Here is a 57,671-nt window from a genome sequence, read left to right as displayed (position 1 = left end):
CGATTGTGGTGGGATACAGGAAATAATAGTCTGGATTAAAATTTTAGTGTCGGAATGTGAATATATGTATAGGTTTAACTATTTTTGCACCTTCATTTAAACACATTTGTCATGAAAAAGATCATTTCTGCTCTTTTCCTATGTATGCTGCTTTCTGCCGTACCGGAATTGCAGGCACAAAACATTCAGTTACATTATGATTTCGGACGTTCCCTGTATGATAAAGACTTGAAAGGACGCCCGCTGTTGACCTCCACTGTCGAGAAGTTCCATCCCGACAACTGGGGAAGTACCTACTTCTTTATCGATATGGACTATACGTCCGAAGGGGTCGCTTCCGCTTACTGGGAGATAGCCCGTGAACTGAAATTCTGGAAAGGTCCTTTCTCCGCCCATCTCGAATACAATGGCGGACTGGCGAAAGGATTCTCCTACAACAACGCTTACCTGGCGGGAGCCACCTATACCTATAATAACGCTTCTTTCTCCAGAGGCTTCACATTGACAGCGATGTACAAATATATACAGAAGCACCCATCCCCGAATAACTTCCAGTTGACAGGAACATGGTACATGAACTTTTGCAAGGATTTGCTCACCTTCTCCGGTTTTGCCGACTGGTGGCGTGAAGAAACCAAGTATGGAAAAACCATCTTCCTCTCCGAACCGCAATTTTGGGTAAACCTGAACCGCATCAAGGGAGTGAATAAAAACTTTAACCTGAGTGTCGGTTCCGAAGTGGAACTGAGCAATAATTTCGGTGGTCGTGACGGCTTCTATGTAATTCCGACACTGGCTTTGAAGTGGACGCTGAACTAAACTTCGAAGTACAAAATTCCCCAACGGATATACATCAATTATTGAATAAAAATATCGAATGAAAACAGATTTGATCTATGGCGTAGAAGACCGCCCCCCATTTAAAGATGCCCTGTTTGCTGCCTTGCAACATCTGCTGGCTATCTTTGTAGCCATCATTACACCTCCTCTTATCATTGCGAGCGCACTGAAGCTGGATGTTGAAAAAACAAGCTTTCTGGTATCTATGTCCCTTTTTGCTTCGGGGGTATCTACGTTTATACAATGCCGTCGTATCGGTCCGATAGGAGCGAAGCTGCTCTGCATCCAAGGTACCAGCTTCTCCTTTATCGGTCCTATCATAGCGACCGGATTAGTAGGCGGACTTCCGCTGATATTCGGCTCCTGTATAGCTGCCGCACCTATTGAAATGGTCGTCAGCCGTACCTTCAAGTATCTTCGTAATATCATCACCCCGCTAGTGTCCGGCATTGTCGTACTACTGATCGGATTGAGTCTGATCAAAGTCGGTATCGTTTCCTGTGGCGGCGGATATAGTGCGATGGACGACGGCTCCTTCGGTTCGTGGGAAAATCTGTCCATTGCGGCACTCGTACTGTTGAGCGTCTTGTTTTTCAATCGCTGCAAAAACAAATACCTGCGCATGAGTTCCATCGTGTTCGGTCTTTGCCTGGGTTATGGACTGGCTTTCGCCCTGGGAAAAGTAAATATGAGCGCACTAAATGTCGAGATGCTGATGAGTTTCAACATCCCGCAACCTTTCAAATACGGTATTGATTTTAATATCTCTTCATTTATTGCCATTGGCTTGGTCTATCTGATCACCGCCATTGAAGCCACAGGAGATGTGACAGCCAACTCTATGATTTCCGGACTTCCGATTGAAGGTGATTCTTATCTGAAACGTGTTTCCGGCGGTGTGATGGCAGATGGCTTCAACTCTCTTTTAGCAGGTATATTCAACTCCTTCCCGAACTCCATCTTCGCACAGAATAACGGTATCATCCAATTAACAGGAGTTGCCAGCCGCTATGTAGGCTATTATATTGCCGCTATGCTCGTTCTGCTGGGATTATTCCCCATTGTAGGAGCTATATTCTCTCTGATGCCCGATCCGGTACTGGGAGGCGCCACCTTATTAATGTTCGGTACAGTAGCGGCAGCAGGTATCCGCATCGTTTCCTCACAGGAAATAGGCCGCAAAGAAACCTTAGTCTTAGCAGTCAGCCTATCTTTAGGTTTGGGTGTGGAACTAATGCCGGACGTATTAAAACAAGCTCCAGAGGCAATTCGAAGTATTTTCTCTTCAGGAATCACCACCGGAGGTTTAACTGCAATTGTTGCTAATATGGTAATTAGAGTGAAGTAATAGGTAATAAATAATAGGTAATAAGTAATATGCCATGCGGGTAAAGCTACCGGCAGCTACGATTATTACCTATTACCTAATACCTATTATTTATTTCTAAATTACTCATTTTATCTGTAATCCGAAAGGGGAAATCTGGATACTCGTAGAGGCTGAAACGAGGTTCGGTTTCCCCTTTTGTATAGCTCCAGATAGAAGCGTAGTCTTCCGGGTCTTCCCCCATCTTGCTGAGTTGGCGTAGATAAGCTGCCAGTGATTTATTCTCTACGATATAGATTTGTCCCATCTGATCGATAATAGGGCTATGGTGACGGGTACCGTCATGTTCGAAGCGAAGAATTCGTTTGCCTTCCTCAGTCAATCCTACCAATTGGAAAGTCATACTCTTGCCGATAGCAGGCAGATTCAGTACACTGCGGTCGGTAGCAAGGAAAGGCAGATGATGCTTTCTCATGAACCGTCTTATTTGTTTGGCGGTGTCAGCATCTTCTTTCGTTTTTTCTTCATTTATACCTGCACTGACTTTGGTCTCCAGTATCTTATACAATTCTTCCGCCTGTTCCGGAGTCATCTGTCCGTAAATTTTCTCTTCCTGCTGTTCCTGCATTGAGCGACTGTTGGGGGCAAACACCGCATAATTCTCATTAAATCCCTTCACCGAGAACGTATAATAACATACCACTCCCAGTGAATTGAGTACCTGGCGAAGCCGCGTAGTATGTCCTCTGCGTGAGGCAGCCACCGTATATACCAACTGGTTCGTAATAATCCATCCGGCAGAAAGAATCTTCCGAATTGCTTCTTTAGCCTCGGGGGTAACCTCCAGCGGTGTCTGAAAATGAGTCTGAATGATAAACTGCTTGACGCCAACAGCCGAAGCCTTTTCCTTAAACTCCCGCAAAATGTCAACCAACTCGTCATTAATACGCATCGGCAAATAAGCCAATAAACGAGAACCCAGTCTCACCCGTTGCAATTCCGCATATTTCTCACCTTCCGGACGTTCAAGATTCGCCCTTTGTTTGCGTACCGCCATACGATACACCGCTTCTAATATATTCTTCAACGTCTTATTCTGACTCATCAGCGCATCGCCTCCCGTAATCAGAATATCGCGTAACTGCGTATCCTGTTCAAAATAGGTCATCAACCGTCGCAACTTACTGTCCCACGACTCCTTCGGTCGTAACGTCTCAAATTCAAAATTCAGCCGTTCACTCTGAAAGTCATACATACGCTGGCAAGATGCACAAAGCCCTCCACAAGCCCGTCCCATCGTATCAGGAATAAGGATAGCCACCTCCGGATACCGTCGGTGAATATTATGTCCGTCCGGCAAGAGCCATCCGGCAGCATTCGGCTTTCCTGCCTCCACAATATCTTCCTTCTCCCATGCACGAATATTGCCATACGTCTCCACTAATCGTGGCGAATAAAGTATATAACTCCGAATCGCTTCATCATTATACCCATACCCCGTCACATTCAGCAACGACAAATAATAAGGCGTAGCAAAGAACGGCATTCCCTTTTTACGTGCCCGATTCAACAAATACATCGTCTCCGACGAAAGTGAATTTCCTAAAAAGCGATTCAACTCAGCCGGACTTTTCACAGCCATCGACAAATGAAAGCGGAAATCTCCCCACCATTTGCTTACCAACTGATACTTCTCCTCATAACTCATCCCTTCCTCAAAATGGAACCGTACCGAAGGCTTCGACTTCCGGTTCTCAATCTTCTGAATCAACAGATGCAGCATCCGTTCCTTATTCTCATCCCGCATCTCCCGCACTTCCTCATCCAATCCGGTATCCCACCGGTCATTCCGGCTCTTGATGCGCTGCGGAGACGGCGAAGGAACATTTTCCCCCTGCAAACGTTTGAACAACTGGAACAATTCTACAAACAAATCCGTCGGCATCTCTATATTCTCCAACTTCTCCGTCAGAAACTGATAAAGCAACCGTATCGTCTGTACCGAAATATCCTGTCCCGTAGACAGTTCATGAACATCCTGTCCATCATACTGGAGTAAGAGTCGAATTTGCTCCCTTGCCTCCTCCGCAACCTCATTAACCATCCCGCAACTATCCAGATGTTTTAGCAGACCAGCCTTAAAGTCCTCCACTGTCGGACTCACCGCCGCCATCTCTACCAACTCCGGCATCTCCTGCGTGTATATTTGTTTCAACTGCGAAAAAGTAAGTACAAGCATTTTCTTTTGTTTCATAAGCATCCTCTATATTATTATATTATTTATTGATTAGTAACGACCTATCCCTCCGCACGGTTCCCCCGGCCTCGACTGCCCGGCTACTCCGGTCTTATTTACGGCGTTAAAAAGGGCAGACTGTTTGAGCGAAGCGAGTTTCTGCCCTTTAGCCGGAAATGAGACCGGAGTAGCCGGGCAGGCGCAGCCTTGATTTTTTCTTTTTGGTACTTTTTCTTTTGCATCAAGGCAAAAGAAAAAGTACATAAAGATAATAAAAAAAGCGGAAGTATGCCACTCCCGCTTTTCCTGCTATGCTATTCTTTACGATTTTCTAACATTTACGCGACCTTATTTTTTCGTTTCCGTGTCGTCGTTCTTCCTTTTCGGTTCCTTTTTGGCAAGGAGCACTATATTATATACATAGTCCGTCATCCACTGTTCCGAATACCCCAGGCGTTCCTTGTATTGGCGGACAGTCGCCGCAGTCTTGTGCACATCATCAGCCTTCCACACCGTCTTCGTACAAACATCGTGTACCGTCTTCTGCGTCATCCCGTAAAGCGCCTTCTTGAATATAGACGGCATACGGAACTTCCATTGCATCAGATTTCCCATCAGCATCATCAAGTCGTTGGAAAAACCTTGATACATAAACAGATACGACTGGATATCATTCTGCGTACGGCAATTACGCTTCACGGAGCTGTCGATCTCCTTAAAGAAACTTTCATTCAGTCCGTAGTCCTGCATCAGCATTTTGCGTGAAGCTGACTTTTCTGCCAGTCCCAGCTTACCTCCCTGCGTAGGAATCTTGAACAAACGTTTGAAGTTAGCCACATCCGGTAAAAAGCGGATGTTGGTAATACCTAAGTTAGTAGCGATGACTGACTGGAAATAAACCCGGGTCAGTGATATGAAATCTTCTACATTGCCGACTTTTGTTTCATCGGATTTCTTTTTGAATAAACCAAATAAGCCCATCGTTATATTTACTATTTTATAATTTACAATTTACAAATCGTGTGTGGAGATTTTAATGAGCCGCAAAGGTACGAAAAAGTGTTGGTTTTCACCAACATTCCAAGTCCTTTTCGATGTCCGGCATGGTCTCTTTCCTGAAAACAGGACTTTGGATGCCCGCTTTCTTCTGGGCACGATAGTCCGAGAGCAGGCGGATGGCATACTTTCCGAGAAAGATAATGGCGATCAGGTTGCAGACAGCCATCAGAGCCATCGTGATGTCCGCCAGACTCCATACCAAATCGAGTGTGGCGACAGACCCGAAAAGTACCATGCCGCTGACCAATATCCGGTAGGTGTGGAGCACCCATTTCTTTGCGGTGATGAAACGGATATTCGCTTCACCGTAATAATAATTTCCCAAGATACTGCTGAATGCGAAGAAGAACAACGCTACGGCAACAAAGATGCTTCCGGAAGCACCGATCTCATTCGTGAGCGCCTGTTGGGTTAGTTGCACCCCATTGGAGGAACCGTCCAAAGGAGCACCGCTGAAAAGAATGATAAATGCCGTACAGGTGCAATTTAATAAAGTATCGGTAAATACTGCCAGCGTCTGTATCAACCCCTGTTTGACAGGATGAGTGACGTTGGCCGTCGCTGCTGCATTCGGAGCCGAACCCATACCGGCCTCATTGCTGAATAATCCGCGCTTGATACCCTGCATCAGCGCCATACCGACACCTCCACCCAATGCCTGTTCCCAGCCGAAGGCATGACTGATGATGAGAGATATCACTTCCGGCAGATGCGTGATATTAAGTAATACGATGACCAGTGCCAGTCCTACATATCCTAATGCCATAACCGGGACGATAATGCTGCTTACATGCGCTATCCGGCGGATACCACCGAAGATGATGACAAGAGTCAGAGCGGTAAGCACTCCTCCCAACACCGTATGATTGAATCCGAACGCATGTTCGGCAGCAGCACAAATCGTATTGCTCTGTACCGAATTGAAAGCAAAACCGAAAGTAATGCTGATGAGCACAGCGAAAAGTATCCCCATCCACGGCTGTTTCAATCCCTTCTTCATATAATAAGCCGGGCCTCCGACAAAAGAGTCCTTCCCGCGTATCTTATATAACTGTGCCAGGGTAGATTCGATAAAAGCGCTCGAAGCTCCCAGCAGGGCGATCACCCACATCCAGAAAACAGCTCCCGGTCCGCCGATGGCGATGGCGGTGGCCACCCCTGCCAAGTTGCCCGTACCCACACGGCTGGCAATCGTAATAGCGAATGCCTGAAAAGATGAAACATGTTTCTCGCCCTGTTTTCCTTTTCCGGCGGACTCGCTGAGTAATATAATCATTTCGCGAAGCATACGGAACTGTACGAACCGCGTTCGGATGCTGAACCAGACGGCACAGCCCAGTAACATGATAATCAGGATGTATGTCCAGAGTATATCATTTATTTCATTGATAAAGTTCATAGTTAGGTTTTTGAAAAGAGTAAATCGTAATATATCACTCGTTTTTCATTCGGAAATAAAATTTATGATTTTCGAATACGGGCTCTACTATATCATACCGAACAAATTTGGCAAGCAGATGTTCGGCGGCACGTCGGGAAATACCGGTCTGCCGACAATACCGGTTGAGTGAAAGCAGCGTTCCCTGTTCCAGCAGGTCGAGCAGGAGTTGTTCGCGTTCCGTATAGCGGATCAGTTCTCCCCGCGGGCTGCCACTTTGTTGCCATACACGCAGGTGGATAGGGGTAGCCAGTATATTCTCATCCTTGATGCGGAGATAGGCGAGAGGCTTTCCGTTTTCGTCTTTCGCATAGACAGGCTTGTGCGGATTCTCTTCGATGGTGGCTACTAATACCTGTTTGCCTTCCACGATATATGTTTGTAAAGTATAATCTATCTCCGGGATGCAATAAAGTTGTGCGGCTGCTTCAATCATATATTTTTCCTCTTCAGATCGTACGCCGGCTATTCGTCCATTGTCTTTCACGCCGATCAATAGCCGTCCTCCGTCGGTATTGGCAAAAGCCGACAGCGTTTTGGCAATCTTGCGTGCGTCGGAAATTTCGAATTTGAAGTCCTGTTGCTGATGCTCTCCTTCAGCTATCAAAGTATGTATGTGATCCGTATCAGTAAGCGTTTTCATGGCTACAAAGGTAGGGAAAAATGGTGAAAAGCCTTTTTTTTAGCTTATTTTCGCAGATAAATTCAAAAAAAATATTGTTTTTATGCGTTTATTTCGGGAAACAGTGTATTTTTGCGACACATTATTAACGAAAAAAATAAAAGGATTATGAAAGAATTGGTAGAAAAAGTAGCAGCTCTGTATGCTGACTTCTCAAAAGATGCTAACGCTCAGATTGAAAACGGTAACAAAGCAGCAGGAACTCGTGCTCGTAAGGCTTCTTTGGAAATCGAAAAAGCAATGAAAGAATTCCGCAAAGCATCTTTGGAAGCTTCTAAAAACTAAGAAATAGAAGTCTACTAAGATATCAGGAAAAAAGAAGAGGATGTGTCGTGAGATGCATCCTCTTCTTCTATTTATACCTCCTTCTCTTTTCTGAAACCCGAAATATCGGACGAATGTGCTATTTTTAAGATTACATTGAAAAACGGTCACTCTAAAAATAACGAACTAGAGAAAAATCTGCATAAATAAATGCAATAATATACGAAAAAAAAACATTCTTTGCATGAAACTACATGAAATATACACCTTTTCAAAACAAAAAAGTATCTTTTGGTTTTAAACCAAGGGGGTGTTTCTTTAAAACCAACGCCTCCTTCCTCACCGACCAACCTGTTTTCCGTCGGTAAGGAAGACCTGAAAAAGCTGTTTTTGCTTAATTTTCTTCTAATTGATCCATAAATACCGGGAAAATAAAAGTGTCATTCGGAACTGTTTTTCTTCAGTAAGCGATCAGAATGATCAGTGAAAAAGAATTATACTTCTGATTTGACCGATAAACTCTTTGAATAGTAAAAAAGAGGAATCCTGTATTTGTGAATGATGGCATTTTTATGCCTTTCTTTAAAGTGGGATACAATTATGCCCTTCTTTCACTGTTTAAATATTCCTTTTTTAAGAAAGGTCCTTTTTTAGTGATCAATAGATGTCGCTATATGTGAAAAGTTATTCATGGTAATTTGAATAAATGAACTCAATCTTTCCCTATTTGTTGTTTCGTTTTTCGGTGATACTGATTTTCGGAGTGTCTTATTCTGAAAATTGGTCGTGTATATGCGTATTAGGCAATTATAGTTGCTGAAATATGTGTATATTTATTGTGTAATATTTAATACTGAGTACAATGTTAAAAGTAGTAGCATTTATGAAGCAAGTAGCCGAAGAGCTACGGATGGGGGGAAACTTTGGTACGGCGCACGTATATCGCAGCAGCACCAATGCCATCATTGCTTATTGTGGGGAAGGGGATTTTTCTTTTGACGAGGTCACCCCGGAGTGGTTGAAAGGTTTCGAGATACACCTTCGTGGGAAGGGATGTAGCTGGAACACCGTTTCCACTTATCTAAGAACATTTCGTGCGGTGTACAATCGTGCCGTCAACAGTAGGATGGTCGTTTATACGCCCCATCTGTTCCGCTCTGTTTATACGGGCACGCGTGCGGACCATAAGAGGGCATTGTGTGATGAAGATATGAAGAAGGTATTCACCAGACTGCCTTCATCTTCCGCCATACCTCTTGCCGTGAGGCGTGCGCAGGACATGTTCGTGCTGATGTTCTTGCTTCGTGGTCTGCCGTTTGTCGATCTCGCTTATCTGCGTAAAAGTGATTTGAGGGATAACGTGATCACTTACCGCAGGCGGAAGACAGGCCGGCCCTTGTCGGTGACGCTTACTCCGGAAGCGCTCGAACTATTAAAGAAGTATATGAACCGCGACAGCCATTCGCCCTATCTCTTCTCACTGCTGAAAAGCGGAGAGGGAACAAAGGAGGCTTACCGGGAATATCAGTTGGCATTGCGCAGCTTCAACCAGCAGCTCACGCTCTTGGGGGAGGTATTGGGACTGAACGATAAACTGAGTTCATACACCGCCCGCCATACATGGGCTACAACAGCCTATTATTGCGAAATTCATCCGGGTATTATCTCCGAAGCTATGGGGCACTCGTCCATCAAGGTGACCGAGACTTATCTAAAACCTTTCCGTAATAAGAAAATTGATGAGGCTAATAATCAGATTATTGATTTTGTAAAACATTCAATAGCTGGAGTAGTATCTTGAAAATGAATCTGTTACTTTCTAGGTAACGGAGCTAAATAGCGTTGCAAAGATGGATATATTTTGGAAAACATGCAAACAAAAAAGATATTTTTTCTGATAAACTACTAAAAAAAGAGAAATAATACGATAAAACAACGGATTTCTTTCTATTAGGGACCTGTTAACCTCTGATCAAGATACAAAGAATTTCCTCCCCTCTGCCGCATGTCTGAAGCAGGGGTAAATATGTTTCACTGTAAAATAGTCTGGTTTTTCATATAGATAGCTCCACAGGAGTCAGGACAAAGGTTTACCCGTTACCTAGAAAGTAACGGGTAAAGGCTGTTTGGCCCGTATGCTTCATAGTGTATTATATAAGGGAAATAAAGGTTGAATGAATTAAGAAAAGGAGGTCGCACGAGAAATGAACGGAACAACACATGGGATTTAAAATCAAAAGTGAGAAATTATATTTTTATTATTTTTTTAATTTATAAATTAAAAGTTTTTTATTATGAACAAAAAGTTTTTAAATGCTGTCCTGTTTGGAGCGCTGATAGCGTCCTCGGCAGGTACATTTACTTCTTGTAAAGACTACGATGACGACATCAAGAGTCTGCAGGAACAAATTGACAAAAGCGGAAGCACCGTTGGCGATCTTCAGACTCAGCTGACAACGCTGAAGAGTGCTGCAGAAGCTGCACAGGCTGCTGCTGATGCTGCAAAGACAGCTGCTGCAGAAGCTAAGACTGCCGCAGAAGCTGCAAAAACTGCCGGCGACCAGGCTGCTGCCGATGCTGCTACAGCGAAAGCGCTGGCAGAAGAAGCGAAAGCTGCCGCTGCGCAAGCAAAAGCAGATGCGATAGCGGAAGCCGCAACACAGGTTGAAGCATTGAGAAATTCAATGCAGGCTGCTATTGACAACAAACTGGATGTGACAGTACACGAAGCTGCTGTAAAAGCACTCGGTGCTCAGATTGAAGGTATCGAAACAGGTTTGAGCAATCTTGCCAACGGAGCAGTGAAAGAAAATACCGAAGCGATCAAAAATGCTCAGGATGCTATCGAAACGTTGATTACAGCAGATAAAGACTTGCAGACTCAGCTCGACGCTTTGAAACTTTATGCAGAAGGTGTAAAAGATATAGCTGACGCTAACAAGGAAGATATCGCGGCAGCGCAGGAAGCTATTGAAGCTGCACAGGATGAGATTAAGAAACTTTGGGATGAAATCAACGGTGAAGGCGGTCTGAAAGCTTTGATCGGTGAGAATAAATCTGCCATTGAAGCGCTGAAGAACTCTACAGCTCAGGATATTGCTGACCTCGAAGATAAGATCAACGATGAGCTGGATGCTATCAAATCGGATATCTCAGGTATTCAGGGTGACATCAGAACCATCAACAGCCAGATTATTACTATCAACGCTGACTTGGTGAGCCTGCACACTTTGATGACTTGCCGTCTGACAAGCATCACGTTTGCTCCCGACTATATCGTAGACGGTGTGGAAGCGATCAAGTTCAACTCATTGAAATATGCTCCGATGGGAAGCGGTGAAAATGCTGCTATTCCTACGAATTATAGTATTTCTACAGCTGCTTTGGCAACTGCAAGCTACCACTTCAACCCGGCTAGCTTCAAGTTGGGCAATGCTGACTATAGCTACTTGGATCGTAGCGCTACAGTGATCAACACTCGCGCGGCTGCCAGCCAGTGGGTTCAGATCAGCGGTACTCCGGTTGCTAACGCTGCAACGGGAACAGTGGACTTCAAACTGCTTCGTCTTAACGTCCATTCTACTCAGCCGGCAGAAGATAAAGTAAACATGGTTGCTTTGCAGGCTACTCTGAAGGGTGATGCTGTAGACAAAGACGAGACTAACGTAGTGGTTACTTCTCCGTATGTATCTATCTATGATGACGTACTGGCTGCACCGGACGTTCGCATCTCTGACAAAGCTACTTTAGTTTCAGGTGCTGACGGTGCTCATTATGCAACTACTTTCACTGCTTGTAAGTCAGAAGCTGTTCGCTATACAACTCCTTACGATCAAGTATTCAACCTGAAAGACCTGGTGGCTACTTGCTTCGGTAACGGTAATCACAAAGAATTCCCGATCGAAGACTATAAGTTGTCATATAAGTTCTCTGTAGCTTCTTCTGATTACAACATCATTGAAGGTGAAACTTCAACCAACCAGCAGAAATGGGTGGTATGTAACGACGCTGCGGCAGGTTTGTACCAGGCAGAAGGCTTCAATAAAGAAGCGATCGGTCGTACTCCTATCCTGAAAGTGGAATTGGTAGACGAAGCAGGCAATGTAGTACGTCGCGGATTCGTGAAGATCGAATTTGGTGTGACGAAGCAAGATGACCTCGTAGTAGGTGACAAGGCTTATGACTTGGTAGCTAAATGTACTGAAACAGCTGCTGAATACACTATCACAGAGCAATTCATCCGTGAAAATGTTTACCGCGTTATTACTAACGGTAAGGAAACAAGCATGAGCCACGAAGAATTCTGGAACTTGTATGATGCTTCCGGTGCTGTTGCTGTAGTGAAGAAGAACAACCTGTCACACACTATGACTCTGCCGAGAATCGTTGACGGTGATACTTCAGTAGGTACTGCTACGAAGAAGATCGTATGGTCATTTAATCATGGTGAACTGGGTAAGATCGGTGCCGGTGGTTCTCAATTTGTTGCAACTGTAACAGTGAAGAACAAGCTGACTTCTTCTGAATATCCTGCAAGCATCACATTCAAGTTCACTGTAAACGTGAAGTTGCCTGAACTTACTTTGGATGCTACTGAAAATGATATTTACTGGACGAAAGATGGTGATGAGTACAAGTACTTCAATGTAAATGTGAGTGTACCTAACTCAGTTGCTTCTCCTGCAAGTGATTGTCAGTTCAGAAGAGCATTGACAGAAGCTTACTCTGCTTACACTGTGAAAGGACTTCCGGGTTGCGAATCTGCTCGTTACAAAGTAATCAAGACTTACTCTAACGGTAACTTGACTTCTCCTGTAATGTCTGGTGTTCAGATCGACGGTAACTATATCACCCTGGATAAGAGCAATGCTGCTGTGAAGGCTGCGTTGAACAGCGCAAACGGTCTGCAAGCTGTCGTTGCACACATCTACACGATGAGCAATGGCGACGAAGTGACTGTTAACGAATTTATGGTTGACTTTATCCGTCCTGTTAACTTGAACATGCCGAGCGGTATTGCAGTAATAGACGCTAAGACTGGCGGTGATGTTGCTGACTTCCAATGGAATGGTCTGTTGACTGACTGGAGAAACGAAGCAATTGTAAAAGATAGCTGGTCATGGGTTGAAAATGTTCATTCTTACTGGAAGAGAGTTTGTACTCCTGAATTCGAATATGTTCAAGGTCACGAAGAAATGGTTACACCGGCTCAGTTGGATGTAGAATATGGTACGATTAAGTTTACTACCACTACTGTGACTACTATGTATACAGGTAAGGCTACTTATAGATACTATAACAGATTGGGTGGATCTACTAAGAAGACTTACACAACTGAAGAGTTCTTGACTCAGGCAGAAGTTGACGCTTCTCTTGAAGCACAGAAATTAGCTGGATGGCCGTTGATATATCCACATGTTGAATTAGATGGCGATATTATATATACGGAAGTTTCTAAACCTGCAAGCACTACTATTGAGTACGACTATGTGAAGAGTATCAACTATGTACCGGCAACTTACAAGTGGGTTGAAGGTAACTGGACAATGGTTCCTCACAGACACACTGAAAAGCCTGCATTCGAAGGAACATCTTACGGACAGATCTCAGGATGTTGGGAATGGACGAAGAAAGAGTGGGGCAGACCGGATTGGAATCCTGGACAATACTGGTTCTTCTATGGTCCGTTCGGCGATGTAACACTGGATTTGAACAAAGTAACTACAAGCTTGGAATACAACGGTAACAAGTTGCCTGATGGCGCTACTTTGGTTCAGACTGGTAACACTGTGAAGTATGTGAATGTTAGCTCACCGGTTGGATATACTTATCAGATATTCATTCCTGCTACAGTAAATTACGGCTGGGGAACTACTTCTTCTACATTGACTATTACAGTTAATCCGAATAACTAAGAATCGCAAATGTCAATGAATTCTTAGACATTCAACAACAAAAGGGTGCTCTAATCAGAAAAGGGCACCCTTTTCACCATAACAAGTACATTCTGCATACTCTGTGATAAGACATAAAATATATAAAATTATGAGAATAAGAAATTTATTAATAGCCATACTTACTGTCGGCAGCACAGTAGCATTCGCTCAGGAACAGCGACAAATCAAGGAAGAAGGCAAGACTGTGTTCAAACCTCATTGGTTTATGCAAGTACAGGCAGGAGCTGCTCACACAGTAGGCGAAGCCGATTTTACAGATCTGATCTCTCCGGCAGCAGCTGTCAATGTAGGGTATAAGTTTGCACCTGCATTTGGAGCCCGTTTAGGCGTAAGCGGTTGGCAGGCAAAGGCAGGATGGGTCACTCCTTCTCAAACCTATCAGTACAAATATCTGCAAGGCAATCTGGACCTTATGGCAGACCTCAGTACTTTATTTTGTGGTTTTAATCCGAAACGTGTATTCAATGGATATATTTTTGGCGGCGTAGGATTGAATCATGCTTTCGACAACGACGAAGCAAACGCACTGGACACAAGATCTCATGAATTAGAGTATTTATGGCAGGACAAACAAAATCTTATAGCCGGACGTATGGGATTGGGATGTGATCTGCGCCTCAATGACCGGCTGGCTATTAATATTGAAGGAAACGCAAATGCACTGTCCGACAAATTCAACTCGAAAAAGGCAGGCAACTGTGACTGGCAATTTAACGTATTAGTGGGCCTGAACATCAAATTAGGAAAAAGCTATAAGAAAACAGCTCCGGTATATTATGAACCGGAACCAATAGTAGAACAACCTAAACCACAACCTGTCGTGAAACAGCCCGAACCGGAACCTGTGGCAGTGGTAGTGGAACCTATGAAACAGAATATATTCTTTGCTCTGAACTCCGCACTTCTCCAGAAAGACCAGCAATCGAAGATCGATGCAATGGTGGCATACATGGAAAAGTATCCGGCAAGCAAAGTTGCCATAACCGGATATGCCGACAAAGAAACCGGTAATCCGAGAATCAATATGACTTTATCAGAAAAACGTGCGAAGATTGTTGCCGATGCCTTGAAAGACAAAGGAATAGCGCCGGACAGAATCGTTACGGATTTTAAAGGAGATACAGTACAGCCTTTCCGGGTGCCTGAAGAAAACCGGGTAAGTGTCTGTATTGCAGAATAATATTTTCCCACTTCTCATGCGGGTATATACCCCATTCCTCTATTCTATTAATAAAAGTATGAGGGACCTGCATGGGAGGTAAAAGAGGAAGCCCGTGCTTGTGAAAGCCCGGACTTCTGCAATGAACCCTTTCTTCACTTGTTAGTGAAGATAACCCCACAGGGAACAGATGGAAAGCAATGCTTGTGAAAGTCTTCTTTCCCGATATCTGTTCCTTACAGAGGATGCCCCTCACATTTTTCCCACGGGCATCCTCTTTTTTTATATATAGACTGATTTTATTATAAAGTCTGATTGTTTTGTTTATAGAGAACAAAATACGAGTGATTTGGTTCGTTATCAACCGGCATTCCGATTTAAATCGTATATTTGCGTCTGTAATCAGATTGGGTCCATGAACGAAAATGTCCTCACTAAACTAAAGATACTTGCAGAATCGGCCAAGTACGATGTATCCTGTGCATCCAGCGGTACAGTGCGCTCCAACAAACCGGGCATGCTGGGCAATACCGTAGGTGGTTGGGGAATCTGTCACAGCTTTGCCGAAGACGGACGGTGCATCTCCTTGCTCAAAGTCATGCTGACCAATTATTGTATTTACGACTGTGCCTACTGTATCAACCGGCGCAGTAATGATCTGCCTCGCGCCACGTTATCCGTCTCCGAACTAGTAGAGCTGACGATTGAATTCTACCGGCGCAATTATATCGAAGGCTTGTTTCTTAGTTCCGGTGTGGTCCGTAGTCCGGATTATACAATGGAGCGGCTTGTGCGTGTGGCGAAAGACTTGCGTCAGGTGCATCGCTTTAACGGATATATTCATCTGAAAAGCATCCCCGGAGCAAGCCGGGAACTGGTGAATGAAGCCGGGCTGTATGCCGACCGCCTTAGTGTCAACGTAGAAATCCCGAAAGAAGAGAACCTCAAACTGTTAGCTCCCGAAAAGGATCATAAGAGTGTTTTCGCTCCGATGAAGTATATCCAGCAAGGCGTGTTGGAAAGCAAGGAAGAACGGCAGAAGTTCCGTCATGCTCCCCGTTTTGCGCCTGCGGGACAGAGCACGCAGATGATTGTAGGGGCTACCTCCGAGTCGGATAAAGATATCCTTTACCTTTCGTCGGCACTTTATGGGCGACCGACGATGAAGCGTGTTTATTACTCCGGATATGTCTCCGTGAATACGTACGATACACGCCTGCCTGCACTGAAACAACCGCCTCTGGTACGTGAGAACCGTCTTTATCAGGCGGACTGGCTGCTACGTTTCTATCAGTTTAAAGTGGATGAAATCGTAGATGACGCATATCCTGATCTAGATCTGGAGATAGACCCGAAGCTCTCGTGGGCTTTGCGTCATCCGGAACAGTTTCCTGTCGATATCAATAAGGCGGATTATGAGATGTTGCTCCGTGTCCCGGGCATCGGGGTGAAGTCAGCTAAGTTGATTGTGGCATCCCGTCGTTTTTCCCGTCTGGGCTTTTATGAGTTGAAGAAGATAGGCGTGGTGATGAAAAAAGCGCAGTACTTCATTACGTGCAGGGAACTGCCTTTGCAGATGCAGACGGTGAATGAGCTTTCTCCGCAGCGGGTACGCAGTCTGCTGCTTCCGAAGCCTAAGAAGAAGGTGGACGACCGCCAGTTGATACTGGATTTTGGGGAATAAATGGAGTTTCAGATGTTGTAAACCGGAAGATAATGAACGTCTATATCTACGATAAAACTTTTGATGGTCTGCTGACTGCTGTCTTCGACGCTTATTTTCGTAAGACCTTTCCCGATTTCCTGTTATCGGAAGGGGATGCTTTGCCTTTGTTTTATGATGAATTGCATACGGTGGTCACCGATGAAGAGAAAGCCGCCCGTGTGTGGCGTGGCTTGCAGAAGAAAGTCTCTTCTTCCGCGCTTGGCTGCCTCACCCAGTGTTGGTTGTCGGAATTGCCGGATATAGGGATGGTTATCTTTCGTTATATTCGTAAGGCGATCGACGCTCCCCGTTCTATCGAGACTAACTTCGGCGATCCGGATGTGCTTCTGCTTGCCCAGATATGGAAGAAGGTGGATGGCGAACGGATGCATCTGATGCAGTTCGTGCGTTTTCAGAAAGCGGCGGACGGTACGTTCTTTGCTGCCTTCGAACCGCAGTATAATGCCTTACCGCTTACCATCCAGCATTTCAAAGATCGTTTTGCCGATCAGAAGTGGATTATCTATGATATGAAGCGGCGTTATGGCTTTTACTATGATTTGCAGGAAGTGACTACGATTTCTTTTGATGACGACAGCCGGGAAGCTCATCTGATTACGGGGATGCTGGACGAGAGCTTGATGGATGAAAATGAGAAGATCTTTCAGAAGCTCTGGAAAACGTATTTCAAGGCTATCTGCATTAAAGAACGCATGAATCCGAGGAAGCATAAAAAGGATATGCCTGTCCGCTACTGGAAGTATCTGACGGAGAAGCAGAAGTAGGCTTATTCTATCCGCTGCACCGTCACATCCGGAAATTTCTGCATCAACGAAAGTAAATGTCCTTCATCATTGTTCCGTTTTGATTTGATGACCATTGTGACTTGATAAGATTCCATTTCACCCGAATGCTGTGTTTCCATTTCGTAAGAGACAATCATATAATCTTTTGAATTAAATCTGTCCGCTATCTGTTTCAAGCTGTCTTTGTTGTTAGTAGAGAAGGAGATCATCGAACTTTTCATGCCTACACTCTTGAAGATGTAGCTGAGCAGTTCCAGTCCGATCAGAGTCAGTACGGTAGTGGCTATGCCGATGGTGTACATTCCCGCGCCGACTGCCAGACCGATGCCGGCTGTAGCCCATATGCCGGCGGCTGTGGTCAGTCCACGGACGATTTGTTTCTGTAGGATAATGGTTCCTGCACCGATGAATCCGATGCCGCTGACTACTTGTGCCGCTACACGGCTAGGGTCGAGCGTCACACTGTTTTCTTTGATGATCTCTTGAAATCCGTATTGCGAAACGATCATGATCAGGGCACTACCCAATGATACGAGGAAGTGAGTGCGGTATCCGGCTTCTTTGGCACGATATTCACGGTCCAGTCCGATGATGGCTCCCAGTATTCCTGCCACCAGTAATCTTAACATAAAATCAACGTTCAACATCATAGGTTCGGTCTCCTTTCTTTTCTTTGTTTGTTTCTTCTGTTTTTTTCTTTAAAAACGGTTAGTCCTATAAATATACAATTCTTTTCTCTTTTTGTGCTATTAATTTAGTAATATTTGAACGTAGCATCTGCATTTTATCGTATATTCGCAGACAAAACCGTGCATTACGCCAAAGATTGAATAAGAAATGAAGAAAAGGATATTTTACATCATTAGTTTTCTGGTGATATTTTGTATAGAGGTGTTCATAGCCTTGTATGTACGTGATAGCTTCGTACGTCCTTATATGGGAGATGCTTTGGTCGTGGTGCTGGTATATAGTTTCGTACGTATATTTATACCGACAGGGGTTCCCCGTCTGCCGTTTTACGTTTTCCTGTTCGCTTGTTTTGTCGAAGTGCTGCAATATTTTCAGTTGGTGGAAACTTTGGGAATCACCAACCGTGCATTAAGAATCATTTTGGGCTCCACGTTCGATTGGAAAGATATTGTCTGCTATGGAGTAGGATGTATCTTTATCTTTCTGTTTGAGCAAATATTCAGACGCCGTTAATTGGAATAACAGACTTTCTTGTTTGGCGATTGCTTATTGTACATTCTCTTTATCTTCGTTTTTTGAAGTCGGATTCAGATCGTGTCCGCAATACTTGCAGAACTGCGCATTGTCTTCATGACCTGACCGATGGCAGTTCGGACATTCTTTGTCTCTTCTCCGTTTGTAGTCCTTCATCATGGAGGCGGACACAATGCCGGTAGGTACCGCAATGATGGTATAACCGATCAGCATGACGCAAGCCGAAAGAAACTTTCCCAGTCCGGTGACAGGAGTTATATCTCCGTATCCTACGGTGGTCATCGTGACAATAGCCCAGTAGATACTGTTCGGAATGTTATTGAATTGAGAATTGGGCAAAGTTCCTTCGATCATATACATTAACGTTCCGATGGAAGTAACCAAAATCACAACAAAAAGAAAGAAGACCGCAATCTTTTTACTACTTTCCCGAAGTGCGGTGAGCAGTCGTTCGCCTTCATTCAAGAAATTGAATAGCTTAAAGACACGGAATACCCGTATCAATCGAAATGCACGGATGATAAGCAGATAGCGTGCTCCCGGAAAGATCAAACCGATGTAAAGCGGCAAGGTAGCCAACAGGTCAACAATGCCGAAGAAACTGAATATGTATTTCTTCGGGCGGGGAGAGCAATATATTCGTGTCAGATACTCAAAAGTAAAGAAAGCAGTGAAAAGGTACTCCATTACGACAAATGGGGTAGTCAGATAAGAAGGGAGCCCTTTCAGGCTTTCTATAATGACTAATAATACACTGGCAAGGATACAGCCGATAAGAACCACATCAAACAGCTTTCCCGAAGGAGTGTCAGATTCGAAGATGATGACGTACAGCTTATGTTTCAGCTTTTGGTCATTCATAAAATAATGGATTCTTTCTTTTAGTTTCATGAGAATAAACAGTTGACAGGCCAATATCCCAATAACCTGTATTTTACCTATTACTTATTACCTATTACATTAATCTATTACCCAATGCTTGTTATATGCAACCGTCTTCTTTGGATCATAGTACATTCCCTCTTGTGTAGGTATCTGGAGAACGTATGTTTTTCCGGTCCTGTTCTTTAGGGTTTGTTCGCGTAGCCAAGGGTTCGCATCTCGAAGTTGGGCGTACGTGATTCCCTGCTGTTTGGCAAAATCGCTTAGGTTGGCAATGGGGGTGGTGACCGTTATCTCTTTGTAGGAGATAGGCGGGTACAGGTGTTCCTTTTTCAGCAGGAATCCATATCGTTGAGGATTCTTGAATATTTCTTTGACTGCCAGCAGGCGGAACATATAGCGGGAAGTCTCTTCTACCAGCCATAAGTCCATTGCGTGGCTGGCAAGTTGCTGGTCCAGTTGAGAGGAGATTCGTCCTTGTCCGGCATTATAGGCGGCAGATACAGCCATCCAGTCTCCGTATTTGGCATAAGCCTGTTTGAAATATTTGCAGGCGGCTACCGTTGCCTTTTCGATGTGATAACGTTCGTCTACGTTCTCATTTACTTCGAGTCCGAATTCGCGTCCGGTAGCAGGCATGAATTGCCATAATCCGGCTGCACCGGCCGGAGAGCGGGCTATGTTGTTGAGGTTACTTTCGATGACCATCAGATATTTGAAATCGTCGGGGATACCGTTCGCTTTCAGAATCGGTTCTATAATTGGGAAGTAACGGTTCGCACGCTTGATAAGCAGCATGGTGGTGGAGTGCATATAGGTGAACGCCATCATCTCCCGGTCCATCCGCTCGCGGCGGTCGTAACGGCGGAGGTCGATCGTCTCTCCGTCAAAAGTCACCTGCTCGGGAACGGTAGGTGAGGTGACGCAATAAGGTACTTCCGATTTGGCGGAATGCTGTTCGTCTACATGACTGCTACCGATCAGAATAGGCAGGGTAGCTCCGATGCAGAATACTAATATAAAGGTTAGAATGTAGTTGATCTTGGTAAATTTCTTCATTTTCTGTTTTCTTTTAGTCATTTGATTGGTTCTTATTCCAATATCTGGCAACCACGGCAATAATAGATGCTACCGCCAAGATAATTCTCCTTGACAATGGTTTCTCCACAACGGGGACAGGCTTTGCCTGCCGTGTCTTTAGAGAGGCAAGCTGTATACTTGCCGTTTTCTCCGAACAGGTCCGATTCCGTGTTTCGTCCACCCTGTCGGTAGATATCGTTCATGGTTTCCTTTACTTGATAGAACAAATTTTCTTTCTCTTTGTCTGTTAATGCTGCTATTTTTTTCTTTGGATGGATGTGGGCATGATACAGAATGTCCTGTAAGACACCGTTTCCCAGTCCCGGAACAGTCTGTTCGGTAGCCAGAAAGGCTTTGGCGGATTTCTTCTGCGCACTTTCATCATTAATCAGTCCGAGGAAATATTCTTTGCTGAAAGCGTCCGACATGACCTGCGGCTTGCTTTTCGCTGTCCGGTAATATTCGGAAAGCATGCCCGTAGCAGCATTCTTGTCATAGCACATGAGTCCGCCATACATTCTCACGGACGCTATAAGGCAGCTTTCATCTTCGAATGCAATAAGTAACTGATGTTTGGCCGGCAGCTTGGTCCCTGGAGTCAGATAGCGCAGATTTACTCCGTCCGTGAGTACGAGCACTTTATCTTCTATTGTAATCTCTACCATACCTCCCTGAGACTGCGCACTGTTTATCCTCTTATCGACTAACCATTCGGCAAACTCATCGGAATTGCCGTTAAACCAAGCGAATTTGTGAGGGCTGAATTGAATAAATACATCTGATATTCTTTTTCCTACAACTGTCTCAGTGAGTTGTTCGCAGAGATAACGGGCTTCGGGTGCTTCTATCATATAGTCTCTATTTCTGATTTTATAAATGTTCTCATGCAAATATAATATTTATTAGTCAGAACTAAACAAATCCGGTGGAACAAAATCAGGTTGCTGCAATATCTGCCCTTTATTATCACTGTTAAGAAATGAAATCTCGATTTCTTGTGTAGGATAATGACTATATGTGGTTGGAGGAAAAGTATATGAGTTTTGCAAAGCGTATATATAAATATTCAAAACAAAGTGAAGGATTCAAACTTGTTCTAAAGTTTAATTTCCTCCACGATGTTCTGAATATCAAGTTAAAGTCTAGTTATTTTATTTGATATAGATGGCTTATAGATAGTCAGTAAGTATCTTATCAGCGTAATTTTATAAACTATATATGTTGTATTTATATCTTTTATCTGGTAATAATAAGATTAATCGGTAAGATAGTTGCTGTCACATCACCGCTAGATACGTCATATAGTTTATAGGTATTGTTAGATTCTGCTCTGATAATAGGGTCATAGAAGAAGAAGGAAAGAGCTCCTAATTCGTCAGAACCGACTGTAGTTGTAACTTTAGTACTACTAGTTGTGGTATTGGTGTGTGAAAAACCATATCCTAATTTGGCAGATAATTTGACGCTATCTATGCTTCCGCCTCCTTCGATAGAAAAATCTGCTTTGTTTGTAAATTCATTTACTACAGTTATTGTTTTTTCTATTGTCTGATCAACATCGAATTCTTCTACATACATATGAATGGAAAGAGCTTTGTTGTATAAATCCCATGGTAATGTGAAAACTTGGTTATCCTTATTGGGTTCAAGTTTTTCCGGATAAATCCATTTTGATCTTAAATTGTTGATATCTACTGAATAGAAATTCTTTGATTGTCTAAATGCGGTACCGTTTTTATGATGAAGATGTATCTTTTCTATGGAGAACACATCTTTTGCTTTTACGGAAAATGTGAGCAAATGTTCCATCGCATCTTTATTTGTTTCTCCTGCAATATAGGACTTGAATCGGAATTCGAAATTTCCATCTGTCCATATATTTTGAAGAATTTCTTCATTTGAAAAGTAACGTTTAGTTTGGGTCAAGTCTTGTAATCTTTGATCACCGTCGGCATCTGCGATTCTTCCAAATGCAGTAGCACTAATTCTAAATCGGTATAATTTTTCTCTGATATTTCTATTTAAGCTTCCAGGAGTATTTGTTTTATTGATACCATAATAAATATAATCTCTTTGGCAGGCATTAGGGACGTTTCTGAATTCTCGCCAAGCGTTAATAGCTGTGGCTACTACATCTTTACTAACATATTTATTCAAATCTTCGGTTGCTTCTAAATCATTATCAGCATCATAATGCCGGGTTTGCACCTTTTTGCTCCCATCAAAAGCATCACTTATAAATTCATAAGTAGCCTCTCCTGATCTTGTATTAACACTAGTAATTTTCATGCGTTCATTGTTTTTCACAACAAGGCAAGGGAAACCAGGAATATCTCCGTTTGTCATATTACCAATGTTTTCGCCATTTTCATATAGTGTGTTGTTTTTGTCATCTCTACACAATACTGATATTTCTTTATCACTTGTATCCCATGTTGTGGCATTGAAGTCCCAAAATAGAGTGAGATCTGGAACCATTATGTTTAGCAAGGGAAGAGATTGCTCAATTTGACTCAATTCGTTTTCTTCTTTGCAGTATGATAATAATATATCTCTAAAACTTTGGTTGCCAAATACTTTTTTATCTTTAATTAATGGATAGAAAATGTCGTAGTCATTGTCAAACTGTACTAAAGCTTCTTTTTTCAAGAAGTTGCGTACTTCGATACTACCGGAGGCGGCTTGTGATAACAATTTGGCAAATTTGAGTTGCGCATCGGCTGTTGCCGATACTGGTAAATTACTTGTATTCTCGTTGATAGGAGAAGTTCCTTCCTCTTGAGAACACGAAAACATGAAAAAAGCACTTGCGAGCATTAATAAAATCTTTTTCATAATACATGTTTTTATGAAAGTTAGTAATAGATAAAAATTATCTGGTTCCGTATGAACCATTGATTATAATAGAATCTTTAGGGTTATCAGAACGATAAAGCACTCCGTCAAGATTTCCTTCAATAATAGGATGCCATTGATCTGCATAGGCAGATTTAGTAATTTCTACTTGGAATGGTTTCTCTTTTTTAGGGATATAGTAAATATATCTGTCTTCATATTTATCACTATGTGTATCTCGTGTTATTTGAATTCCATCATATATCCAATCTGTTTTTGTTGATTTTGTTATATAACGTATTCCTTTGTGTAAATGATAGATGGTTATACTAAGCAATTCATCTTCACCGTATTTTATGCTTGTCATCATTCCCCTTATAGAATCGGCATCGTTATCAGGAGGAGATGCACTTGTTTTTACTGAATGAACAGACCAATCAGTATGAGCTTCATTTTCCAAAGATATTTCCTTTCCGTTTATCTCTCCTTTAAAGTATCCCCAATACCATGAATCATCTTTAGGAACGGGAGTTTCATCATCATCGTTGTCGCATGATGCTAGAATAAACATTCCGAAGAATGCTCCGATTAAATAAATGTTTAGTTTCATCTTATTTTTATTGTTTTATTCGCTTTCTTCTTCTATAATATCTCCTGTTATATCCATTATGGGAGAGATAATCTTTACTGTATAAGGATAGCCATTTGGAGTTTCTATATACAATGTTTTACCTTTGTTTATGAAAGTGGGTGGTTCATGAACTACGGTTTTCCCGTTTTTATCTGTAATAGTGATTTCTGCATCCGGCAGAGGTGACAGAAAGATAATTTGCAAGCAACTGTTTGTTTCTTGTACATCTATATTAAATTCAATAGGGGAACGAGTTGTTGCCTTATTCCTTAGAGTAAATGAGGTAAGTCGAATTTTGTGCTTATGCTTATTTAGTATTACTGCACTTGTTGGTATAATAAATAATACCGATAATAAGATAAATAAAAACTTTGCTTTCATATTCAATTCTTTTATTGATTTATGGAGGCAAAGGTATGGAGTATTAGTATAGATGGATAATATTTGCAGTCACATTGCTATTTTGTAATGTCTTGATAACTAATGAGATAGTGAAATACTGGTCACACTTTACATTTCTTCGTCTTTCATTCTCTCTTTTATCCTTAATTTGCGTTGATTAATGGGGTGCGTATTGTTATAACCGAAACAAAGTGCAATAGTTAGAGGTTGCAATTTTGCTTCATTTAGGCAGAGATATAAAATATCTTCTTCAGTCAACTTGGGATACTTTTTTTGTAAGTATGATATATAATCGGCATAAATTTCGAAAATAATCTTTTGGAGTTTTTTTAGTTCTGCATTTGTTAATACCTTCATTGCTTTTTTGTCAGATACTTCTTGTTTCGAAAGGGCGATAATTCTCTTGTATATATCACTTTGGGTAAATAACCAATTTCTCAGTTCATGCTTTTCTTGTCTAAGTCTTTCTATTGTAGATTCTCTTTCCTGTATTTCATCTATCTTATTCGCTTGGTCTTGTTTCAGATTGCGCTGTTCTTCTTGCAGCAAACTGATTATTGATTGATTATCTTCAATAATAGTCTGCATTGAAGATAGTTTATATTGGGTTTGCTTTAAATTCTGTTGATATATAAGTTGTATTCTTTTTCTTTTGTTAATATGGTATTGATAGAATAATATAATAAGTAAGCAACAAAAAATGAAGAGTGCGATAATGAGCTGGAGTCGATGTTGCTCTTTTATTTGCTCTTCCCTAATATGGATTTTGATATTATATTTATTAATGAGTTGTTGTAGCTCGCTGTATTGTTCTGTACTATACATAGAATCTAAAATTTCTACATGTTCTTCTAAATAGGCAGATGCAGCTTTGTAGTTTCCTAGATCTTTTTCAATATCATACAAACTTAATAAAGTAGCGCCTCTGCCTGCTATATTTTTAGTATCTTCTAAGTTCTTATTGAGATAATAGATGGCAGAGTCTTTATTTTCTCCTCTTTCGTACAACAAGCTTCCAAGATGACCATAATAACTTCCTGGAATCTTTCCTTTTGGAAACCATTTAATGGCATTGCGTGCATGATACAATGCCGAATCAGGTTCTTCAAATTCATCGTAATTAATGCTTAGATTGAATTCGGATATGCCTATCATAGAAGAGTCACCTGAATCTAACGCATAATCAAGTGCTTTACGTTGGATTATTATTGCCGAATCTTTTTGGTCTTGTGTGCAATAATATAAACTAAAACTGTTTAGTGCTACGGATTTATCTTTATCTGTGATGCAACATTTGTATAATTCCTGATATGCTTTAAACGCCTCGTCATAGTAATTAACGTCGAAATAAAGATTTCCTAACGAACTGAGCGTATGCCGTTTGATCTCTATTTCTTTTGGATAGTCTTTCAATATAGTCAGCGCTTCTTGCAAATGGGCAATAGCCTCCTTTGTACTATTTATTTCTATTTCCAATCGTCCTTTGTAAAGTAAAGCTACAGCTCGCTCTTTCTCGTCGTTATCGTAATAATTCAAAGCTAGGTTCAGTAATGAATCACAGGGTAGCAGTGATTTTTCACATTTATCTGTTGCCCGCGCTAAAAGTAGGGCATAGCGGGCGGATTCTTTGTGAGAAAGCTCTTGTAATGCAGGCAATGTTTGAAGTAATTGCAATGCGCTGTCGGGGTGTTCTTCTAGCAGTGATTCAGCTTGTAAAAATGATGTTTCGGTCCGTTCTCTTGAAGAGCAGGCGCAGAACAAAAATGTTCCTAGAAATAGAATAGAGCATATTTTGACCACAAGTTTCGTCTTTTTATTTGTTTGCATGTGGCACAAAGATAACATTTATTTATTAGAATGATTTTATTCTATATAAATAAAAGAACTTTTTCTGCTTTTAATACGTTTCTCTAGTATAGTTAAAAAACGGAGAATCAAGATGAATATAGCAATGACCGGAGCCACCGGATATATAGGCAAACATCTTTCTAACTATCTGACCGAAAAGGGTGGGCACCGGATCATTCCTTTGGGAAGAGCGATGTTTCGGGAAGGTATGTCCGGACTTTTGGTTCAGACGCTGACGCATTGTGATGTCATTATAAATTTGGCAGGTGCTCCCATCAATCAGCGCTGGACGCCGGAACATAAACAAGAGCTTTTCAATAGCCGGATAACGGTAACACACCGCATTATCCGTGCTTTGAATGCAGTCAAAACCAAACCGAAACTCATGATTTCGGCCTCTGCTGTAGGATATTACCCCTCTTTGGTGGAATCGGACGAGTATACACAGACTCGTGGCGATGGTTTTCTGTCCGATCTTTGTTATGCGTGGGAGAAGGAAGCGAAGCGTTGTCCGCAACCGACCAGGCTTGTCATTACCCGTTTCGGTGTAGTGCTTTCTCCCGATGGGGGAGCGATGCAACAGATGCTTCGCCCGCTACGCGCAACAAAGGTTGCCGCCGTCATAGGGCCGGGTACGCAACCTTTTCCGTGGATAGATATTCGTGACCTTTGTCGTGCCATGGCCTTCTTTATTGAAAATGAAGAGTTGAGAGGTGTTTTCAATTTGGTTGCTCCTCAAGCAGTTTCACAGTCCACGTTTACACGTGCGATGGGAAAGGCGTATCATGCGTGGACAACTTTGATTGTTCCGCAAACGGTCTTTCGTTTGCTCTACGGTGAAGCCGCCTCTTTTCTGACAGCCGGACAGAGTGTGCGTCCTACACGTTTGCTGGAAGCCGGATTCCATTTTTCCGTTCCTACCATAGAGAAGTTGTTTGAGGAGACAGATCACAGTACGGTAGATCGGCTTGATCTGAAACGCTATATGGGGCTTTGGTACGAGATAGCCCGTTATGATCATCGTTTCGAACGTGGGCTTATGGAAGTGACCGCTACTTATACCCTCCGTTCCGATGGAACAATTCGTGTTGAGAATCGGGGATATAAACGCAATTCACCTTACGATATTTGTAAAACAGCTACTGGACACGCCAAGATTCCCGACCCTGCACAGCCCGGTAAACTGAAAGTCTCTTTTTTCTTGAATTTCTATTCCGATTATTATGTGATGGAATTGGATCAGGAGAATTACAATTATGCTCTTATAGGCAGCAGTACCGATAAATATCTCTGGATATTGAGTCGGACGCCCCAACTGCCGGAAGATATAAAAAAGAAATTAGTAACTGCCGCCGAACGTCGTGGCTATGATACGAATCGGTTACAATGGATTGAACAACTTTAAAATAAACATTATGGATTACAAAATTACTCATCAGCCCGAACAGAAACTGTTCAAGACGGAAGTCGACGGTCGTACCGCATTTGTAGAATATCGCCTGTTAGGTGATTATCTTGATATTATTCACACGATTGTCCCTAAACCGATAGAAGGACGCGGAATTGCTGCCGCACTGGTGAAAGCTGCTTACGACTTTGCACTCGCCAACGGGATGAAACCGAAAGCTACCTGCTCCTATGCAGTGAGGTGGCTTGAACGCCATCCGGAAATGAATGCGGATAGTTGAATAAATAGGGGCTGACCTAAAAGCACGAAAAGTCATTTTCTCTTTGCTGTAATGGATATTTGTGACAAAGATACGTTTGGAAGAAGAACTTTCGGGTCAGTCCCTTTTTAGCCTATTGTTTCCATCTCTTTAGTTGAGGGAAGAACTCTTTCATCGTTGCCCGCGCCTCTTCTATAGTGTACTTTACTTCCGAATCCTTATTAAACTCCTCAAGGTAGTTCAGGTTGAGCTCAATCATTTCATCCATTGTGCATTCTTTGGTAAAATGCCCGTCTGCATAGCAATACTGGCAATACTCTTCATTCTTGCTGCCGTCTGCTTCTGTTCCGAATGTCGTTTCATCAATTGGCATAGCACAACACTGACAAATTTTCTGTTCCATTTTTTATTGATTTTAAGTGAGTAAAAGCATGATAAATAATTCTCTTTTATCTGTTTACAAATATAGTTACTTTCAATAAGTTCTCAGTTATCCGATCTTGCTATTTTGTTTTTACCGGCAAACGTTTCCATATCCATCGGGGAATCATTCGCCAGAAGAATACGAGAATACGATAACGTCCGTCAATGATAGCTACCCGCTGTTTCCGATGAAGTGCGCGTACAATGTCGCGGCCTACCTGGTCGGTTTTCATCAGCATAGGATAATGCTTTCCGTCATTCAGCAAGTCAGTGGCTACAAATCCCGGACGAATATCGGTAAAGTGAATGTTTAACTTTTGCAGGTGGGCGAGTTGTTCAAGAGCATCGATGTATGTATTCTGAAAGCGCTTCGTTGCAGAATAGGCAGGGGCAACTCCCAGACCTTTAGTTCCGGCAATCGAACTGATGACAGCCAGGTGTCCGCCTCCATTGTTCTTAAAATAGGAAAAAGCGGTATCCACCATTCGTGTGAAGCCTTCGACATTGGTACGTGCGGTATTCAGCTCGATTTCCATCTTCAAATCCATATTTTGGAAACCGATGCCGGAACTGAGCAGAAATAAATCCATACCGCCCAATTGATGGATAAGCGCATCCAGCTTTCCGGCACTGTCTTCCTGAGTGACGTCCAGTGATTGAATTTTTATCTGTTCCGGTGCGATTTGCCGGAAATCTTCGAGAGCTGACTGGCGTCTGCCCGCTATGCCGATCTGCCATCCTTCGGACAGGAGGCGTTGGGCAACTTCCTTTCCGATACCGGAGGTGGCGCCTATGATAATGGCTCGTTTCATCTTTTTGGAACAAAGATAGTCAAATCTTTCTATTTTGAAAGGAGAACTTTCCATTTTGAAAGCCATCCTTTTCGTTTTGACAGGAAACCTTTTCATTTTGGTAGGGTAGGAGTCTTCTCGTTTTTCAAAGCAGAAATAGTATGTTGCTGATAAATAGCAGCTTAAAAAAAATACGGCTGTTTTGGCATACTATTAGCTATGGGATTCGTGCAGAGTAATTCATGAGTTATGGAAGAGTATATATCAGACAATAGTGTGTATGCGCGTGCTAAAAGCAACAGCATGATCAATCCGAAAATGATAGGACGGGTGCTTGGGACGTTGCTTTTTATTGAGTTGGGAATGTTCCTTTTGTGTGCTGGTATTTCGTTGGGGTACGGAGAGGATGATTATAAGTATTTTCTTTATACGTGTGTGATTAATGCCGTAGCAGGAGGATTATTATTGCTTTACGGACGGGGAGCGGAGAATAAGATGAGCCGCCGGGACGGATATTGTGTCGTCACTCTTTCATGGATATTCTTTACCGTTTTCGGGATGCTTCCTTTTTATTTCAGCGGGAGCATTGATACCATCACCAATGCTTTCTTCGAAACGATGTCCGGATTCACTACCACAGGAGCTACGATACTCGATGATATCGAGTCCCTTTCACATGGGATGCTGTTTTGGCGAAGCCTGACGCAGTGGATTGGTGGACTGGGGATTGTCTTTTTTACGATTGCCATTCTCCCGATCTTTACCACAGGCGGCGTACAGCTCTTTTCTGCCGAGACTACCGGAGTGACTCATGACCGCACGCATCCCAAAATCAATGTAATGGCGAAATGGCTGTGGACTGTTTATCTGATATTGACCGTTTCGGAGACGATCCTGCTGATGTTTGGCGGAATGGATTTATTTGATGCCATTTGTCAATCATTTGCTACTACGGCGACAGGAGGATATTCTACCAAACAAAACAGTATTTCTTACTGGAATTCTCCGTATATCGAGTATGTTGTCGCTATCTTTATGATTATCTCCAGTATTAACTTTTCCTTATTCCTGATGTGTCTGAAAGGAAAAGTCGGCCGCTTGTTTAAAGATGAAGAAACGCATTGGTTTCTGGGCTCTGTCGGGATATTGACATTGCTTATCACTTTGGCACTCGTATTTCAGAACAACTATGGATGGGAGCTGGCTTTTCGTAAATCATTGTTTCAGGTAGCTACGGTGCATACATCCTGCGGCTTTGCGACGGATGACTATAATTTGTGGCCTCCTTTCACATGGCTGTTGCTGTTTATAGCGATGCTTTCGGGAGGTTGCACGGGATCTACCAGCGGAGGTATCAAGAATATGCGGTTACTGATTGTGGCGCGGACCATCCGGAATGAATTCAAACATCTGCTTCATCCGAATGCGGTGCTTCCGGTACGGGTTAACAAACAAACCGTATCTTCTTCCATCGTAACGACTGTATTACTCTTCTTTGCTTTTTATCTGGTGATTATTCTGATCGGCTGGACGATTCTTTTATTTTTAGGAGTCGGTTTCTCCGAATCGGTCAGTACGGTAATCTCCAGTATCGGTAACGTGGGACCGGGATTGGGTAGTTGCGGTCCCGCATACTCGTGGAATTCTTTGCCGGACTTGGCAAAATGGGTTCTTTCTTTTCTGATGTTGATAGGCAGACTGGAACTTTTCAGCGTTCTGTTACTCTTCTATCCGGGATTCTGGAAAAACCGTTAAGACTATTTTGCCGGTATAGCTTTGCCGCTCAGGAGAATAAATGGCGTATCGCCTCTAAAGGGGCATAGAATAACATTCTGGGACCGGAGAACCGCATAACCTCTCGCATCCGTTTGCGCATGGCAGGCTTATAACAATGTACGGGACACTTCTTGCACGAGCTTTTTTTCTCTCCGAACGGACAATGGTCAAGACGGGCATGTGCGTAGCGGAGCAACTCTTCGCACTTCGGACAAAGGGTTGCATTCTTCTCTTTTTTCCGGCAATAGAGACGGATCATGATCTCTACTGTTCTCTTTTCCTGAGTGATACGCGGTTTTTTATCTGTTTCCATTTGTTTTCTTTTGGCTTTGGAGGCTGGCTTCACTTCGGCAAAGATAATAAACTGATCGCATATTCTGCAAAGAACTTCCACTGGAATGATTGCCGTTGCTGGAAACTATGCGTATCTTTGCGGCATGAGAAAGTTATTATGTCCGCAATGCAAGATTGCTGCCCTATATGTGGTGAATGACCGTAAAGAGCGTCTTTTGGTCTATGTACTCGAAAATGGAGAAGTTGTGCCTAAAGATCCGGCAGCTTCCACCGATGGATTTGATTTGACGGAAGTTTATTGTCTGGGTTGTTCCTGGCATGGTTCGCCGAAAAGACTGGTGAAGAGATAGACAGTTGCCGGCACTTTGTCTTTTTTTGATTTATGTCAATAAAAAGAGGGTGCGGGATTAGAATCTTTCAACCGGATTTTTCTGTATCTTTGCAGCCAATTTTTAGGACATAGACGTATGGCAACTTCTAAAGAGATGACGGCGGGGCCGGCATTACCTCTGATTTTTAATTTCACTCTGCCGCTTTTGTTCGGCAATCTGTTGCAGCAAACGTATTCGCTTGTTGATGCTGCAATTGTAGGAAAGTTTTTGGGTATTAATGCGTTAGCCTCTGTCGGGGCTAGTACATCCGTTGTGTTTCTTATTCTGGGTTTCTGCAACGGATGTTGTGGAGGATTCGGTATCCCCGTGGCACAGAAGTTTGGGGCGAGGGATTATAGTACGATGCGCAGTTACGTTTCCGTCAGTCTGCAACTTGCTGTTGTGATGTCTGTGGTCATAGCCATCTTTACCAGTATTTATTGTGCGGATATCCTGAAGATGATGCGTACACCGGAGAATATCTTTGAAGGAGCGTATGCTTATCTGCTTGTTACTTTCATCGGGATACCTTGTACTTTCTTTTATAATCTGTTGTCGAGCATTATCCGTGCTTTGGGAGATAGTAAGACACCTTTCTATTTCTTGGTACTGGCTACGGTGCTCAATATTATTCTCGATTTATTCTGTATTCTGGTACTGGGCTGGGGAGTGATGGGAGCTGCCATTGCTACTGTCTTTTCGCAGGGAGTTTCCGCTTTTCTTTGTTACGTTTATATGTATCGGAAGTTTGACATTCTGCGGGGCACGCCGAAAGAACGGAAGTATCAGTCGAAGCTGGCGAAGACGTTGCTTTCCATTGGCGTTCCTATGGGATTGCAGTTCTCCATTACGGCCATTGGCAGTATCATGCTTCAGAGTGCGAATAATGCGTTGGGTACGGCGTGTGTGGCAGCTTTTACTTCTGCGATGCGTATCAAAATGTTTTTCCTTTGTCCGTTGGAGAGTCTGGGTATGGCTATGGCTACCTTTAGCGGTCAGAATTACGGTGCCGGAAAGCCTGAACGTATTTGGTCGGGGATTAAAGCCAGCACGCTGATGATGGTTATCTATACAGCCGTCACTTTCTTGATTCTGATGCTGGGAGCCAAATCTTTTGCCTTGATTTTTGTTGATCCGTCGGAAATTGAGATCTTGGAGAAAACAGAACTTTTCCTGCATATATCAGTCTCTTTCTTCCCGATGCTTGGGTTACTTTGTATCCTGCGCTATACGATTCAGGGGGTGGGATATACTAATCTCGCTATGTTTTCGGGAGTGTCGGAGATGATTGCACGTATTCTCGTCAGTATTTATGCCGTCCCGGCTTTCGGCTTTATCGCTGTTTGTTACGGTGATCCGATGGCATGGATAGCGGCTGATTTGTTTTTGATTCCTGCATTTATTTATGTTTATCGCAGGTTGAAACGTCAGGTGCTGACAAGTGTCGTTGCATAATTGAAGTGTGTGTCAAAAGTCAATATACCCGTAGGGGAGTTTAGTTACTTTTGACACACACTTTATCATATTTTAGTCTTGTATCGGATACAGCGGGTTACCGCTTTCATCTACATCCGTCCAGTCTTTTACGCTCACGTTACCGAATGATACGGAGTTTTCGTTGATTACTGCACGGAAAAGATATGAATTTCCGGCAGCCAGAATATTGTCTGGCGGGGTAATGGTCGTATTGTAAGTACGTGAGAAACTTTCTCCGTTGACCATCAATTCCATCGTTAAAGCCATCGGGTCGGAACTTTTCAGCGGAAGCATGATATATTGAACCGTGAAATCATTGATTCCCATGTTGGCTGGCTTATCGTAACTGACTTCTGAAGAAATGATCCCTGTTGACAGATCCATGAAAGCTCCCGGTTTCGTGGGAGTAATAGTGGCGGAGAGTACTTTGTTGAGTGTAATATTCTCACCTCCCGTTATGGTTATCACGACCTGAGTGGCTACGTGCTGGTAAGTGATGGGAATGTTGACTTGTGAACTGGTCACATCCTGATGCAGGGCGTGCCACCACAGATAATCCACTCCATTGGATAATGCTTCGGACTTGCCGTTGGTAAAGGTAGGGGCGGGGTTGCTGGAATTACAGGAAACAGCATAAAAACTATAGATATCATTGCTGAGATACATTTTATAACTTTGTATTCCCGTCAACACTCCGGGAGAAGAAGTGATATAGTTGCCTTCACCGACAGGCTCTCCCTCTATCGTATTGGTGGTATTGGAAGGGTAGGCACATAACCAGCTCTGCAATCCTTTTCCCATCGGAGACATGGCACGCGTTATATTTCTTCCTTCTACGGAAGCACTGAAAGTAATGAGTGCATCCTTTTTGTCAGGATTGTCATTGTTGCCCTCTTCTCCGCCATTATTTCCTTCTCCGTTCGGATAGGCAACATCCATATAAATGTTGTTTTTGGAGCAGGCTCCTAACAGCAGCACCGCCAGTGCGGATACCGCCAAATACTTTGTAATTCGAAACTTAAAATTCATAGTCAGGTTCTTTTTGAAAGTTAGTAATTACCCCTATATACATTTCAAAAAGAATTTAGTTCATATCGGAAGAAACTATTTTTAGAACTCCGCTTCCTTCTGTATACAGATGATATCGCCGTAAACGGGATGGCGGAACTCAATATATTCAGCATGGAGATAGAGCCTGTCCGCCTTTTTTCCATAGAGTTCATCGCCCAGAATGGGGCAGTTTAATCCTTGATGATGGGCGGCATGTACCCGTAGTTGGTGGGTACGCCCTGTCAATGGATAAAAAGCGATGCGTATGTACTTATCGGAATAGTTCAGAATCCGGTATTCGGTAACTGCCGGTTTGCCGTATTCTTCACTGACCATTTGCCGGGGGCGGTCGAGCGGATTGAGGCAAAGAGGAAGATTGATGGTTCCTGTTTCTTCGAGTTGCTGGTTCAATCCATTTCTATCCAGCAAGGCTACATAACGCTTCTTAATACTGCGATTGATGAACTGTTCCTGCAAGTGTTGATGAACTTCCTTAGTTTTGGCGACAAGTAACAACCCCGAAGTAGCCATATCCAGCCGGTGTACAATCATGGGACCGGTAGCTTCCGGATATTTAGCTTTTACACGATGGTAAACGGAATCCGTCTCCTCTTCTTTTCCGGGGACAGACAACATACCGGATGGTTTATTGACTACCACCAGCCATTCGTCCTCAAAAACGATTTCTAATTCTTCCTTCCTGTGTGCTTGGGGCGAAAGTGGATTCCCGTCTACTTCCAGTCCTTGCAGCATGTGTTGCAGAATCGGTTCGCATTTTCCTTTACACGAAGGGTAATAATAACCGTGATGCCGTACCTCTGTTTTCGGAGAGTTTCCCCACCAGAACTCGGCCATAGCCAATGGCTTCAGTTGGTGAAGGTAGGCATATTGCAGCAATTTGGGCAAGGCACATTCGCCTGCTCCGGCAGGGGGGATTTTGTGTACGGTTTGTTCAAAGATAGTACATAAGTCTTTTATTTCTCCTTTCGCATTCAGCATACGGAACTGTTCGAATAACTTTTGCTGTAAGGCTGCCGAACGTTGCTTTCGTTCGTTTTTTAGTTTTTCTATTTCCGTCTCAAAGGTGATAACCTCTTCTTCCAGCGTTTTGATTCGTTCTTTCCATCCCCGTTCCAATCGCTTGAATTCCGCTTTCTGATATTGGCTTTCACGAACAAGTGCGTCCTGTTCTTCTTTAGACAGGGCAGGGGATGACTTGCGGCGAAGTTCCCTTTCTTTCTTTGCTGTCTTTAGTTCCTCTTTGGCTTGAATAAGAGCCAGCCTTGTTTGTTCCGTTTCCCTGTCCAGTTTTTCTTTTAAGTGCAGATAATGAGGATTAACTTCCAATGCACTGATACGGACATTGATAGCTGAAATTTGTTCTTCTTCTATTTTAAAGAATCCCTGTGGTTGCAGCAAATCGTAAACAGGTGGGACGAAATACGGATGCAGATTCTTTCCTGCCAGATTGCCGGAAAAAGCAGCAAGATAACCGATAGAGGAAGATCCTTCTTCCTGGGTTTGTACGATCAGTACTCCGAACATTTTTCCGAGAGTCAGTTCCTCTAGCCACTCTTTCTTTGTCGAGATATAAGCTTTGACTTCTTCGGCCGCTAATACACATAGCGGATGAGGAGTATAGTTGAAAGGGTATGTAAACCTTTCCGGTAGTGCAATATGGGAAACCGGTTGGTCGAAAAAATGTATCATTGATTCTTATCTGAATATCGTTATTGATTGCAAAAGTAAGGCAAATCCGCGAATTTTATTCTATATTTGTTTTGTAGTTGGAATAAAATAGAGGAATAAAATGGAAGACAAACCAAAATTCGCTTTTGTAGGTAACAGCCACATGGCATTCTGGGCACTGAATGTATATTTCCCTCAATGGGAATGTCTGAACTACGGTGCTCCCGGAGAAGGGCTGGCGTATGTCGAGTCATTTCATGAAGATACATCCGACTGCCAGGTAGTGATTCAGTTCGGGAGCAATGACATTTATCAGCTGAATGAAGAAAATACAGATGATTATGTAGAGCGGTATGTGAAAGCTGTTCTTGCGGTTCCTTCCCGAAAAACGTATCTCTTTTGTATTTTTCCCCGTAATGATTATGATGATTACAGTACGGCTGTGAACAAGTTCATCCGCATACTGAATGAGAAGATAGTTGCAAAACTGACAGGGACAGGCGTCATTTATCTGGATGTTTTTGATCAATTATTGATGAACGGCAGATTAAATCCGGAGCTGACTATTGACGATCTGCATTTGAATGGAAAAGGGTATCGGATATTAAGTACGGCGCTGAAGCAGGCATTCAACGGACAGGAGCATCTATGAAATTTTATGTTAACGCTTTTGTCATGTAAATAGGTGGCATATCATTTATTTTTCCTATTTTTGCCCCATTAATCAATATGTATAACCCCCATAAAACGATGAGACGATGGAAAAAGTTATTATCAACTCGTACGAAGAATTTGAAAAGCTGGTAGGGCAACAAATAGGTGTTTCCGATTATGTGGAACTCTCTCAGGAACGTATCAACCTTTTTGCAGACGCAACACTGGATCATCAGTGGATTCACGTAGACACAGAACGTGCAAAAGTAGACAGTCCGTATCACAGTACGATTGCTCACGGTTATCTGACGCTTTCCATGCTTCCTTATCTGTGGAATCAGATTATTCAGGTGAACAATCTGAAAATGATGATCAACTACGGGATGGATAAGATGAAATTCGGTCAGGCTGTTTTGTCCGGACAGAGCATTCGTCTGGTAACTACTCTACACTCACTGACCAATCTGCGCGGTGTGGCAAAAGCTGAAATCAAGTTTGCAATTGAGATTAAGGATCAACCGAAGAAAGCCCTTGAAGGGATTGCTGTGTTCCTGTATTATTTTAATTGAGTAACGATGAAAAGATAAGATAAGGCTGTTTCCTGCAAAGGAAGCGGCCTTTTGTTTTATTTATTGGATGTAAAATATGTAAATACACGGAAATCGGTTAAAATATCAAAATAATAAGAGGTTTGTCATGATTGTGGCATCCATAAGCGCTGCTGAGTGTTTTACATATCATATATGTATTCAAATAATCATGAAGCAATTAAAAAGTGAGCGTTATGTCTTTAAGTAGTCTTTTAATCATATTTTCATCTTCTTTTATGGCATTGTTTCCGGTGATCAATCCTTTAGGAAACGGTTTTGTCGTCAATGGATTCTTTGCAAACCTTGATCCTTCACAACGAAAAACTGCTATTCAGAAACTAACCATTAACTTTATAATGATCGGTGTAGGCACTTTACTGATAGGTCATTTATTCTTATTGATTTTCGGTCTGGCGATTCCTGTGATTCAACTGGGTGGTGGAATACTTATTTGTAAGACAGCGATTGAGCTGTTGGGTGATTCCAATTCTTCCGATAAAGAAGGGACCAGCCAGAATGTGGACAGCTTCAAGTGGAAGAGCATCGAGCAGAAGATATTTTATCCCATCACGTTTCCTATCAGTATCGGTCCGGGCAGTATATCCGTGATCTTTACTTTGATGGCATCTGCCAGTGTGAAAGGCAAACTGTTGCATACCGGAATCAATTATCTGGTCATTGCGCTGGTCATTATTTGTATGGCTGGGATACTCTATGTGTTTCTTTCACAGGGACAGAGGATCATTCAGAAACTGGGACCTGTAGGAAATCAGATTATTAATAAACTCGTTGCCTTTTTTACCTTTTGCATCGGTATACAGATTTCCGTCACAGGTATTTCCCAGATATTCCATCTGAATATATTATGAGTTCGGATGTTCTTTCTTTTTCTTTGCTTGGATAGCTTTCAATGTATTTTTTCTTACTGAACGTATGGCAGGAACCAACAATTCCGGTTCCATTATCTCCAGCATAGTGCGCAATTCTTGCTGTAGTTCGGGGATGGAGCAGGTCAGCTGATAGGCAAGTTTGATGCAAAGAGACTGCACTCCTGCCGGCTCATTTCTCGATACCATTCGTTCCATACAGAAATCCAGTAAGTCTACTCGTGGAGGGTCGGCTAGCTGTTGTTGGCATAGCAGGTTCAGTAACATCCTTCGTTTTCCCGAATGCGGGCAGGTAAGTGCTGCGTCTATCAGTTCGTCTTGTTTCAGAGTCAGCCATTCTACTTCAGGCTTTGAGAAGTGCGTACAAACCCACAATGCCTGATAAGAGACAACGTCATCCTCATCAAAGATCAGCCGGTAAATTTCCTCTCTGAGCCGTTCGTCTTCTTTTATATAATGAAGTAGTTCCCGTATATTCTCTATATGGAAGCGTGTGGCCAGTTGTGTGCGTAAATCCATTTTTATTTTGGGTTCAGTATCTTATTTTTTATCGTCGGCCAGTTGTAAGTGCAGGATTGGATACGGCTTGCCCATGCTGTCTGTTTCATCCCGTCCGATGATCTCGAATCCCAGATGCTGATAGAACCGGAGAGCCTGGTCGTTGTCTTCGTTTACATCCACCTTGTCGATCTGTTTCTGGCGGATGGCATACTCTATCAATCGCTTTCCGTACCCCTTTCCCTGTTCGTCGGGGTGTACAAACAGCATCTCGATCAGTTCATCACTCAATCCCATGAATGCGGCAATCTTTCCGTGAGAGTTGCGGATGATAAAGAGCTCTACTGCCGGCAGATAGTGGTTGCGTATCAGTGGCTTATAGAACTGGATACTCTCTTCTGTCAGAAAGTGGTGCGTGGTACGCACAGACTTCTCCCACAGCTGTATCAGTTCATCGTAATCCTGTTCGGTGGGGCGTGCTATATTGGGAATGTAGTAACATTCATGATCATATATATTCCCGTTATAGGTAAGTTCTGCCTGATGAAGTATTCCTTCGTAGATAAATCCGTTTCGCTTCAGCACTTGTTGCGAACGTTTGTTGTGCGGATAACAGTTGGCAGTGATGAGGCTGAGCTGTAGTTCGTTGAAGCCATAGTTGAGCACGGCTTGCACTGCTTCCGACATGTATCCTTTTCCCCAATACGGTTCGTCCAGCCAATATCCCAGCATACGTACCTGAGGATTTTCCCGTTTCGGATCGGGTACGATGCCGATGGAAGCTATCAATTGCTGTGTATCTTTTAATGTAACAGCCCATATACCTTCCTGTCCTATAAATGCGCCGTGAAGGATTTCACGGGATTCATTCAACGTCTTGTGGGGAGCCCATCCGGCATTATTCCCCAAATTGGGGTTCTGGCAACAGGCAAAGAATGCTTCTGCGTCATTCTCCTGAAAAGGGCGCAGTAGCAGACGTTTCGTTTCGATATTCGGGCATAGAGCCGCTTCGGTTCTTTCTGCTTCCGGTTCTTTCTTGTATACACATTCCAAACGATTTCCGTCGGGGTCGAGTACAACGCTCTCAAAGTATCCGTCGCCCGAAGTGCGTGGTTCACCTGCTATGGTATACCCCTCGGAGCGCATTTCTTCCGTAAAGCGAAGAATCTCCTCCTTGCTGGGAAATGTGAACGCAAGATGTGTCAGTCCCCGCCTGTTTTCCTCTATCGGGGTATTCTGCACATCTACCCGACTCATCAACTCCAGAGTGGGACCTTCATCAAAAGAGATAAAGTATGATTCGAATCCCTTCTTGGGATTGATATATTTCTCATTACTTGTCCCGCCCAGAAAGCGGACATAGAAATCTTTTAATTCTTCCAGACGGAAAGTCCAGATGGCGATATGATGTAGCTTCATAAGAATCGTAGTTAATGTTGTTATACTTCTATTTTATTGATGCGTCACATATTCGTAAACGATACGTGAGATGTCCGCAATGATTTTACTGTTCTCCTGATTATTCTCTTCGGAATCTTTGACGAAGACAGCTATACTGTAAGCGTGTCCGTCGGGCAGGAGGACGAAGCCGATATCATTGCAGGCTACCTGTTGTCCTTTGGCATTGCGGTCACCCGTCCCTGTCTTGTGGCCGATTGTAACTTCTTTGCCGAGCAATGGAGCAACCAGTCGATCTTGTCCGGTCTGGTATTCTGTCATGGTCTGATAGATGAAGTCTTTGTATTCCTGCGGGAACAGTGCTTCTTTGCGGAATATCTCCAAGAGTCTCGCGGCGGCCAGCGGAGTAGTCCAGTTTTGATAACACAGACTTTCGTCTTGGTGCATATCGTTTTCCGTACAGACAATGGCACAATCCGTAACGCCCAGGGAATGGATGTACTGGTTCACTGCATCTACTCCTCCCTGATATTGAAACAGAATATCACAAGCATTGTTGTCACTTTGTTGCAGGGTGTATTTCAATAAATCCGCAATGTCTATATTGAATCCTCCCTGTGGAAAACTATCCCGCAGCGGACTATAAGTATCGGGTTTTAAATCCTCTTTCTTTATGGTCAGTTCAAAGTTCAATGACTGTTGCTGCTTTCCCATATAATCAGCCAATGCCAACGCCTGATGAAATTTGAATACACTCATCAATGGATAATGAATGTCATTGTTGACAGTTACCGTATCTTTTCCGTCGATAATGACGGCAATACCTATTTCAGCTTTCTTGCCTTTGATAGCCTGTTTGAGTTGGTCCTCCAGAGAAAGATTCTGTGCACAGATAATAGTGGGGATCAGACAGAGAAGCAGGATGAATGAGCGCATACTAATTTTTTCATTAATTGGTTTGTATTTGGGTCTTAAGAGTCACAAAGATATAAATACTAATTTTATCAGCAAATATTTACTTGGAAATAGTAATCCTACATAAGAATTATCTATTTTTGTCGGTAAACAAAATAATAAGCCTTCTATATGTTAAAATGTCATTCAGAGTTGTTTAAATCGTCGGTGAAGTTGGCGGATGGTTTAAGATTGAGTACAAAAGAAGAATTGAAAGATGTAGCACAGTTGCTTCTTCTTCCCATTCCTTCAAAATTGCGAAAAGAAGAGTATGTATCCTGTCTTGCAGAAGCTGTTCTGACTTGTCCGGATATATGGATTCCGCAGTTGACACATTATGAATGGTTGCTCCTTCAAAAATTGGTGAAAGCAGGAGCCAATACCTATGTGGAAGAACCTAATATGATAATGACGAGTACATTAGAATTACTTTCTTTTGTTGCGACCGACCGTGGTTTGAACGGAGACAAGATTCGTTATATGATTTGTGATGAGTTGCGTGAAGCGGTTGCTCCCCATATTGATAAGTTTTTGACATCAACGGAAGAGAACAGCCGTTTTGTGCTGGAGCAGTATGCTTTAGGAATTTTAAATCTTTATGGTCTCTTACCTTATACGGAATTTTTGAAGCAACTGACCGGATACTTGAAGGGTTCAATGACAAAGGACGAAATAGCTAAAGGTTTATCAAATTCAATGTTGATGAGACAACTGACGTTTGATATAGAAGATATATATAATTCTGTTATGTATGTTCGATCTCCCTTATTATTGGAAGTTGAGGACTTGGAGGAAAGATTATATGCACATCGTGCTATAAAAAGTTTGAAGAAGTTTACCGTCGAAGAGGTTTTGTCGGCTGGAACGATGCCTGTGTTCTATATTTCCAATCCGCATTCGGATCAACTGAAAGGATTTATGATGAGGAAATTAGGTTATAATGAAGAACTGGCTGAGGCCAAGATACAGTGGCTGTGGTATGCAATACAGATGGACGAAAATCCGATGTCTGCTATTGTTTCGGCAATAGACACGAAGGTTCTTTCTATGCAAGAACTTCAGGAAGTGGTTGGAATAGCTGTAAACTATTGTAATGATTGTCCCCGTTGGTTCTTGAAAGGTCACTCGTCCACCGAAGCATCTGCTTTACTTGGTAGGGGTGAATCGGTGAAAACTCCTCCTCGTATCGTTGCCGGACCAACGATGAAAGCAGCAGGCATGGATATCACTCCTAAAATGCAAACAATGGTTGATGGTATGTTTTATGATACATTCTCCGGAACGAAAATCGGACGGAATGATCCTTGCCCTTGTGGGAGCGGAAAGAAATATAAGAAATGTTGCGGCAGGGATAACTGAAAAGGGACTGTTCGTAGAGATGCTATGTTGGTATAGGCGGACTGTTCTTTGATACTTCCCGCCATCGAATAAATGAACAGTCTGAAATGGATCATTCATATAAGATTTTTGGTATCCTTGTTGGCTTGATGTGGTAAAGTTCTTACCTTTGTAAGGTCATCAAAATAAGTGTTCATGAAGAAGTCTATAAAACATTTGCCCAAGCGAACGCAGGAAGAACTGACAGTTCTGCTGGACTTAGTCTGCAAAAGCGTCGATAACTGTCAGATGATTATCCTGTTCGGGAGTTATGCCAGGGGTAATTATGTTTTATGGGATACTAAAATAGAGTTCGGTGTTCGTACCTCGTATCAGAGTGATTATGATATTCTTGTCATCACCAACGGAGCAGTCAAGCGGGCAGAAAGAAAACTGGAGCGTATCACTAACAAATATCATGATTTGTTTGAATACCGTCGTCACGCTTTTCCGCAATTCATTGTCGAACATATAAATACGGTTAACAATAATCTGGAGGTTAGCCAGTATTTCTTTACAGATATTGTAAAAGAAGGAATTTTGCTTTACGATAGTGGCAAATATCAATTGGCTAAACCACGGAAGTTGAGTTTTAGGGAGATTCGGGATATTGCACAAAATGAATTTGATAAACTTTTCCCTTATGCTTGTGACTTCCTAACTGGTGTAAAGGATTATTTTATACTTAAAGAAAAATACAACCTTTCTGCCTTTATGCTTCATCAATCCTGTGAGAAACTTTATAATACTATATTGATGGTTTTTACGAATTACCGTCCGAAAAGTCACAGACTTCAAGACCTTGGTGGAATGGTAAAGCGCTTTTCGATGGAACTGGTAACGGTTTTTCCTCAAAATACGGATGATGAAAAAGAGTGTTTCGATCTGTTATGCCGAGCCTATATCGAGGCCCGCTATAACAAAGATTACAAAATTACACGCGAACAGCTGGAATACTTAATTTCACGTTTAGAGATTCTAAAGGAAATGACTGAACGTCTTTGCAAAGAGAAAATTGCAGAATATAATGCGATGGCGGAAAATGGTTGAACACACGAAATATTTTAAAGTCTTATAACTTTGCATCCGTCTGGCTGTCACTCCCTATAAATTAAAAAGAAGAATATATCTGTCATCTGTCACCGATTTCATTCTAACTATCAGATTATAAATAGTTAATGATGTGACAGCAGTAGGTGACAGCACTGTGATGGCAATTATGCTGTCACCCTTGTATTTGTGATTCGGGATATGTTTTGAAGTCGTTGATTCCATCACGGTATGTAACTATCTTTTCTAAACCTTGAAACAGTTTGTTTTGCAGTTTGAAACTAAAGTTCCCAATGCTTGAAACCATAGTTCCAAACGCTTGAAACTAATGATTCCAAGCTGTTGGAACTAAAGTTTCAAGCCTTTGAAACTATGGTTTCTCTTCGCTGAAACTATGGTTTCAAGGCGACGAAACTAATTCAGTGCTATAACCTTATCATGACCCAGCTTAGATTACTTCTTTAGTGTCTTCTCTTTTCTATATTAAACTTTCGTTTTTTCTTGTCGGTCCCGGATATAATGAGTAATTTAGCAGTCTCAACGACACGAAGACGCTGACACAAACAACCTATTATTATATAAATGAAAATTACCCAATTCCGTAAAAATGGAGATACAACAGCGCTCAGCGTAATGGATCTTGAAAAACTGGTAAACAAAGTAAAAACAGAGATAAAATCCCGTCCGGTTTCCACTTTCAGAGAAGAATTAAGATATATGCTTCCAAATGATCGGTGTATGTTTGCCGACAAGCTTCCCGAGATAATTCCTGCCGCAGAATTTAGAAAAGTAAACGGGCAGAAGCAGATGAAAGCGTACAATGGTATTATTGAACTGACTGTCGGTCCCCTGTCCAATAAGTTGGAGATAGCTCTGGTGAAACAAAAAGCGAGTGAACAACCGCAGACCCGTTGCGCTTTTATGGGTTCGAGTGGAAAAACGGTGAAGATATGGACCACTTTTACTCGTCCGGATAACTCACTGCCCAAAACACGGGAAGAGGCGGAACTGTTTCACGCTCACGCCTATCGGCTGGCCGTGAAATGTTATCAGCCCCAAATCCCGTTCGATATACTTCCCAAAGAGCCGACTTTGGAGCAATATTCGCGATTGTCTTATGATCCGGATATTATGTATCGTCCGAATTCCGTGCAATTTTATCTCTCGCAGCCCACAGCGATGCCCGAAGAGACGACTTTCCGGGAGGCAGTGCAGGCAGAGAAGTCTCCGTTGACTCGTGCCGTGCCGGGATATGATGCAGAAAATGCTTTTTTGATGCTTTTTGAAGCAGCTTTTCGGAAAGCTTATACAGATCTTAGCGAAGCAGGCCTCCAATTACGGGAAGATAAATGGCAACCATTGGTCGTACAATTGGCCAAAAATTGTTTTGCTTCGGGATTGCCTCAGGAAGAAGTCGTGAAACGTACCGTTTTTCATTTCTATATGTATAAACAAGAAGTGTTGATCCGGGAGATGATTGGCAACGTATATCTCGAATGTAAAGGTTTCGGCAAAAATATCAGTCTGAGCAAAGAGCAACAGCTAGCCTTACAGACCGAAGAATTCATGAAACGCCGTTATGAATTTCGCTATAACACACAAATCGCCGAGGTGGAATATCGGGAAAGGCTGTCTTTCCGTTTTCGTTTCAATCCTCTCGACAAACGGGCGCTGAATAGCATTGCCCTAGATGCACAAATGGAGGGTATTCCACTGTGGGACAGGGATATCAGTCGGTATATCTATTCAAATCGTGTGCCTGTATTCAATCCGTTGGAGGATTTTCTCTATCGACTTCCCGGATGGGACGGTAAAGACCGTATCCGTGAATTGGCAGCCACCGTTCCTTGCCGGAATCCGTATTGGACAGACTTGTTTCACCGCTGGTTTCTCAATATGGTTTCTCATTGGAGAGGGTATGATAAAAAATACGCGAACAGTGTTTCGCCATTGTTGGTCGGGGCGCAAGGGACACGAAAATCTACCTTTTGCCGGAGTATAATGCCACCTTCGGAACGTTCCTATTATACTGACAGCATTGATTTCTCGCGAAAGAAAGATGCGGAACTTTATCTCAATCGTTTTGCGCTCATCAATATTGATGAATTTGATCAGGTCAGTTCGACACAACAGGGCTTCTTGAAACATATCCTGCAAAAGCCTGTGGTAAATATGCGGAAACCTCATGCCAGTGCTGTGCTCGAAATGCGCCGGTATGCTTCATTTATCGCTACGAGTAATCAAAAAGACCTGTTGACCGATCCTTCCGGTAGCCGTCGTTTTATCTGTATCGAAGTGACGGGAGTGATTGACACGAATCGTCCGATAGATTATGAGCAGCTTTACGCGCAAGCCATGTATGAATTGGAACACGGCGAACGCTATTGGTTCGACCAGGAGGATGAAAAGATTATGATGGAAAACAATCGTGAATTTGAGCAAGTTCCTCCGGAAGAACAGTTGTTTTTTCGTTATTTTCGTGCCGCACAGCCTGAAGAAGGGGAGTGGTTGTCTCCGGCGGAGATTATGGAAGATATTCAGAGAAATAGTTCGATACCGATGTCCGTGAAAAGGGTCAATTCATTTGGAAGAATACTGAAAAAGCAGGAAATCCCCTCCAAACATGTACGTAGCGGTACGCTTTACCATGTCGTAAAGTTAGTGACCGCGTAGCGGGAACAAATAATAAATGTGTGATTGCATTGTGACGGCAAAAATGCTGTCACAATGCAATCACCTCCTGCTGTCACGGGCTGATTCGTTCATAATGAGTCTGTTATGTCCCGTTTGGTGACAGATGACAGCAACTTACCATATATATTCTTCTGTGTAGCGTTGGTAAGCAGGCTCTTCTTTTATTCCTTTGTTACGAAACAATTGTTTTATATAAGCTTGATCTTTGGGCATAAGGCCTCGTTCTCCACGATAGAGTCGGTAATATCCTGTTTTCCCATAGTGTCCCACCAACTGTGATCGGATACTGACTGCGTCTTCATAAGGAATCCTGTCAAGCAACCGTTTAAGTCCCCATGTTACATGAACTTTTACAGCCGTTTTAAAACACTCGCATTGATTCCCGTCCGCAGGATAGCGTGTCGGATTAACGCTGGTGATATAAAGATAGTCGGCTCCGTTATATTGTGCAGCTATGTGGCGTAGGCATTTGGAGGCTTGTGGACATTGGTCGTTGAAGCAACGGGCAAAATTGTAAGGGACAGACAGGCTGTCGGGTTCTTCTTTCATTTGTTGACTTTGTTTTATTTATGATAGCAAGGGATACAAGTTTTGTATTCTCTACAAATGTAAGGCTTTCTTTCAAGAATGAGAAATGATTGATAAGCTAATACCATTGTTCTATGCGATTTCTTTTTGAAATCACTATCTTTGCAATGGATCTATTCATTAAATAAAGAAGAGATTATGCTTGCATACACATATATTGAACACGGAAAATTTGAATTGCGAGAAAAACCGGAACCGAAAATTACGGATGCACGGGATGCAATCGTGCGTGTGACTCTTGGCAGTATCTGTACCAGTGACCTGCATATCAAACACGGTAGTGTGCCACGTGCAGTACCCGGAATAACGGTTGGACACGAGATGGTAGGTGTCGTGGAAGAGGTGGGAGCTGAAGTTACATCAGTCAGACCCGGCGACAGAGTAACCGTGAATGTCGAGACCTTTTGTGGAGAGTGTTTCTTTTGTCGTCACGGATATGTCAACAACTGTACCGACCCCAACGGTGGCTGGGCTTTAGGCTGTCGTATCGACGGCGGACAGGCGGAATATGTCAGAGTACCTTATGCCGATCAGGGACTGAACCGTATTCCCGATACAGTCAGTGATGAACAGGCTCTTTTTGTCGGTGATGTCCTTGCCACAGGCTTTTGGGCAACTCGTATTTCAGAGATTACAGACAAAGACACAGTCCTCCTCATTGGTGCCGGACCTACCGGAATTTGTACTTTGCTCTGCTCGATGCTGAAGAATCCGAAGCGTATCATTGTCTGTGAAAAGTCCCCTGAAAGGATTCAGTTTGTCCGTGAACATTATCCCGATGTACTGATAACGACACCTGAGAACTGCAAGGAGTTTGTACTCCAAAACAGTGATCACGGTGGAGCTGATGTTGTTCTGGAAGTGGCGGGGACCGAAGATAGTTTCCGGATGGCGTGGGACTGTGCCCGTCCCAATGCGATAGTCACGATTGTGGCTCTTTATGACAAACCTCTGCTTTTTCCTTTGCCTGAGATGTATGGCAAGAATTTGACTTTCAAAACAGGAGGTGTAGACGGCTGTGACTGTGCTGAGATCCTCAGTCTGATTGAAGAGGGAAAGATTGATACCACTCCTCTTATTACCCATCGCTGTTCGCTGAACGAGATTGAGGAGGCATATCGTATCTTTGAAAACAAGCTGGACGGCGTCATCAAGGTAGCGATTGTATGTCAAACTGAAAGTAATAAATAAGAATATGCCTGTTGTCGAAATATCCTCTTTGTCTCATCCCGGAGTTGAGATATTCTGTACTCTTACCGAGGCTCAGTTACGCAATCGTATCGAGCCTGACAAGGGTATTTTTATCGTAGAAAGTCCAAAGGTCATAGAGAGAGCTCTGGACGCCGGTTATGAACCTTTAGCCATTTTGTGTGAGCATAAACATATCACTGGCGATGCCTCCAACATCATTGAACGTTGTGGCAATGTGCCTATCTATACGGGTAGCAGGGAACTGCTTGCTACATTGACCGGTTATGTCCTGACACGTGGTGTTCTTTGTGCCATGCGTCGTCCTGCGGTGCGCAGTATGGCAGAAGTCTGTCGGGAAGCCCGGCGCATCGTCGTGATCGATGGTGTTGTTGATACAACCAACATCGGTGCTATTTTCCGTTCGGCAGCCGCCCTGGGAATTGATGCCGTACTACTGACGCGTAACTCTTGTGACCCGTTGAACCGTCGTGCAGTCAGAGTATCGATGGGAACGGTCTTCCTTGTACCATGGACTTGGATGGACGGTTCTCTCTGCGACTTGGGCAAGTTGGGCTTCCGTACAGCTGCCATGGCACTCACGGATAACTCTGTTTCCATTGATGATCCTGTCTTGGCAACCGAACCCAGATTGGCTATCGTGATGGGTACCGAAGGGGACGGACTTTCGCCGGAAACGATTGCCGAAGCTGACTACGTAGTCCGTATTCCTATGTCGCACGGCGTCGATTCGCTCAATGTAGCTGCTGCGGCTGCCGTAGCTTTCTGGCAACTTCGTGCTCGATAGTTCTCATAAGGATCCTTTTTATTGTCGGGACATAAGTTCCGCAAATTGATCGAGTGACTGGACATTATATTTCTCAATGAGATCAATGCATTGTTGAAGATAATCTTCATCCACTTTTACTCCATTCCATTGGTACCATCGTTTTACCATCTCAATACCTGCATTATGCTGCTTGGCAACATTCCAAATCGTGACGAGATCATCCTTTTGTTTTCTTGATTTTAACCGTTTCAGCTCAAGTGCCCCTTTGTAGATTTTGATTTCCTCATCATAGATGAGCTGTTTCTTTAGCGTCAGTTCATCATCTCCCAGAAAAGTGACATGGGTCATGAGTTTTAGTCCTTCGCTGAAATCGGCTACAGCGATACCATGGTCGGAAACGATGAAATAGCCGTCATTATTCTTGCGAGTATACAAGACTTGCGGATTGTTATACACAAAGTATTCGAATATGTTTTCCCCTTTGCGGTCTATTTGATAATGATCGATGTAGCGCTCTTTATATCGTTGCATGAAATGTGCTGTGTAATGCATCACCCTATCGCGGGACTTGAAACCCGTCATTTGGATATAGCCATTGCTTGAAGTGCCGATAATGGGGGCATAAGCCTGAAATCCTACGCCTTGCATATATGAATTGTGTTTTCCCACTACTGTCCACACATTTCTTCGGGTGGTGGTGAGGGTTATACGCTGGGTCGCCAAAGGATATGGCAGCATGTTCTTTGTTTTCTTACGAACCTTATCCATGAACATATTTGCTTTGGTCGATATTTCGATGAGGTCCTTATGCACTTCGGCATACAGTTCCTCGTGAGTCATACTTGTCAGATACATATTTGTGTTTTTGAATTGAGACAAAGGTAGTGGTTATCTTCAGAATTGGCATCATTGTCGGATGGCTTTTTGCGGATGATGCCGAAAATAAATACTTTATTCTTTTTAGAACCTGTACGCTCTCATATCCATTATTTTGTGCTCCACCATTAATGCTATGGATACATTAGGTCTTTCAAAAGTAACATCATTGTTCATCCTGACTTTAATAGAAAGAGACGAGAGTAGTTTAATGAGACTGAAGCTATGTGTTAATTGCATAGGTTCAGTCCTAAATTTTATATGAGTAGGATTCTTTTTATTCAACAAAATAGAGAACTAAGATTCTTTAGGCTTCTTATAATGTTCATTTATCATTCTACTAACTTCGTCCATTGATATTTCTCCCTCTATATGTTTACGAGCTGTGTCTATGAGAAAATTTGATACACGCAGATTATCGACAGTTTGTAAGCCTATGGAAGCTCTCCATAATTTGGCTCGTTCACGTTTCTCCTAATCTGTATCATTTAAATATTCATCAAATATGTGCATGTTCTTATCATCTTTTTGATTTTCACGTTATAAGTTGGGGTTCATGTAGCTACAAAAGTACAAAAACAATCCTGATATTGAATATAATTCACTACATTTGCATTATAAAATCGTATCAAACAATGAAGCTAAATAGACTAAAGGCAGTTCTTTTGGAAAAAGGTATCTCTCAGACGTGGTTGGCGAAACAGCTTGATATGAGTTTTAGTATGGTCAATGCCTATGCTTGCAATCGGATTCAACCTAATTTGCAGACACTTCAACAGTTTGCATCGATATTGCAGGTAGATTTGAAGGACTTAATAACCGATAAAAAAGATAGGTAATAATATACAAGCCTTTCTGATGTTATTATTGAGTTTAATTGATTAGAATATAAAAATAAGCAATAAGATGGCAAACTTAAATATTGAACAGAAAAAGGTGAAAAGCCTTTTTCAAGAATCGAAATACAACTTCCTTATACCTGATTACCAACGCCCATATGCGTGGGGTGAGATGGAGTGTAAAACTTTATGGGATGATTTGTTTTCGTTCTCTTTCCCAAATGATGACTGTGACCAATTTATTGACGATGAAGAGTATTTCCTTGGTCCTATAGTAACATTTAAGAATAGAAACCAAATGGAGGTAATTGATGGGCAGCAACGTTTAACGACACTTATGCTTTTGTTAAGGGCTTTTTATAATAAACTAGGTAGTATGAAAGACCCTCGCTCAAAACGGATGAAGGAGGATATTGAAAAATGTATTTGGAGAGCTAATGAATTTGGAGAGTTTGAAACATCTGCTCTGAAAATCAATTCACAGGTTGCTACGGATGAAGATAAAGAAGAGTTTATTGCAATATTGAAAGATGGACAAGGAATTGGCAAAAAAAGTCGTTACGCAAAGAATTTCAATTTCTTCGTTGAAAAGATAGATGTTTTTTTAAGTAATTATCCATCGTATTTTGCATATTTCCCGGCACGAGTGTTAAATAACTGTGTGCTTTTACCAATAGAGGCGGAATCACAAAATACGGCATTAAGAATTTTCTCAACCTTGAATGATAGAGGGAAACCTCTCTCTGATGCAGATATTTTTAAGGCGCAACTTTATAAATATTATTCATCGTTTGGTAAAAAAGATGAATTTATAGAAACGTGGAAAAATCTAGATAAGATTACTAGCGAAGTGTTTCATCCAATTTATGGTACACCATTAGATGAATTGTTTACAAGATATATGTATTATGAGCGAGCACTTGCAGAGATAAAATCATCAACAACAGAAGCTTTGCGCAAGTTTTATGAAGGAGATGGCAGTTATCCTCTTTTGCATCAGCCAAAGACATTGAGTAATCTTGTAAGCCTTGCCAAATTTTGGCAAGATGTTAGCAATCAGGAGACAGAACGTTTCTCAGATAAAGTCCTAAAGCGTTTGTTCGTACTTAGTTATGCTCCTAATGGAATGTGGACGTATATCACTTCTGTGTATTTTATGTACCATCGTAATGAAAATGATGAAATAGAAGAAAATGCTTTTTGTCGTTTCTTGGATTGTATAACAGCTTTCATATGGGCTTATGCTATAACTAATCCAGGTGTTAACTCTTTGCGTACTCCTGTATATGCAGAAATGGTTAAGATAATCAGAGGAGAAGATGTAACATTCTCAGATTTCAAATTTTCAGAAGAACGTTATCGTGCGCAAATAACAAATTATGCATTCAATAATAGTCGTGCGATTACAAAATCAATGATTACTTGGTGGGCTTTTCAATATGATAATCAATCATTATTGTCATTGGAAACCAAATTCGATATAGAACATATATATGCACGAAACAGACTGGATAAAGAAAAAGGTTTATCAAATCCTCAGAATGTAGAAATACTTGGAAATAAGGTTCTTCTTGAAAAAAGATTGAATATCAGAGCTTCCGACTATCGCTTTGTAGATAAAGTAAAATATTATAAAGGTTTTACCACTGCTAATGGTCAGGAAAAGAATGGCTCTCAAATTGTAGAATTGGCGGAGATAAGTAATTCATATAGTGATTTTACTGAAACTGATATTATTAATCGTAATTCTAAAATAATTGATTCGTTTGTGAATTTCCTTAGAGCGAATCAATTATTGAAAGAGTAAAGTTATAGCTTTGAATATCAATTTGTTTTTTAGCATAAACTTCTGATAATATATATTATTAAGAATATGACTCCTGAAGAAAAAGCAAGAATAAAGATAGACCAGTGGTTTGCCGATGCTGGTTGGAAAGTAGTTAATAGGGAGGATTATGAACCTACTGGTACGGCTGTAGCCATAAGAGAAGGTTTATTGAAAGGAAATCTTGAAGCCGATTATTTCCTTTTCATTAATGGAAAAGCAGTAGGAGTACTTGAAGCTAAGCGTGAAGAAACAGACGTTTTTGCTTCAAAAGTATGCGAGCAAGCAGCTCTATATGCACGAAGTGTCCCAAATATCTATCAGGCATATCAAAAGCCATTGCCTTTTATCTTTACCTCAAATGGAAAAGAACTATACTTCTGTGATTTCCGTGAACAAGATTCTTGTTTCAAACAGATAATAACTATTCCTACGCCACATGAATTGGTCAAGAAACTGGGGATTGAGGATACATTTGCCGGACTTCCCACATTGAAAAGGAAGGGGCTTCGTGATTGCCAGTATGAAGCGGTGACAGAACTTGAAAAGAGTTTTCGTGCTGGGCAAAATCGGGCATTGATGGTTCTTGCTACCGGAGCAGGCAAAACATATACTGCTTGTCTTGCTGCCTACCGAATGCTTTCTTATACACCAATGCGTAGGGTGTTGTTTCTTGTCGACCGAAATAATCTTGGAAAACAGGCAGAGGGAGAATTTGGAACTTTCCGACTGACAGAGAATGGAGACGCTTTCAATACTATCTTTACGGTCAATCGCCTTCGCTCACCTTCTATCCCTTCTGATAGTAACGTCGTTATTTCTACAATACAACGTTTGTTTTCATTCTTGAAAGGAGAAGCTATTGAGGATAATGATGACGATGATGAGAACGAACCTGCAGAGGAAGTAACCTTGCCTCCCAATCCCAATTTACCGCACGATTACTTTGATATGATTATTATAGATGAGTGCCATCGCTCCATTTATGGAAACTGGCGCATGGTATTGGAGTATTTTGTATCCGGAAAGTAAGTGGTGGTTACCAACAATTAGCATCTATCATCAACGATTATTAAGGCGTTCATTTTGAGCGCCTTTCTTTTTAGCCTTATAAGCGATGGTTATCGTTTATAGGGCTTTTTCAGCTCATTTTTGTACCGTATTTGTTGCTCGCTTGTTACTCTCCGATTTTAGGTCGGAAAGGTCGTGGAGAAAGTTTACTATGGTTGACTATGATTTACGATAGTTGAACAAAATGGAGAAATTACAAGAGAAATAAACCTCTAAAAGTAACGAATATGGCAACAAGTAAAATGAAAATCAAGAAGGTATGTGAATGGTGTGGCACAACATTCTATGCCCAAAAGTTAACGACACGCTTCTGTTCTCATCGGTGCAATAATCTTGCATATAAAGAAGCGGTGCGGCAGAAGAGAATACAAGAAATAGAAACCAAAGTCCAAACGGTAATCAGTGAACAACCCATATCCTATTTCAAGGATAAAGAATATCTATCATTCAAGGAGGTTGCAACTTTATTGGGGCTGAGCAAACAAGCCGTATATAAAATGGTATATGCCACATTATGAGAACGTGCCGTTTGAGGTGCCGGATAATTGGGTGTGGATGACATTGGGAGAAGTAGGCACTTGGCAATCAGGTGGAACTCCTAGTCGTTCAAACAAAACATATTATGGTGGAAATATACCTTGGCTTAAAACCGGAGATTTAAATGATGGTTTGATTTCGGATATCCCAGAAAGTATAACAGAGGAAGCTGTCGCAAACTCTTCTGCTAAAATTAATCCAGCAGGGAGTGTGTTAATTGCGATGTATGGTGCAACAATTGGGAAATTAGGAATACTTACATTTCCTGCTACCACTAATCAAGCATGTTGCGCTTGTATCGAGTTTAATGCCATTACTCAATTATATCTCTTCTATTTCTTATTGTCGCAAAGAAATGGGTTTATCGCAAAAGGTGGCGGCGGAGCGCAACCCAATATATCAAAAGAAATAATCGTAAACACCTTTATTCCTTTACCACCCCTTTCCGAGCAACAGCGCATTGTAATGGAAATAGAAAAATGGTTTGCCTTGATTGACCAAGTAGAGCAAGGCAAAGCCGATTTGCAAAACACAATCAAACAAACCAAAAGCAAAATCCTCGACCTCGCCATTCACGGCAAACTCGTACCGCAAGACCCGAATGACGAGCCAGCCATCAAACTCTTGAAGCGCATAAATCCCGACTTCACACCTTGTGATAACGGGCATTATACGCAGTTGCCTGATGGATGGACGTTTTGTAGGCTTGACCAAATTATAGGTTATGAACAGTCTACAGCTTATATTGTAGAATCGACAGCTTATGATGACTCTTATTCAACCCCAGTTCTGACAGCCGGTAAATCATTTATTATTGGTTACACTAACGAGGCTACTGGTATATACTCGAATCTTCCTTGTATAATCTTTGATGATTTTACAACTGATTCGAAACTAGTTGATTTCCCTTTTAAGGTAAAGTCATCTGCAATGAAGATTCTAAAAGTACATAAGGACATTGAAGTTGATTATGTGGCAATGTTTATGAGCATAACCAAATTGGTAGGTGACACCCATAAACGATATTGGATTTCTGAATACTCAAAATTAGAGATACCAATACCATCGAAGGCAGAACAAAAGCGAATTATTCATGCAATCCATGGAATCTTTACACAATTAGATTTAATAATGGAGAGCCTATAAACTCTCCATTATTAAATCTAAAGACATAAAAGCCTTGGTTATAGCCTTTATAATCCTTTGTTGTTCTTTGTAAGGTGGAATAGGAATTTCTATTGCTTTGAATAGTTTCTTGTTCAAGTGGGGAATAGCAGAACCAACCTTACTTTCTCGCAAGACTTTCCTATGCAAGTTGATTGCTTGTAGTACATATTCTTCGTTCATATTTTCGTTGATAAGCAACTGTTTGAAAGTACTACCTTGATAGCCGTCAATCGAAGTCCTAAATACCTCACCAGAGTTCTCGCCATCTACTAAAATCAAAAGTGAATTTGCAGTAACATATTTTCCAGAAGTCAAAGTTTTGGCATCACGCTCACCACGCAAATATTTGACATCAAGATTTATTCGTTCTATTCCTTTTTGCTTATCACCATCAACCAAAGAGCATAGTACTTGCATAGGTGCAACAGTCCATCCATTAGGCAACTGCGTATAATGCCCGATATATTCTATTATATTGTTGCCGTATTCATTATAAATCAATATAATATGGTAACAAAATTCAAAAGCTATCTCGCCAAAACTAATTTGGCAAAAAACACTGTTACATCGTATGTGTGGACAGTACAGTATTTCCTCAATCATTATGGAGAAGTAAACAAAAAGAACCTTTTAACATATAAAGGGTATCTGGTGGAGAACTTTAAACCGCAAACGGTAAACCTACGATTGCAAGGTATCAACAAGTATTTGGAATTTACAAAACAGGAGAAACTGAAGGTAAAGTTCGTCAAAGTACAGCAGAAGAACTTTTTGGAAAACGTAATCAGCGATGCAGACTACAAATTTCTAAAAACACGCTTAAAAGCTGATGGTTATAATGAGTGGTATTTTATCGTATGGTTTATGGCTGCCACAGGCGCACGTGTCAGTGAATTGCTTCACATCAAAGCTGAGCATGTACAAGTTGGCCATCTTGATCTTTACAGTAAAGGTGGAAAAATACGTCGTTTATATATTCCGAAAAATTTGCGTACAGAAGCCACAAAATGGCTCAAAGAAAAAAGTCTTATTTCCGGCTATATATTCCTGAACCGATTTGGGGAACGTATTACAACACGTGGCATAGCCCAACAACTGAAACATTTTGCGGGAAAATACGGAATGAATAAGGAAGTGGTTTATCCTCATTCATTTCGTCATCGTTTTGCCAAGAACTTCCTTGACCGATTCAATGATCTTGCCCTACTTGCCGACCTTATGGGGCATGAAAGTATTGAGACTACTCGTATCTATCTCCGTCGAACAGCTAGTGAACAGCAAAAAATTGTGGACAAAGTAGTAAACTGGTAAGTTTTATCTATCCTTAGAAGTGTAATTAATTACACTTCTAAGGCTGTTAGAATATCATCAAGGGATGAGAACAGTTCTTCTATCTTTTGAACTATGCGTTGTTGCTCTTCTAATGGAGGTAAACAAATTTGAAAATTTTGCAGATGAGCATTCTTCACATTATTAATATTAGAACCTTTTGCTACATTCCTAATGTAATCTTTGTAGGCATCAGTTTGGAATATAAGACGTATATACGGTGACAAGGTTTTCTGTTTTGGTCTCACAATTCGAAGAAAAGCTCCGATTTGTGTTTTAGGAATATCCCTATCAGCAAAACCAGTTTTCCCAATCAATGTTTGGCTTCCAGTAGAAGCGACAACGATAATATCCCCACGCTGTACTTGATTATCATTATTTTGATATGAAAGGGATATGAATACATCATCAAAACAATCAATGACTTTCCCGTTCTGTATATTGCCGCCTCGTAATACTCTTATACCTGTATCTTGAATATCGGCTTTATTATATGAAACTCCTCCTATTATTGAACAGACATCATTGGCAGTTACCGAGTACCAGCCTTGCGGCAACTTCCTACTATGCCCGTTATCACAAGGTGTAAAGTCGGGATTTATACGTTTCAACAATTCGATAGCAGGTTCATCGTTTGGGTCTTGCGGCACAAGTTTTCCGTGAATGGCAAGATCAAGAATCTTGCTCTTGGTTTGCTTTATGATGGTTTGCAAATTTACTTTGCTATGTTCTATTTGGTCGATTAAAGCAAACAATTTCTCTATTTCCATTACAATGCGCTGTTGCTCACTAAGAGGTGGTAAAGGAAAAGCCATTTGTTCTAAACTGTATTTTGGTAATCCTTCACGACCACTACCCGTAATCTTCATAGATTTAGCGAAGTATGAAGATAAAACTAGCGCATGGAAATATTCAGGTTCAACTAAAACAGAACGCATAATACAAACGTGTTGACTAACATTACCACAATTAAAATCAGCAGGAACTACAGCGCATCTTCCCAATGAACCACCAGTAATATTCAACAACAAGTCGTTAGCAAGTACCTCCGTACCTTTCATCTTCTGATGAACTTCTTCGGAAATATATTTGATATCATCATAAACAAGCCTGTCATTATATACATTTTGCGAGCGGAAAAAAGGGATCCCGTTCGCAGAATAGTTACTTCCCCTTGGCGTGCTACCGGAACCTATCTTTGAGCATATTTCTTCAATCGTTGTCCACACCCATGAATTCGGTATTTCAAACGGCACGTTCTCATAATGTGGCGTATCGGAAGTCTTTGCAGACTTCTTACTCCGCTTGATTTTGCCTTCCTTTATCAGTCGTTCTTTTTCAGCCTTGATTCGTTCGAGCAAAACTGATGCAGGTTCATCGTTCGGGTCTTGCGGTACAAGTTTTCCATGTATCGCAAGGTCGAGTATCTTTTGACGTAACGCTTTTG

The 57,671-nt window shown here is 42.1% G+C and carries 52 protein-coding genes and 1 pseudogene (1 of these 53 running past the window's edge); 29 read left to right on the top strand and 24 right to left on the bottom strand.

Going from position 1 to position 57,671, the window contains the following annotated elements; translation table 11 throughout:
- The 3 genes from KTR07_RS17960 to KTR07_RS17950 all read left to right on the top strand — a co-directional run.
- Positions 1-39, top strand: the end of a protein-coding gene (locus KTR07_RS17960; protein WP_011109269.1) for a SusD/RagB family nutrient-binding outer membrane lipoprotein. 1,557 nt of this gene lie to the left of the window's left edge; only the last 39 of its 1,596 coding nucleotides appear in the window; its start codon lies beyond the left edge, outside the window; its stop codon occupies positions 37-39.
- 72 nt (positions 40-111) lie between these two features.
- A complete protein-coding gene (locus tag KTR07_RS17955; RefSeq protein ID WP_011109270.1) occupies positions 112-819 on the top strand; it encodes a DUF5020 family protein in 708 nt (235 codons plus the stop codon).
- 58 nt (positions 820-877) lie between these two features.
- Positions 878-2,188, top strand: a complete 1,311-nt coding sequence (locus KTR07_RS17950; protein ID WP_008764627.1) for a nucleobase:cation symporter-2 family protein — start codon at positions 878-880, stop codon at positions 2,186-2,188.
- Between the two features lie 76 nt (positions 2,189-2,264).
- On the opposite strand, the gene KTR07_RS17945 is transcribed toward KTR07_RS17950, so the two are convergent.
- The 4 genes from KTR07_RS17945 to KTR07_RS17930 all read right to left on the bottom strand — a co-directional run bounded on the left by KTR07_RS17945 (position 2,265) and on the right by KTR07_RS17930 (position 7,543).
- On the bottom strand, positions 2,265-4,421 hold the full coding sequence (locus KTR07_RS17945) for a KamA family radical SAM protein (RefSeq protein ID WP_070750166.1): 2,157 nt from the start codon (positions 4,419-4,421) through the stop codon (positions 2,265-2,267).
- A gap of 330 nt (positions 4,422-4,751) precedes the next feature.
- Positions 4,752-5,384, bottom strand: coding sequence for a hypothetical protein (locus tag KTR07_RS17940; protein ID WP_008760131.1), 633 nt, complete (start codon positions 5,382-5,384; stop codon positions 4,752-4,754).
- 88 nt (positions 5,385-5,472) lie between these two features.
- Complete coding sequence (locus KTR07_RS17935) at positions 5,473-6,861, bottom strand: sodium:alanine symporter family protein (protein WP_011109272.1); 1,389 nt, start codon at positions 6,859-6,861, stop codon at positions 5,473-5,475.
- Positions 6,862-6,895: 34 nt separating this feature from the next.
- The gene (locus KTR07_RS17930) at positions 6,896-7,543 is read right to left on the bottom strand and encodes a helix-turn-helix domain-containing protein (protein WP_011109273.1); all 648 of its coding nucleotides are present in this window, start codon (positions 7,541-7,543) and stop codon (positions 6,896-6,898) included.
- A 147-nt stretch (positions 7,544-7,690) separates the two neighbouring features.
- Between KTR07_RS17930 and KTR07_RS17925 the strand changes: the two genes are divergently transcribed.
- The 6 genes from KTR07_RS17925 to KTR07_RS17900 all read left to right on the top strand — a co-directional run bounded on the left by KTR07_RS17925 (position 7,691) and on the right by KTR07_RS17900 (position 17,452).
- A complete protein-coding gene (locus tag KTR07_RS17925; protein ID WP_008760134.1) occupies positions 7,691-7,867 on the top strand; it encodes a histone H1 in 177 nt (58 codons plus the stop codon).
- 841 nt (positions 7,868-8,708) lie between these two features.
- Complete coding sequence (locus KTR07_RS17920) at positions 8,709-9,647, top strand: site-specific integrase (protein ID WP_070750149.1); 939 nt, start codon at positions 8,709-8,711, stop codon at positions 9,645-9,647.
- 493 nt (positions 9,648-10,140) lie between these two features.
- A complete protein-coding gene (locus tag KTR07_RS17915) occupies positions 10,141-13,761 on the top strand; it encodes a cell surface protein (RefSeq protein WP_070750148.1) in 3,621 nt (1,206 codons plus the stop codon).
- A 130-nt stretch (positions 13,762-13,891) separates the two neighbouring features.
- Entirely contained in the window at positions 13,892-14,983 is a 1,092-nt protein-coding gene (locus KTR07_RS17910) for an OmpA family protein (RefSeq protein WP_062695530.1), read from the top strand.
- A 394-nt stretch (positions 14,984-15,377) separates the two neighbouring features.
- Entirely contained in the window at positions 15,378-16,646 is a 1,269-nt protein-coding gene (locus KTR07_RS17905; protein WP_008764634.1) for a putative DNA modification/repair radical SAM protein, read from the top strand.
- 32 nt (positions 16,647-16,678) lie between these two features.
- The gene (locus tag KTR07_RS17900) at positions 16,679-17,452 is read left to right on the top strand and encodes a TIGR03915 family putative DNA repair protein (RefSeq protein ID WP_070750147.1); all 774 of its coding nucleotides are present in this window, start codon (positions 16,679-16,681) and stop codon (positions 17,450-17,452) included.
- Positions 17,453-17,454: 2 nt separating this feature from the next.
- Here KTR07_RS17900 and KTR07_RS17895 read toward each other — a convergent pair whose 3' ends face one another.
- Positions 17,455-18,123, bottom strand: a complete 669-nt coding sequence (locus KTR07_RS17895) for an MgtC/SapB family protein (RefSeq protein ID WP_055217087.1) — start codon at positions 18,121-18,123, stop codon at positions 17,455-17,457.
- A gap of 187 nt (positions 18,124-18,310) precedes the next feature.
- Here KTR07_RS17895 and KTR07_RS17890 point away from each other — a divergent pair, with 187 nt between their 5' ends.
- A complete protein-coding gene (locus KTR07_RS17890; RefSeq protein ID WP_070750146.1) occupies positions 18,311-18,676 on the top strand; it encodes a DUF2809 domain-containing protein in 366 nt (121 codons plus the stop codon).
- A 33-nt stretch (positions 18,677-18,709) separates the two neighbouring features.
- Here the strand turns inward: KTR07_RS17890 and KTR07_RS17885 are convergent, their stop codons facing one another.
- The 7 genes from KTR07_RS17885 to KTR07_RS17855 form a co-directional block, all read right to left on the bottom strand.
- Positions 18,710-19,588, bottom strand: a complete 879-nt coding sequence (locus KTR07_RS17885) for an ion transporter (RefSeq protein WP_070750165.1) — start codon at positions 19,586-19,588, stop codon at positions 18,710-18,712.
- A gap of 69 nt (positions 19,589-19,657) precedes the next feature.
- The gene (locus KTR07_RS17880) at positions 19,658-20,638 is read right to left on the bottom strand and encodes a lytic transglycosylase domain-containing protein (RefSeq protein ID WP_181981933.1); all 981 of its coding nucleotides are present in this window, start codon (positions 20,636-20,638) and stop codon (positions 19,658-19,660) included.
- Positions 20,639-20,670: 32 nt separating this feature from the next.
- On the bottom strand, positions 20,671-21,510 hold the full coding sequence (locus tag KTR07_RS17875) for a DNA-formamidopyrimidine glycosylase family protein (protein WP_011109283.1): 840 nt from the start codon (positions 21,508-21,510) through the stop codon (positions 20,671-20,673).
- Positions 21,511-21,895: 385 nt separating this feature from the next.
- Positions 21,896-23,494 carry a hypothetical protein gene (locus KTR07_RS17870; RefSeq protein WP_062695527.1) on the bottom strand — a complete coding sequence of 533 codons (1,599 nt, stop codon included), beginning with the start codon at positions 23,492-23,494 and terminating at the stop codon, positions 21,896-21,898.
- Positions 23,495-23,531: 37 nt separating this feature from the next.
- Positions 23,532-24,104, bottom strand: a complete 573-nt coding sequence (locus tag KTR07_RS17865) for a DUF5025 domain-containing protein (RefSeq protein WP_062695525.1) — start codon at positions 24,102-24,104, stop codon at positions 23,532-23,534.
- A 15-nt stretch (positions 24,105-24,119) separates the two neighbouring features.
- Positions 24,120-24,506 (bottom strand): DUF3244 domain-containing protein, encoded by a 387-nt coding sequence (locus KTR07_RS17860; RefSeq protein ID WP_070750145.1) that lies wholly within the window; start codon positions 24,504-24,506, stop codon positions 24,120-24,122.
- Positions 24,507-24,635: 129 nt separating this feature from the next.
- A complete protein-coding gene (locus tag KTR07_RS17855; RefSeq protein WP_062695521.1) occupies positions 24,636-26,372 on the bottom strand; it encodes a hypothetical protein in 1,737 nt (578 codons plus the stop codon).
- A gap of 94 nt (positions 26,373-26,466) precedes the next feature.
- Here KTR07_RS17855 and KTR07_RS17850 point away from each other — a divergent pair, with 94 nt between their 5' ends.
- Positions 26,467-27,780: a TIGR01777 family oxidoreductase gene (locus tag KTR07_RS17850; protein ID WP_008760145.1), complete on the top strand. Its 1,314-nt coding sequence runs from the start codon at positions 26,467-26,469 to the stop codon at positions 27,778-27,780.
- A gap of 10 nt (positions 27,781-27,790) precedes the next feature.
- Positions 27,791-28,063 carry a GNAT family N-acetyltransferase gene (locus tag KTR07_RS17845; RefSeq protein ID WP_008764645.1) on the top strand — a complete coding sequence of 91 codons (273 nt, stop codon included), beginning with the start codon at positions 27,791-27,793 and terminating at the stop codon, positions 28,061-28,063.
- 112 nt (positions 28,064-28,175) lie between these two features.
- Here KTR07_RS17845 and KTR07_RS17840 read toward each other — a convergent pair whose 3' ends face one another.
- Positions 28,176-28,445: a zinc ribbon domain-containing protein gene (locus KTR07_RS17840; RefSeq protein WP_008760147.1), complete on the bottom strand. Its 270-nt coding sequence runs from the start codon at positions 28,443-28,445 to the stop codon at positions 28,176-28,178.
- 100 nt (positions 28,446-28,545) lie between these two features.
- Entirely contained in the window at positions 28,546-29,277 is a 732-nt protein-coding gene (locus tag KTR07_RS17835) for an SDR family oxidoreductase (RefSeq protein ID WP_008760148.1), read from the bottom strand.
- A 228-nt stretch (positions 29,278-29,505) separates the two neighbouring features.
- Between KTR07_RS17835 and KTR07_RS17830 the strand changes: the two genes are divergently transcribed.
- The gene (locus KTR07_RS17830) at positions 29,506-31,011 is read left to right on the top strand and encodes a TrkH family potassium uptake protein (protein ID WP_008760149.1); all 1,506 of its coding nucleotides are present in this window, start codon (positions 29,506-29,508) and stop codon (positions 31,009-31,011) included.
- 28 nt (positions 31,012-31,039) lie between these two features.
- Here KTR07_RS17830 and KTR07_RS17825 read toward each other — a convergent pair whose 3' ends face one another.
- Positions 31,040-31,345, bottom strand: coding sequence for a nitrous oxide-stimulated promoter family protein (locus KTR07_RS17825; RefSeq protein WP_008760150.1), 306 nt, complete (start codon positions 31,343-31,345; stop codon positions 31,040-31,042).
- 85 nt (positions 31,346-31,430) lie between these two features.
- Between KTR07_RS17825 and KTR07_RS17820 the strand changes: the two genes are divergently transcribed.
- Positions 31,431-31,676: a hypothetical protein gene (locus KTR07_RS17820; RefSeq protein WP_008760151.1), complete on the top strand. Its 246-nt coding sequence runs from the start codon at positions 31,431-31,433 to the stop codon at positions 31,674-31,676.
- A 117-nt stretch (positions 31,677-31,793) separates the two neighbouring features.
- Positions 31,794-33,152, top strand: a complete 1,359-nt coding sequence (locus KTR07_RS17815) for an MATE family efflux transporter (protein WP_011109290.1) — start codon at positions 31,794-31,796, stop codon at positions 33,150-33,152.
- Positions 33,153-33,224: 72 nt separating this feature from the next.
- Here KTR07_RS17815 and KTR07_RS17810 read toward each other — a convergent pair whose 3' ends face one another.
- A complete protein-coding gene (locus KTR07_RS17810; protein ID WP_048697776.1) occupies positions 33,225-34,202 on the bottom strand; it encodes a fimbrillin family protein in 978 nt (325 codons plus the stop codon).
- 81 nt (positions 34,203-34,283) lie between these two features.
- The gene (locus KTR07_RS17805) at positions 34,284-35,933 is read right to left on the bottom strand and encodes an RluA family pseudouridine synthase (RefSeq protein ID WP_022470206.1); all 1,650 of its coding nucleotides are present in this window, start codon (positions 35,931-35,933) and stop codon (positions 34,284-34,286) included.
- Between the two features lie 100 nt (positions 35,934-36,033).
- Between KTR07_RS17805 and KTR07_RS17800 the strand changes: the two genes are divergently transcribed.
- From KTR07_RS17800 to KTR07_RS17790, 3 genes are all read left to right on the top strand, one after another.
- Positions 36,034-36,564, top strand: coding sequence for a GDSL-type esterase/lipase family protein (locus tag KTR07_RS17800; protein WP_008760155.1), 531 nt, complete (start codon positions 36,034-36,036; stop codon positions 36,562-36,564).
- A gap of 106 nt (positions 36,565-36,670) precedes the next feature.
- Positions 36,671-37,135 carry a MaoC family dehydratase gene (locus tag KTR07_RS17795; RefSeq protein WP_004308264.1) on the top strand — a complete coding sequence of 155 codons (465 nt, stop codon included), beginning with the start codon at positions 36,671-36,673 and terminating at the stop codon, positions 37,133-37,135.
- Positions 37,136-37,350: 215 nt separating this feature from the next.
- A complete protein-coding gene (locus KTR07_RS17790) occupies positions 37,351-38,025 on the top strand; it encodes a MarC family protein (RefSeq protein WP_008760156.1) in 675 nt (224 codons plus the stop codon).
- Here the strand turns inward: KTR07_RS17790 and KTR07_RS17785 are convergent.
- From KTR07_RS17785 to bla, 3 genes are read right to left on the bottom strand one after another with little or no spacing between them, the layout of a single operon-like run.
- Complete coding sequence (locus tag KTR07_RS17785; protein ID WP_008760157.1) at positions 38,020-38,562, bottom strand: hypothetical protein; 543 nt, start codon at positions 38,560-38,562, stop codon at positions 38,020-38,022. The two genes, KTR07_RS17790 and KTR07_RS17785, sit on opposite strands and share 6 nt — an antisense overlap.
- A gap of 21 nt (positions 38,563-38,583) precedes the next feature.
- Positions 38,584-39,960 (bottom strand): GNAT family N-acetyltransferase, encoded by a 1,377-nt coding sequence (locus KTR07_RS17780; RefSeq protein ID WP_055300503.1) that lies wholly within the window; start codon positions 39,958-39,960, stop codon positions 38,584-38,586.
- A 33-nt stretch (positions 39,961-39,993) separates the two neighbouring features.
- The gene (bla, locus tag KTR07_RS17775) at positions 39,994-40,875 is read right to left on the bottom strand and encodes a class A beta-lactamase, subclass A2 (RefSeq protein ID WP_217315472.1); all 882 of its coding nucleotides are present in this window, start codon (positions 40,873-40,875) and stop codon (positions 39,994-39,996) included.
- Positions 40,876-41,025: 150 nt separating this feature from the next.
- Between bla and KTR07_RS17770 the strand changes: the two genes are divergently transcribed.
- The 3 genes from KTR07_RS17770 (at position 41,026) to KTR07_RS17760 (ending at position 45,993) form a co-directional block, all read left to right on the top strand.
- The gene (locus tag KTR07_RS17770; RefSeq protein WP_008760160.1) at positions 41,026-42,252 is read left to right on the top strand and encodes a YecA family protein; all 1,227 of its coding nucleotides are present in this window, start codon (positions 41,026-41,028) and stop codon (positions 42,250-42,252) included.
- Positions 42,253-42,426: 174 nt separating this feature from the next.
- Positions 42,427-43,320: a HEPN domain-containing protein gene (locus KTR07_RS17765; RefSeq protein WP_008760161.1), complete on the top strand. Its 894-nt coding sequence runs from the start codon at positions 42,427-42,429 to the stop codon at positions 43,318-43,320.
- Positions 43,321-43,902: 582 nt separating this feature from the next.
- Positions 43,903-45,993 (top strand): BT4734/BF3469 family protein, encoded by a 2,091-nt coding sequence (locus tag KTR07_RS17760; RefSeq protein WP_113748702.1) that lies wholly within the window; start codon positions 43,903-43,905, stop codon positions 45,991-45,993.
- A gap of 135 nt (positions 45,994-46,128) precedes the next feature.
- On the opposite strand, the gene KTR07_RS17755 is transcribed toward KTR07_RS17760, so the two are convergent.
- Entirely contained in the window at positions 46,129-46,563 is a 435-nt protein-coding gene (locus KTR07_RS17755; protein ID WP_016268249.1) for a DUF6078 family protein, read from the bottom strand.
- Between the two features lie 177 nt (positions 46,564-46,740).
- Between KTR07_RS17755 and KTR07_RS17750 the strand changes: the two genes are divergently transcribed.
- Positions 46,741-47,793, top strand: a complete 1,053-nt coding sequence (locus KTR07_RS17750) for an alcohol dehydrogenase (protein ID WP_113748701.1) — start codon at positions 46,741-46,743, stop codon at positions 47,791-47,793.
- Between the two features lie 4 nt (positions 47,794-47,797).
- Positions 47,798-48,598, top strand: coding sequence for an RNA methyltransferase (locus KTR07_RS17745; RefSeq protein WP_061474159.1), 801 nt, complete (start codon positions 47,798-47,800; stop codon positions 48,596-48,598).
- Positions 48,599-48,616: 18 nt separating this feature from the next.
- Here KTR07_RS17745 and KTR07_RS17740 read toward each other — a convergent pair whose 3' ends face one another.
- Entirely contained in the window at positions 48,617-49,435 is an 819-nt protein-coding gene (locus KTR07_RS17740; RefSeq protein WP_217315471.1) for a hypothetical protein, read from the bottom strand.
- 656 nt (positions 49,436-50,091) lie between these two features.
- On the opposite strand from KTR07_RS17740, the gene KTR07_RS17735 reads away from it, so the two are divergent.
- From KTR07_RS17735 to KTR07_RS17715, 5 genes and pseudogenes are all read left to right on the top strand, one after another.
- Positions 50,092-50,295: a helix-turn-helix domain-containing protein gene (locus KTR07_RS17735; protein ID WP_055217103.1), complete on the top strand. Its 204-nt coding sequence runs from the start codon at positions 50,092-50,094 to the stop codon at positions 50,293-50,295.
- A gap of 67 nt (positions 50,296-50,362) precedes the next feature.
- The gene (locus tag KTR07_RS17730; RefSeq protein WP_011109303.1) at positions 50,363-52,102 is read left to right on the top strand and encodes a DUF262 domain-containing protein; all 1,740 of its coding nucleotides are present in this window, start codon (positions 50,363-50,365) and stop codon (positions 52,100-52,102) included.
- A 66-nt stretch (positions 52,103-52,168) separates the two neighbouring features.
- A pseudogene (locus tag KTR07_RS17725) lies at positions 52,169-53,137 on the top strand (DEAD/DEAH box helicase family protein); the annotation flags it as partial.
- Between the two features lie 281 nt (positions 53,138-53,418).
- Complete coding sequence (locus KTR07_RS17720) at positions 53,419-53,709, top strand: AlpA family transcriptional regulator (RefSeq protein ID WP_008764676.1); 291 nt, start codon at positions 53,419-53,421, stop codon at positions 53,707-53,709.
- The gene (locus KTR07_RS17715) at positions 53,696-54,874 is read left to right on the top strand and encodes a restriction endonuclease subunit S (protein ID WP_151879558.1); all 1,179 of its coding nucleotides are present in this window, start codon (positions 53,696-53,698) and stop codon (positions 54,872-54,874) included. Before KTR07_RS17720 ends, KTR07_RS17715 begins: the two co-directional genes overlap by 14 nt.
- Here KTR07_RS17715 and KTR07_RS17710 read toward each other — a convergent pair.
- Positions 54,869-55,396 carry a restriction endonuclease subunit S gene (locus KTR07_RS17710; protein WP_008764674.1) on the bottom strand — a complete coding sequence of 176 codons (528 nt, stop codon included), beginning with the start codon at positions 55,394-55,396 and terminating at the stop codon, positions 54,869-54,871. The genes KTR07_RS17715 and KTR07_RS17710 overlap by 6 nt on opposite strands.
- Before the next feature lie 6 nt (positions 55,397-55,402).
- Here KTR07_RS17710 and KTR07_RS17705 point away from each other — a divergent pair, with 6 nt between their 5' ends.
- On the top strand, positions 55,403-56,206 hold the full coding sequence (locus KTR07_RS17705; protein WP_008764673.1) for a tyrosine-type recombinase/integrase: 804 nt from the start codon (positions 55,403-55,405) through the stop codon (positions 56,204-56,206).
- Between the two features lie 29 nt (positions 56,207-56,235).
- On the opposite strand, the gene KTR07_RS17700 is transcribed toward KTR07_RS17705, so the two are convergent.
- Positions 56,236-57,671 (bottom strand): restriction endonuclease subunit S (locus KTR07_RS17700; RefSeq protein ID WP_217315470.1); only part of this gene is annotated, 1,436 nt, incomplete at its 5' end.

This window comes from Bacteroides sp. MSK.20.82 (assembly GCF_019052485.1).
Taxonomy (GTDB): domain Bacteria; phylum Bacteroidota; class Bacteroidia; order Bacteroidales; family Bacteroidaceae; genus Bacteroides; species Bacteroides thetaiotaomicron.
Note: the sequence above shows the minus strand (reverse complement) of the source record. Positions and strands in the feature narration are given on the sequence as shown.

Bases quoted from the DNA above. Each gene is read 5' to 3' on its own strand.
- KTR07_RS17955 (WP_011109270.1), top strand. From the start codon at position 112: ATGAAAAAGATCATTTCTGCTCTTTTCCTATGTATGCTGCTTTCTGCC.
- KTR07_RS17950 (WP_008764627.1), top strand. From the start codon at position 878: ATGAAAACAGATTTGATCTATGGCGTAGAAGACCGCCCCCCATTTAAA.
- KTR07_RS17945 (WP_070750166.1), bottom strand. From the start codon at position 4,421: ATGAAACAAAAGAAAATGCTTGTACTTACTTTTTCGCAGTTGAAACAA.
- KTR07_RS17940 (WP_008760131.1), bottom strand. From the start codon at position 5,384: ATGGGCTTATTTGGTTTATTCAAAAAGAAATCCGATGAAACAAAAGTC.
- KTR07_RS17935 (WP_011109272.1), bottom strand. From the start codon at position 6,861: ATGAACTTTATCAATGAAATAAATGATATACTCTGGACATACATCCTG.
- KTR07_RS17930 (WP_011109273.1), bottom strand. From the start codon at position 7,543: ATGAAAACGCTTACTGATACGGATCACATACATACTTTGATAGCTGAA.
- KTR07_RS17925 (WP_008760134.1), top strand. From the start codon at position 7,691: ATGAAAGAATTGGTAGAAAAAGTAGCAGCTCTGTATGCTGACTTCTCA.
- KTR07_RS17920 (WP_070750149.1), top strand. From the start codon at position 8,709: ATGTTAAAAGTAGTAGCATTTATGAAGCAAGTAGCCGAAGAGCTACGG.
- KTR07_RS17915 (WP_070750148.1), top strand. From the start codon at position 10,141: ATGAACAAAAAGTTTTTAAATGCTGTCCTGTTTGGAGCGCTGATAGCG.
- KTR07_RS17910 (WP_062695530.1), top strand. From the start codon at position 13,892: ATGAGAATAAGAAATTTATTAATAGCCATACTTACTGTCGGCAGCACA.
- KTR07_RS17905 (WP_008764634.1), top strand. From the start codon at position 15,378: ATGAACGAAAATGTCCTCACTAAACTAAAGATACTTGCAGAATCGGCC.
- KTR07_RS17900 (WP_070750147.1), top strand. From the start codon at position 16,679: ATGAACGTCTATATCTACGATAAAACTTTTGATGGTCTGCTGACTGCT.
- KTR07_RS17895 (WP_055217087.1), bottom strand. From the start codon at position 18,123: ATGATGTTGAACGTTGATTTTATGTTAAGATTACTGGTGGCAGGAATA.
- KTR07_RS17890 (WP_070750146.1), top strand. From the start codon at position 18,311: ATGAAGAAAAGGATATTTTACATCATTAGTTTTCTGGTGATATTTTGT.
- KTR07_RS17885 (WP_070750165.1), bottom strand. From the start codon at position 19,588: ATGAAACTAAAAGAAAGAATCCATTATTTTATGAATGACCAAAAGCTG.
- KTR07_RS17880 (WP_181981933.1), bottom strand. From the start codon at position 20,638: ATGAAGAAATTTACCAAGATCAACTACATTCTAACCTTTATATTAGTA.
- KTR07_RS17875 (WP_011109283.1), bottom strand. From the start codon at position 21,510: ATGATAGAAGCACCCGAAGCCCGTTATCTCTGCGAACAACTCACTGAG.
- KTR07_RS17870 (WP_062695527.1), bottom strand. From the start codon at position 23,494: ATGAAAAAGATTTTATTAATGCTCGCAAGTGCTTTTTTCATGTTTTCG.
- KTR07_RS17865 (WP_062695525.1), bottom strand. From the start codon at position 24,104: ATGAAACTAAACATTTATTTAATCGGAGCATTCTTCGGAATGTTTATT.
- KTR07_RS17860 (WP_070750145.1), bottom strand. From the start codon at position 24,506: ATGAAAGCAAAGTTTTTATTTATCTTATTATCGGTATTATTTATTATA.
- KTR07_RS17855 (WP_062695521.1), bottom strand. From the start codon at position 26,372: ATGTTATCTTTGTGCCACATGCAAACAAATAAAAAGACGAAACTTGTG.
- KTR07_RS17850 (WP_008760145.1), top strand. From the start codon at position 26,467: ATGAATATAGCAATGACCGGAGCCACCGGATATATAGGCAAACATCTT.
- KTR07_RS17845 (WP_008764645.1), top strand. From the start codon at position 27,791: ATGGATTACAAAATTACTCATCAGCCCGAACAGAAACTGTTCAAGACG.
- KTR07_RS17840 (WP_008760147.1), bottom strand. From the start codon at position 28,445: ATGGAACAGAAAATTTGTCAGTGTTGTGCTATGCCAATTGATGAAACG.
- KTR07_RS17835 (WP_008760148.1), bottom strand. From the start codon at position 29,277: ATGAAACGAGCCATTATCATAGGCGCCACCTCCGGTATCGGAAAGGAA.
- KTR07_RS17830 (WP_008760149.1), top strand. From the start codon at position 29,506: ATGGAAGAGTATATATCAGACAATAGTGTGTATGCGCGTGCTAAAAGC.
- KTR07_RS17825 (WP_008760150.1), bottom strand. From the start codon at position 31,345: ATGGAAACAGATAAAAAACCGCGTATCACTCAGGAAAAGAGAACAGTA.
- KTR07_RS17820 (WP_008760151.1), top strand. From the start codon at position 31,431: ATGATTGCCGTTGCTGGAAACTATGCGTATCTTTGCGGCATGAGAAAG.
- KTR07_RS17815 (WP_011109290.1), top strand. From the start codon at position 31,794: ATGGCAACTTCTAAAGAGATGACGGCGGGGCCGGCATTACCTCTGATT.
- KTR07_RS17810 (WP_048697776.1), bottom strand. From the start codon at position 34,202: ATGAATTTTAAGTTTCGAATTACAAAGTATTTGGCGGTATCCGCACTG.
- KTR07_RS17805 (WP_022470206.1), bottom strand. From the start codon at position 35,933: ATGATACATTTTTTCGACCAACCGGTTTCCCATATTGCACTACCGGAA.
- KTR07_RS17800 (WP_008760155.1), top strand. From the start codon at position 36,034: ATGGAAGACAAACCAAAATTCGCTTTTGTAGGTAACAGCCACATGGCA.
- KTR07_RS17795 (WP_004308264.1), top strand. From the start codon at position 36,671: ATGGAAAAAGTTATTATCAACTCGTACGAAGAATTTGAAAAGCTGGTA.
- KTR07_RS17790 (WP_008760156.1), top strand. From the start codon at position 37,351: ATGTCTTTAAGTAGTCTTTTAATCATATTTTCATCTTCTTTTATGGCA.
- KTR07_RS17785 (WP_008760157.1), bottom strand. From the start codon at position 38,562: ATGGATTTACGCACACAACTGGCCACACGCTTCCATATAGAGAATATA.
- KTR07_RS17780 (WP_055300503.1), bottom strand. From the start codon at position 39,960: ATGAAGCTACATCATATCGCCATCTGGACTTTCCGTCTGGAAGAATTA.
- bla (WP_217315472.1), bottom strand. From the start codon at position 40,875: ATGCGCTCATTCATCCTGCTTCTCTGTCTGATCCCCACTATTATCTGT.
- KTR07_RS17770 (WP_008760160.1), top strand. From the start codon at position 41,026: ATGTTAAAATGTCATTCAGAGTTGTTTAAATCGTCGGTGAAGTTGGCG.
- KTR07_RS17765 (WP_008760161.1), top strand. From the start codon at position 42,427: ATGAAGAAGTCTATAAAACATTTGCCCAAGCGAACGCAGGAAGAACTG.
- KTR07_RS17760 (WP_113748702.1), top strand. From the start codon at position 43,903: ATGAAAATTACCCAATTCCGTAAAAATGGAGATACAACAGCGCTCAGC.
- KTR07_RS17755 (WP_016268249.1), bottom strand. From the start codon at position 46,563: ATGAAAGAAGAACCCGACAGCCTGTCTGTCCCTTACAATTTTGCCCGT.
- KTR07_RS17750 (WP_113748701.1), top strand. From the start codon at position 46,741: ATGCTTGCATACACATATATTGAACACGGAAAATTTGAATTGCGAGAA.
- KTR07_RS17745 (WP_061474159.1), top strand. From the start codon at position 47,798: ATGCCTGTTGTCGAAATATCCTCTTTGTCTCATCCCGGAGTTGAGATA.
- KTR07_RS17740 (WP_217315471.1), bottom strand. From the start codon at position 49,435: ATGTATCTGACAAGTATGACTCACGAGGAACTGTATGCCGAAGTGCAT.
- KTR07_RS17735 (WP_055217103.1), top strand. From the start codon at position 50,092: ATGAAGCTAAATAGACTAAAGGCAGTTCTTTTGGAAAAAGGTATCTCT.
- KTR07_RS17730 (WP_011109303.1), top strand. From the start codon at position 50,363: ATGGCAAACTTAAATATTGAACAGAAAAAGGTGAAAAGCCTTTTTCAA.
- KTR07_RS17720 (WP_008764676.1), top strand. From the start codon at position 53,419: ATGGCAACAAGTAAAATGAAAATCAAGAAGGTATGTGAATGGTGTGGC.
- KTR07_RS17715 (WP_151879558.1), top strand. From the start codon at position 53,696: ATGCCACATTATGAGAACGTGCCGTTTGAGGTGCCGGATAATTGGGTG.
- KTR07_RS17705 (WP_008764673.1), top strand. From the start codon at position 55,403: ATGGTAACAAAATTCAAAAGCTATCTCGCCAAAACTAATTTGGCAAAA.